Below are 57,671 nucleotides of genomic sequence, written 5' to 3'. Positions count from 1 at the left end.
TGACTGGCGCACTGACGACGTTTGATTTGACCTTACCTTACAATGCTGGTCAATTTAAAAACACGTTATACGAGTTAGGCGTTATCTTAGAAGAAAGCTACGACGATAGCGGCCATGAATGCTTAACCATTCGTTTGCCAAGCGAAAGGCTCAAACAGCTACTTGGCCAAGCCAATCTAGAGCCTTCAGATGTCTTGCCACTGGCGCAAGCAACGTTACTAATGCCAGTACTTGAAGAGTTCGAAAAGCCTGATGAGGATGAGCAGCAGACAATGACCGAAGCCGAAGAAAAAGCCTTTGCGGAATTTGAAGCATTGAATTCGACAGCAGAAAAATCGCTCGATTCAGAAACCTAAATCATGTATTTAACGTACTTTATTTAATAGCTAAAGGACGATATCAAGCGATACCGTCCTTTTTTGTATGCTAAGGCGTGTCCTCAATTCAAGCGATTGTATCTAAATAGGCTAAAAATGGCAGCAAGCCCAATTATTCTATACACTTTATTAGTTTGCTGACTTTATATATAATCACTTTTATATGGCATTCGTGAGGATATATGCTCTCATCCTCCTATTTATACATGACGTGGCCAAAATTACTTATGAAGTCTACTCATTCCCCCAATATACCTCTATGGTTGGCGTTAATCTTAACCTTAGCCATGATTGTTTTTGTTCGTGAAGCCGCCGTTATTGTCTGTCAGTGGGCAGGTATCGAAAAAGCCGCCAATATCGTTGGGTTAATCGTGATGTTTATTATTTTGATCACGTGGCGACTGCTTAAAGGGCTACCCAACTGGCTCACTCAAGCCAGTAATACCTTATTGGTCGATAGCGGCTTTGCCTTTTTACCAGTCTCTGCAGGCGCAGGTTTGCTACTATTTGCGCTAGGTGATGAGTTGTGGGGGGCGATGCTGACCATGATTATCAGTACACTTATCCCACTTTGGGGTCTGGCGATTTTATCTAATCGCTGGTTAAATCGTGAAATAGACACTGACAGAGACAGCACTATCAACGAGCACAAGGGCCAGCTTTGAGCTGCGTGGTTAAAGGAATATGATGAGTTTTGATAGTATGTTTATGACCACCCTTGCTGCGATATTATTAACCTTAGTAGCACACGTGATAGCTCGCATACTGGCGCGCAAGCTCTCATGGTTGCCTATGGTGATTACTGCACTGGCTTTGGTGCTATTGTTTTTGTTTATTTTGCAATGGGATTACAATCATTATTATAGTGCGGCCAAACCGGTATTTGACCACCTGTTAGGCTACGTTACTGTACTGTTGGCTGTGCCATTGGCAGCCATGAACTTTAAAGGCTTGCCGGTCAAAAAACTGACGATGATTGTCATGCTGGCCAGTTTGGTTGGGGCGTTGCTACCGATGTCATTGGCGTATGTATTTTCACTCAGCCACGACACCATACTTGCTTTTGCTACTCGTTCGGTGACCACACCGATTGGGTTGAGTATCGCAGATTTAATTAAAGCACCTCTGGCTATGGCAAACCTAATTATTATTGTCTCAGGAATTATTGGTGGTACGTTGGCGCGCTTTATGTTTCGCGGTATCGATGATGATCGCGCCAAAGGGTTGGCGCTTGGCTTGGCCGCTCATGCATTTGGTACGGTAGAAGCCTGGCAAATCAGTCATACCGCTGGTCGTTATGCGGCATTTGGCTTGGCGGTGAATGGTCTAGTAACCGCCGTTTGGGTGCCTATCTTTATCACGGCGCTTTCCATTTAATCGTGTTTAATAAAACTTCTATTTAACTAAAACAAAGCTTTATTAGTAAACATAGTCGATACTGAATAAAATGAATACACCACACTATACTATACTATAGCTGATTCACTTTAAAACTGATACGAGTGCTACTGGAGTAAATTTTTCGCCGCCTCTGTCACGCCTGCGAACAGCAAGCAAGAAAAATTAGCACCAGTAGCACGGGATTATTGACGTGTCGATTTTATTTAGAACTGACTATAAGTGTCTCTTTTATATGGACCTGACTATAATAGCTCATTACCATTAAAATATTAGCAGTGATAAATAAGCTTAAAAAACAGTGGACTAAAGCATGATTCAATGCCCTTAAAAACGTTAGGGTATTGATTTTTTTACAAATTAATCGCGACTTTTGTATTTCGTTCGGATAATCACATGCGTTGAAAAGTTATTATATGTTATAGTAAGCAAGTATTATTTTTTGTATCTATTGTGAGTGGTTTTTAATTAAACGTAGTTTTGCTGGATTGATATATCAATGATGGCTGCAAACACGGCAACCGCTTAAACGCGCAAAATAATAGACCTATAAACAATATGTCTATAAACAGTGCGCCTATAGGCAAAGTAATTTGCTATGACTCGATAAAAAGTGATAACCCTATGATGAATGTTGCAACCTTAGTGACTCGCTGCTTGTCTCCTGTTTTACTCACCGCCGTTACTCTATCCAGTTTTTCTGTCACTGCCCAAGCGGGCAATATGTATATCTATAAAGACACAGGTGGCCAAGTCCTGCTGACCAATGTTAGTCCAAGTGGTAATTTCGATAAATTCACCAAAAAAGTGAAAGTAACCTACTACAAAGATTCTAAAATGTATGACGGTAGCAGCAATAACTACGGTAGCAGCGCTAGCAGCAATAGCGGAAGCCGCAACTCATACGACAGTTATATTCGTGCCTCTGCTGCGCGTCATGGCGTAGATCCTGCACTTATAAAGGCAATGATGCACACCGAGTCAGCCTTCAACCCTAATGCCCGCTCACCTGTCGGAGCGCAAGGCTTGATGCAGCTAATGCCGGCTACTGCACGCCGATTTAAAGTCAGTAATGCCTGGAATCCAGCCGAAAATATCGAAGGCTCTGCTAAATATATTGCATGGCTGATGAAGCGTTTTAATAACAATGTAGAATTTGCGATTGCAGGCTATAATGCGGGTGAAGGTAATGTCGATAAATATAACGGCATCCCTCCTTTTAAAGAAACCCGTAACTATGTCCAAAGAGTGATGAGCCGCTACCATAGCTTATATAAAAATGACGCCGGTCTTACTGAAACCAGTATGAATGCCAGTAACCAAACTGCCAATCCTAATACCAGTGGTGGCTTGCAAAACGTCAGTTACGCGACCAATAATAATACCAATAACCCCAGCTACGCCAACTCAGCCTATGCGGCATTACGCTAATATAAAAACCAGCAGTAATAGCCAAATACAAAAAGCCCGCTAATAATTAGCGGGCTTTTTGTATTTAAAAGATAAGCGATTAGCGCTATATCAAACAATCGACGTAGCACTCACTCTTTTAACATCTATACCATTCACAAAGATTAGAATCGCAAAGAAAATGAGTGCAAATACTATATCTTCAAGTACTATGTCTTATAGACTAAACAAGTTTGACACGGCCAATCTTAATTTTTGGGTTTGGTATTATTTGTTTGCCGCTTGGGTAGCAGCAACTTCAGCAGCAAAGTCTTCTTGCTTCTTCTCGATGCCTTCACCAACTTCTAGACGTTTGAAACCAAGTACTTTTACGCCTTCAGCTTTTAATACGTCACCAACTTTTTTATCGTTGTCCATCACGTATGGCTGACGTAGTAAAGTGACTTCGTCTAGGTATTTACGTAGGCCACCTTCGATCATTTTTTCAACGATATTGTCAGGCTTGCCAGACTCTTTTGCTTTGGCTTCGATGATGTCTTTTTCGCGTGCTAGTACGTCAGCAGCAACGTCTTCGTCATCGACAGCAACTGGGTTAAATGCAGCGATATGCATGGCAAGATTTTTGCCAGTTTCTGCATTACCGCCTTCAAAAGATACCACTACACCGATACGTAGGCCGTGACGGTATGAGGCAATATTAGCGCCCTCTAGCGTTTCAACACGGCGAACTTGGATGTTTTCACCGATTTTCTGTACCAATGATACGCGTGCTTCTTCAACCGTTTGACCATCGCCATACGGTAGCTCAGAGATAGCAGCGACATCAGTGACGTTGTTTTCTAGGGCAAGGTTAGCCACTTTTTCTGCAAATGCAGTGAAGCTGTCATCTTTTGCGACGAAGTCAGTTTGGCAGTTAACTTCTAACAAGAATGCTTTATTTTCGCCTTGAGCGATGATGATTGCGCCGTCAGCTGCGATGTTACCAGCTTTTTTAGCCGCTTTCGCTTGACCAGATTTACGTAGGTTATCAATGGCAGTTTCGACATCGCCGTTTGATTCTTCTAACGCTTTTTTACATTCCATCATGCCAAGACCAGTACGGTCACGCAATTCTTTTACCATTTTGGCAGATACTTTTACTTCTGACATAAGAGTTACCTTTTATTATGTATGGGGGTGCACGTGCACGATACTTATTTAGACGTATTTAAACGTGCTTAAATGCTGTTTAGCGTGTCAATAATAAGGCATGACGAGTAAAACTACATCATGCCTATTATGAGCTTATACGCTGTTAATAACTTTATATGGCTGCTAATAGGTTGACTATCAAGACATCCTTACAAAGTTAAACCTTATCGGTCAGCAATTTATTCTGCTGGAGTAGCCGCTTCTTCTGCTTTGGCTTCAGCTGGTGCTTCTTCAGTAGCAGCAGGCGCTTGCTCTGCAGCTTCTTGTGCTTGGTCAGCTTTGCCGCCAGCTTGAGTCTGTGCGTATTCTTTACCAGCGATAATCGCATCAGCCATAGAAGTTACGTACAAAGTCACCGCACGGATAGCATCATCGTTAGCTGGGATGATGTAATCAACGTCGTCAGGGCTAGAGTTGGTATCAACGATACCGATAACTGGGATACCTAGATTTTTGGCTTCTTTGATAGCAATTGCTTCGTGATCAACGTCTACAACGAAGATTGCGTCAGGTAGGCCGCCCATGTCTTTGATACCGCCCAATGAACGCTCAAGTTTTTCCATATCGCGAGTACGCTCTAACGCTTCACGCTTGGTAAGCTTAGCGAAAGTACCGTCTTCTGCTTGTTTCTCAAGCTCTTTTAGACGATTGATTGACTGGCGTAGTGTTTTCCAGTTAGTCAACATACCACCTAACCAGCGATGGTCAACGTATGGCATGCCAGCACGAGTCGCTTGCTCAGCGATGATGCCGCTTGCTGCGCGTTTGGTACCAACAAATAATACTTTGTTTTTCTTCGCAGCTAGGCCATTTACGTAAGTCAATGCTTCGTTAAACGCTTTTACGGTGTGCTCTAAGTTGATGATGTGAATCTTGTTACGCGCACCAAAGATGTATGGACCCATTTTTGGGTTCCAAAAACGTGTTTGGTGACCAAAGTGAGCGCCGGCTTGTAATAAGTCGCGCATTTCGATTTTGGTTGGATTGTTTGTAGCCATGTTAAATATCCTATTGGTTGGGTTATGCCTCCACATCACAAAAACTGCCTATCTAGCGACACGCATTTGCTTTGGATGCACGTGTATAAATACAACACATAGCCATTAAGCAAATTAATCAAGTCGCCAAACACCCAGCAATTTTTTGCCATGATGTGTGTGTCATTGGTTGATGGGTGGGTTTAAAAAAGTGAGCCATGATTTTAACTTAACAATACTAAATTATAAAAATAGCTGCGCTGTATTTTATCATATAACGCTTGGCGACTGCTAGTGCTATTATGCTGTTTGAGCGTATGATATGGTCAATCGACTATAAAAGAGGTAGATTCAAAATAGCGTTCTACTGGTATAAATTTTTCTGGCGTGCTGTGCCTGCGCAGACAGAGGCTGCAAAAAATTCATACCAGTCCCGCTGTATCGATTTTATACTGAACTCACTATATCAGTGATGGATTAAGCGATACAGATACCTATCACTGCCTTATAACCACGCCAGGTAAATGGTGTGACATAGCTTTGGCGGTCTTTGGGCAAATAAGACACGCTTGGCGCGCCCTCAACGATATGCGGCGGAGAGATAATAAACTCCGAGCCAAACTCAGTGCGCGCATTGCCAGAGATGGTATTTGCCATCTCACCCAACAAGTCTTTCATCATCGTCATTGATGAATCAGGCTCGCCCATTACTTTTATCACCTCTCGCAGCATCACACTTGGCGCACTCACATACACACAGCCTTCAAGAGGACCTGATATCTCGATGACACCACTAAAATCATAACCAACCGCACTCTTGTTATGATTTAAATAAGGGGTATCAATAGACACATCCGAGCCATCAATCTGCGCAAAAAACGCATTGATTGAGCTAAGAAACACACCTAGTTTTTCTACTTTAACCATAATATATTACTATCCATCTTTATTACGTGGCAGCAGTATTAATCCTGCAAACAGACCACAATCTCGCCTACTTGCGAATGCCAAGCGATGGGAATGATAAAAGAACGCTCATCGTTCGGCAACACGATACTTTGTGGCGCGCCTTTGAACACAAACGGTACAGAAATATGAAACTCTGAGCCAAATTCTTTACGTGCATTGCCTGCGATGGTATTTGCTACTTCACCGGCTAAATCGATATAATTCTCATCACTTTTATCGGTTTCACCCATGCTATCCAATATAGAGGACAGTAATTGACGGGTCGCCGAAAAATACACCACGCCTTTTTGTCCACCTGATATACCAATCACACCCGTATAATCATGAACTTTTGGCTGCTTGTTTTCCAACAAATAAGGGGTATCGGCAACGAGCTCTTCTCCGCCAAGCTGATTAAAATAATTGCTAATAATACTTAAAAAAATCTGTAGCTTTTGTTCTTTCATAATCACATCTACTTAAGTCGTTGAATGGTTTAGTCTTGCATCAACTCATGCAAAGATTCTACAAGCTCTTCTTCTGAAAAAGGCTTGCATAAAAATCCGCTGGCACCCAACGACAACGCTTCAATACCCGTAGCCTTATCAGACAACGCTGACACGACCAAAATACGGACTTCAGGGTCAATCGCAATGATCTTTTCAATACACTCAAGTCCGTCCATCTGCGGCATGGTCAAGTCCATGGTAATCACATCAGGACGATGAATATTGAACTTTTCAATAGCTTGAACCCCACTGGTTGCCGTAGCAACCAACATAAACTGCCCTGAATCATACGCGCGCTGAATACGGTTTCGGATGATATTTGAATCATCAACAATCATTAATTTGTACATAGCTTATCTATCTTCCTTAATTAAGCTGCAGGTAGCGTAACGACAAAACGTGTCATTTTTCCAAGTTCACTATTGACATTAAGCTTGCCATCATATTCTTTTACTTGTGCTTTGATGATATCGAGACCAACACCGCGTCCACCATCTTCATCCGCGTCGTTTCTGGTAGAGAATCCTGAGGTAAATAATTGCTTGAGCAACTCGCTTTGACTGAGCTGGCTGGCTTCTTCGCTACTGAAACGACCTCCTTGACTCAACTTAGTGCGGATGCTGTCATAGTCGATACCTTGACCATCATCTTGCACAATCAGCATCACGTTTGAACCATTATTTTGTACTTCTAAATTAATCGTTCCTATCGCAGCCTTGTCAGTCGAATGACGGATACTTGGCGCTTCAATACCATGCACCACAGCGTTACGTAATAACTGAATGCTAATCTCTTTGATTGGCTTGGCAAGACGATCTGGTATATGCACTTGGGTCAAAGTATGGCTCTTCAGCTCTAATTGCTTGCCTTGTCTTGCGGCGATGTCTTTTACGAACTCTTGATAAAAAGACAACCGATCATCGTTTGCATCATCGTCCAAATCAATATCTTGACCACCGTCAATCGCCATGTCAGCAACCGAGTTAGCACTTGACTGGCTTGAGGTTTGACGCTCAGCAACCACTGCTGTTGGAACGCTAGTATTTGCAATGTTGTCGTTTAACGCAGGCGCAGTTTGTGCTGGTATAGGTTTTGCGGTCGCAGGCGCTGAGCGGTTGATACGCTCGCCTAACGTGGCAATGGTATTTGATAAGCTTAACAAGTCATCCAAATGTACTGCTAGTGGCAAGAAATCATTGCCCGACAGCTGGCCTTGGTTTTGTAACGCATGCAGTTTGTCTTCCGCATCTGAGGCAATCTTGGTAAAACTGTGCAGTTTTAACGCAGACGCCTCACCTTTTAAGCTATGCATTTCGCGATAGATGGCTTTTAATTTGCCTTCAAGCTCGTATTGTGAGCTGCCAGGATTTTTTAAAATATTGTTCATTTTATCAATATGCATCTGAGTATTGCCAATAAACTCATTAATAATCTTTGGGTTTACATTCAAGATAGTAGTGAGCATCTCAATCTGCATATCATTTTGCGAGCGCTCTTTTTCTAGACGCTGCTCTAAATACACCGCATCTGACACATCGTGGACGTTGACCAAAATACGGGCAATGTCTTTGTTGTCATAAACACGTGAAAACTTAAAATCTAAGAAACGGTTATTCTGTGCTTTATCTCCAGAAGCATTGTGTAGCATCACTTTATGCAGGGGATTAAGAGAGTCCACCAGTTTTTCTTTGACTCGAGGGTTATAGAGCTGTTCAATAAACTGCTGTGTGGTCTTTAGGTCTTTATCAGAAATACGACCGCGCAACACATCGGTAAAGTTCTCTCCTACCAACCTATCCTCGCCGACAATATCGTTTAGTGCACGAGAATGCTGCTGACCAATATTCAAATCTTTATCTAGCAGAAATAGACCGGTATTGACCGTTTGCATAATTTCTTGGGTTTCGCGGCGCGCCGTTATCAACTCTTCATCAGAGGATTTCAATCTACGCACAAAATATAGTACGAATATGATGAAATATAAAATTGCGAATGAAATACCAAAAACTTGCAGATTCCGTAGGAACCCAGCACGCTGACCGTTCTCATTACCTAAACTATTACTAAGTGCGGTGGCATTATCATAAATACCTTGTGTACTCTCTCCAAACCTATCCTCTAAAGTACTTGCCGCTAAGACTGATTGTGAATCAACATAGCTGGTTGCTTCTTGTTTATAAGGCGTCCACAGATTTAAAGTGTTTTGTACATACTCAATCTGATCAGGCGCAACTGGAGGCTTATAAACATCTTCATCATCACGAATAGCAACATTACCGCCCTCACTAAGCGTAGTGATTTCTCTATCAAGCTCTTGCGTCAGTTGAGTTATTTTTGCCGCTTGCGACTGTAGCGCAGATGCAGGTTGCTGCTGTTGACGCATAATATTGAGTAAATATATCTCTTGGGTGAGCGTTGGAATATCACTTCGAAGGTCCGAGCTCAACGTAGTACCAGCTCGCAAATCACGAATCTTCAGTGAGTTATAAATACTAGTAACCAAAACACCTGACGTTAACAGTAAGAAGATAACGACTGAAACGACAATTGAGGTATAGCGGTTTTTAGAGATATCCAAATTTGAACGTGTAGAAGGTGCATCCACAATTAACTTCCTTGTTTAAATAGTGCATAAAATGAGATTAAAAATCTGAATGATTGATCGCTTTAATGTAGGGGCTGTATAGAATTCAGCTATGGAACTGACAGAGACTATTTTTTAGGAAATTCGACGCCAAAAATAGTAAGTTTAGTCATTCTAAGCGCGATAGTTTTGGCTAAGAAGTGGCAAAAAATAGTCCTGTTGCTTGACTGATGCTAAAATTGCCCCAGACAGTGTTGTAAATCTAGCTAAGGTCTCGACATTACCTTCGACTTACGCCTAGTCTGAAACAATTTTAGCAATCAGCAGTCCTAATAGCTGAATTCTATACAGCCCCTAGCCAAACATTTATGACATCTCTAAGCCTTAGTGTTATACAAGGCAACTGGCCATATAACCATTCAATCATCTATCCTTGAAGATTAGAGTAGGTCTAGGGCGTGTCCTACGTTTTTAGTGAAGAATTACTTTTAGCTTAAGCGTCTTTTATTAAAACCCATACCCTATCAATATCTTTTCCATAGGCACAGATATGTATTCACATAGAGGATATGTTGAAATTTCCAGATAAGTTTAGATAAGATTTTTATAAAACGTTGAATAAAAACAATCTTAGACAATATGATTTAGAAGAAATATTTTTTTATGAATGGTTGCTTAATTACAATTAAGTAAGGTTTTACACAGGTATATTGCTTTTTATTACACAAAATTACATTTTTAATCATACTAAAATGAACTTACGAATGCAACAATTTTATTTGACTTTTGTTATGGGTTAATTCTTATACTTCTTATAATACCATTTACAAAAATTAGAGTAGCAAGGAAAACGAGTACAAGTGCTACGCACTGTAGACTAAACGAGCTTGACAGGGCTAATCGTACTTTTTGGGTTTGGTATAAACATAAAAAAAGCATTTAGACGTATAATACGTGCTAAATGCTTTTTCGATATTTATTATAGCTAGCTAGAATTTATCTATTAACTACTCTGCCCGTTAATTATTCTGCATTATCAAGATTCAAGTTACGGTCGATTTGCCAAATCAAATAACAACCAAGGCTCATTAGGGAAAACATCGCGATACCCATTTTTAGGACTGGATTGACTGGGAATAAATTTAATAATAAACCCCCAAAGATACCCACTGAAAACATCAGCGATCCTTGTAAGGCACTGGCCATACCCGCACGGTGCTTTTGAAAGGCCAGTGCAATCGCTGAAGCGTTGGGCTGGGTCAAACCTAAGCCTGCGATACAAAAGAAAATACAGGCCAATACCAGTGGTAGCCACGCATCCGCACCAAGAACCATACCAATGACGAACAACACACCCGCAGAAATGACCTGCATCATCGCCCCAAAACGCAAAATACTCAAAATACGAAAACGATTGGTCAACCATTGGTTTAGCTGAGTGAGGCCCACAAAGCCCGCCGCATTCATGCCAAACAGCCAACCGAAATGTGTCGCTGATACGCCATAGGTATCCATGATTAATTCAGAGGCTGAGCTAATATAGACAAACATTGCGCCCATTAATAGCCCGCCACCAATCGCTGGATAGTTAAAAGTGGGGTCTTTTAACAAGTCCCAATATTGACTAAGGACTTCTTTGGCAGGGCGCGTATTACGGTTTTCTTCGCTAAGCGTTTCAAAAAAGAAAAACTTCGTGAGTAATAAATTAAGTGTACCAAAAGCGGCCAAAAACCAAAAAATAGAATGCCAGTTAAAAAACTGTAAAAACAGCGCACCAAGCGACGGGGCTAATATCGGCGCTAAGCCCATCACCAAAATCATAATAGAAAAGGCTTTGGCAGTTTGTTTGGCAGTCAGGCGATCTCGAATAGCGGCGCGAGTGACCACTGCACCCACACACGCACCCAGCGCTTGCATGGTTCGCCCGACAAACAATACATATTCATTATTTGTGGTCGCACAGACAATGGAAGCGACGACATATAGCGTCATGCCGATATATAAAGGCTTTACTCGGCCAACACGATCACTAAATGGCCCATAAAACAGTTGTCCAAAAACCAAACCAACAAAATAAGCAGGAACGGAGTTGGCCATAAATGCTGTTGAGACGCCAAAATCATCTGCCATCGATGGTAATGCTGGTAGATACATATCGATGGATAATGGCCCTACCGCTACGATAAGCCCAAGCATCATAATCCATGCAACAGGCAAATCAGCAGAGCGCACGCGATCAGCAGCAATCGGTTTATTGGGTAGGGAGGATTGTGGAGCAGACATATTTAGACCATTCTATAGAGTGATTATTTATTTTATTATTGATACGCTGTTTGTGTAATTTTACCTAAGAAATAATAATTTCTACAAACAATCATGCATACTTACGTCCAGTGACGCAAGCCGACCGTCTTATATCGTACTATCTGCTTGTAATTCAATAGACGTATGACGTTAATAAAACAAACTTTCACACCTAAAACAATCTATCAAGATAGGGCACACTTTTCTAACGGAACTGACGCTTACCAAACGCGGTACTGGCTTGCTTGGCTTTTCTAAGTGCCAGCTTACGGTTACGTCCGAGCATCATTTTCAGCTGCCAGACTTTTTCTTTGTATAAGGTAGTCGCAGGCTGATGATGCATGGCATTAATCACCCGTTTACTCGCCAGCACGGCATCGGGAGAGCGCTCGGCAAATTCAGCCGCAAGCTGCTGGGCTTGCTCAAGTGGCGTCTCACTACAATGACTGACGAGACCCAGCGCTTTACCGGCATCGCCATCGACCATGCGCGCACTCATTGCCAGCTCCTTTAGTACGTCTTCTCGGACCACGCCAAACGCTGATTGTGTTAAACCCATATCGGGCACTAAGCCCCACTTGGCTTCCATGATAGACAGCTGGCAATCAGGATGGCTGATACGCACATCGCAGGCGAGCGCCAATTGCAGCCCTGCACCAATACAGTGCCCTTCTAAAACGGCAATGACAGGCACTGGTAGATCACGCCACACCAGACAAACGCGTTGGAACGAACTCTGCCATGGCTTTACCAGCTCCCAAACCGCGAATGCTTGGTTTTTGGGATGGTTTAAATCGCCCAAATCGATACCCGCACAAAACGTCCCTTCCGCCCCATTGAGAATGACCGCTCGTATCGTTTTGTCTTTGCTAATGCGACCTGCTACTGCAATCAGCTCGTTCACTACTTTAAAGCTCATGGCGTTTTTTTTGTGTGGACGATTTAAGGTAACCGTTACTATATTGTCAGTCGCACTGACTTGTAAGGTTTCATACTGATAAGTGGCGATAGTATTCATAACAATCCTTATTAATGAGTAAAAAATGGCGCTGATAAGCATAGCGCTGATGGCAGTAATATTAACAGCCTTGTCCCTACGCTACCTTATCAATAACTGACTGCCACGATACGATTCACTCTTAATGTCATAAAATATCGGCTCTAAATCATCTTCCATGTCATGTCGTTTTCACTCAAACGGTGATAATTGAGCTGAGGATGAGCAGACAAATCTAGCGTCTGTAAGTTATTTAGCGCGGTTAACAATGCCTCATAATACGGCGCAAGCATGGCAAACTGTGCCGGTGTGGTGTGCTGTACATTCAACAAGCACTTATCTTCTAGATTTTGACTGGCCTGACGTAATTGCGGCACACCCGTGTAGCGACTGCCGCCCAATATACGGTGGGCAATTTGCGCCAGTGTGCTACGGTCACGGGCTTCCCACGCTTGGGTGAGTGCTTGTTTTTCATCATTGATAGTATCGAGCATCATAATGATCAGCTTGGCTGCCAGATCAGGTTTGTTCGCTGAACGAGTAAGGGCATCTTGCCAGTTCAAAATGTTCGTATTATCACCATCACTGACGCTTAGATGGCTGGTTTCTTGGTAATACATCTGTTGTGCAGTATTCGCTGCTGCTTGTTCACTACTCAAGCCATCTACAGGATTTTGTGAGGGATACAATAAGGGTGCTTGTCCCTGTTTATGCGAGCGTAAACTCTCATAGCGCGGCTGGGTTTCACGCGGTGTTTCGCGTCTATAATCTTCACGAGGCTGACTGTCTCGTAAATAATCATCACGGATTTTCTTTAATGATAACGGTCGAGTGATTTTTTGTTGATTGATCTTATTAGAAGCATTATTACGAATACTCTCATCACCTTTAATCATAGGATAAGTTATCGTAGAATCTGAAGGCCATGTCGAATACGCTTCAGCATTCACATCTTCAAAACCACCATTTACTGAGCTATCAAGTGGCGAGTCGCTTTCTGCTAAGTGGGTAGCCTGCAAACCCGTGCTATGTGCATGAGCATCAGAGGCTGTCGTCGTACGCCCAAGCCATTTCTGTAGCACTTGCAACAACTGAGGCTGACTAATGGGCTTGCCGACATAGTCATTAATACCACTAGCGATAAGTTTGTCTCGCTCATCAGCTAAACCATGTGCCGTCAACGCGATGATAGGAATATGGCTATCAGCATTTTCAATGCTACGGATTTGCCTAGCCGCCTCATGCCCTGACATACGTGGCATCTGAATATCCATAAATATTAAATCAATACTATTTTTGTCCTGAGTGCTATTTTTGTCTTCGATAGTCTCTTCAGTATAAAGCATATTATTCGATTTTTTATTTACTTCATCGCGGGTTTCAGCTTTAGAGATTTGAGTTTTATTCGACAGACTTTGTTTATCACTCTTCGTGGTTTTGATGTTTTTGGTTTGCTGTTTACTGATAATCTCTATGGCATCAAAACCGCTACTCGCGGTCATTACCTGAATACCAAGCTCGCTAAGCAAGGCATCAAGCACCAGCAGGTTAGGCAGATGGTCATCAACGGCTAGTACCGTTACCCCTTTCCAACGCGGTTCTTGCAAGTTTTTTGGCATACTACGATTTTGCGTATCGAGCATGGCGTAGAGCTGTCTTTTATCCAATGGCTCATACAATATATTGGCTTGATAACGGTTCAATAGTGCTTGGTCGGCAGCCACTTGATAGCCAAATACCGCAAGCTTGCCTTGATAATGTAGACGAATTTGTTTGAGTAGCGCCATCATATCGTCCTGGGTATCATCGTCAACGATGACCCAATCCCAATAGTTGCCGCGCTCTTTTAATGATTCAAGTACTCCTGGTAGCGAGTTGGCCTGAGTCAATTTAATCGGTAAATATTGCAAGCTGGCTTTAAGCACTTGAATAGACGCCGTATGATTAATCCATATCAAAACGTTAAATTCATCGGTATCACTCGCCAGCGGCGCCAATACTGGTAGCTCAATCGTCTGACCGGTGGCGGCTTCCAAAACATCCACGTGTGCTGGCATGCGAAACCAGAATGTGGCCCCTTGATTGGCGATGTTTTCTTGAGCATTATCATGAAAACCAATATCCCCGCCCATCAGACGGGTTAATTGCTTGGAGATGACCAAACCCAATCCTGTGCCGCCATATTGACGAGTGATTGATGGGTCACCTTGACTGAAGCTTTGAAACAGCATTTTTTGATCCGCCAAAGAGATGCCTTTGCCGCTATCTTGCACGCTAATCATCAAGTAATTGTCTCGGTAGTCATCCAAGCTGACGCGCACCACCACATCGCCGCTATCGGTGAATTTAATCGCATTACCCACGATATTGGTCAGTACTTGCTTGAGGCGCAGGGCATCGCCATTGATACGCATTGGCACATCGTTATAAAACAACACCGCCATGCGCAAACCCTTTTCTGCTGACACCGGTGAGAGCATATCGACCACGTCATAAATGGTGTCATAAAGGTCAAACTCATGGCGATCGAGTACCAGTTTACCCGCTTCAATCTTGGAAAAATCCAAGACATCATTTACCAACGCTAATAAATGTGCCGATGATTTACGTATGGTTTGCACATATAAATCTTGTTCGGGGTTTAGCTCGCCATGACGTGCAAGTAAGTTAATAAAGCCATCAATACTGTTCAGTGGTGTGCGCAGCTCGTGGCTGATATTGGCCAAAAATGCTGATTTGGCTTGGCTGGTTGAGATTGCCGCATCACGCGCATTTCTGATAGAGATGTTTTGCATCTCCATCTCATCAAAAGCCAAACGCAAATCATCTTCAGTTTGCTCAGCATGGTCTTTTAATTCTTGAAAGCTCCTATGCAGGCGACGCAGCGTTTTGACCAAATCTTGCTGTAATAAATTCAGCTCACCATTTGATTCAACCGGTACGGGCTGGTATAGATTGTCAACATGGGTACGTTGTAATTGCAGACGCAGCTCATAAATTGGTGCGATCCAGCGCTTTGAATAGATATTTAAGCTGAGCAAGAGAATTAAAATAGTGAACAAACCGGTAATCACCAATGCCATGGCAATACGGTAACGCGCAATATAAAGCGGCTCGTTGTCCATATCGACCAATAGCCACAACTTCTGCCCCTCAAACTCTCCCAATATACTGCCATAAGCCGTGCCGATAGCCGTTGGCTGCTGTGATAAGAAGCGCTCTTGTGCATCTATCGATGGCCACGCTTCATCCAATCCATAACCTACTGACGCGAGCACTTGGTTGTTTTCATTGATAATTGCGATACGCTGGACATGTTGCTCGGACTGCATGCGACCGAGTTTATCTTGGATTTCTTCAAGCTTACTTATGGCCGTTAACGCTGTTTTTGGTGTGCCTTCTGCCTCCCTCTCCTCTACAGTGACTTCGCTGTTTGCTTGCTGACGCTCTTGCTTTAAGAGCTCAGGAATCAGCTCGGCAACTGCTGGAGTGTAACGAATGAGCACCGCCTCCGCCAATACCTCTTGCTCTGAATTGCTGGCGCGCATGGTTTCATAAAAGACCAAAATACCACCGACCGCTGCCAACACACAAATTGGCAAAAACACCAATATGATGAGCTGACCATACGCACTGCTGGTATCGAAACGTTTTTTGTATGCCATGCTAGCTTTACTCTCTACTGGGGATTGGGCTATGTATAAATAACGGCGCTAATTGATGACAGCCCCTAAGTCTCTCAACTATTTTAACAGCATTTATAAATATAAATATCGTCATTACCAGGCGTTGCTGATGATTGAGCACCAGTCACAATATCAAATTCAGACGCAATACTAAATATGGCGGCTGCCCACTCATTTACCAAAATCTGTTGATGCCATCAGCGTAGCCAAAAACAAAATGATATAATGATGCAACTTTTTACTTGTCGTCAGATTCTTTTGCTTGCTACAAAAATAAAATGATAGTTAAAATATAAATAAGGATACCTTATGTCCGCTACAGACCTGTTAAACGCCAATTTCATCACTCAAGTCACCGCCCTCGCTGATTGCGTCGGTCAAACGCCGCTGGTCAAGTTACAGCGCCTGCCTGAACAAGAGCAACTGCTTAATGGTACCGCATTACTGGCCAAGCTTGAAGGCAATAATCCAGCAGGTTCTGTCAAGGACCGTCCAGCGTTTAATATGATTTATCAAGCCGAACAGCGCGGTGACATCAAGCCTGGTGACATGTTGATTGAGGCTACTAGCGGCAATACGGGCATTGCTTTGGCGATGGTCGCGGCGATGCGTGGTTATCCAATCACGCTACTGATGCCAACCAACTCAACCCAAGAGCGTAAAGATGCCATGATTGCCTATGGCGCGACGTTAATTGAGGTGGATGAAGGCATGGAAGCCGCCCGCGATTTGGCGCTGCAAATGCAGACCGATGGCAAAGGCATTGTCTTAGACCAATTTAACAATCCTGACAATAGCCAAGCGCATTACCTCACCACAGGGCCTGAGCTATGGGCACAAACTGAGGGCAAAATCACTCATTTTATTAGCTCAATGGGTACCACTGGCACTATTACCGGCGTGTCACGATACCTTAAAGAACAAAACCCTGATATCAAAGTTATCGGCTTGCAACCTGATGAAGAAGCGTCTATTGCCGGTATCCGCCGCTGGCCTGCTGCTTATATGCCAGGTATTTATGATGCGGATTTGGTCGACGAAGTCATGGATGTTGACCAGCATATCGCCGAAGTTTATATGCGCAAACTGGCACAAACGGAGGGCATATTCGCTGGTGTCTCTTCAGGCGCAGCAGCATGGGCAGCGGTGCAAGTGGCTAAAGAAAACCCTGATGCCGTCATTGCCTTTATTGTCTGTGATCGCGGTGATCGTTATTTATCGACCGGTTTGTACAATGTCGATGACAGCATAGAAAACGCAGACAATAAAGCACTGTAATCTCAAAAGCAGCAAGCTTATAAATACTCAGGATTAACTATGTCACAAGCCTTACCATCCGACCCTATATTGGTATTTGATATTGAGACCGTTGCCGATACAGATGCGGCACGTCGTATTTACCCGCAATTGGCTAAGCTTAATGATGCCGATACACTAAGCGCGTTGACGGCGCTACGCATACAGGAAGCGGGACACGACTTTATGCGTTTGCCGCTACAGCGTATCGTTTGTATTTCAGCCTTATATATAAAAGATGGCAAGTTTTCATTGTTTTCGTTGACCGCTGATAAGTTTAGCGAAAAAGACATTCTTGCTAAGTTCTTTCGGGCATTTAGTGACCTAGAAAAACTGCCACAGCTCATCAGTTGGAATGGCTCAGGCTTTGATATTCCTGTGCTGATATATCGTGCGATGCAATATGACCTGTCAGCGCCTTGGCTGTTCGAAGAAGGCGCGCGTATCAAAAATATGCGCTTTGATAACTACGTCAATCGCTTCCACACCCGTCACCTTGATTTGATGGACAGATTTAGCCAATACGGAGCCAGCCGCCGCGAAGCCATGGATGTGGTTGCCAGCTTATACGGTCTACCAGGCAAAACAGATGTCGACGGCAGCATGGTTGGTGATCTGTTTCATAATGGTGACTGGCAAACGCTGTCTATCTATTGTGAGTCTGACGTCATGAATACTTGGCTGATATATTTGCGTTGGTTGCGTTTAACTGGGCAGCTATCCTCAAAAGATTTTGATGCTTGGCAACAGCAAAGCTATGATTACTTAGCAAAATACACCCAAGCGGATGGCAGTGCTCGTCATCAGGCGTTTATTGCTGATTGGTCATCTGCATCCAACTCACAATCAGCAGGGTAGTGAACGTTTTGTTCCATCCTTGTTTTTTAGTATTTATCATTTAATTTATTAAGGCAGGTTTATGCAACCCACCGATTCAAAAACGTCTACAGCGTCTGATGCTACACCGCAAGTAAGCGATACCCAAACCATCACTGTTCCGCCTAATAAGAAAAAGTCTAAACCCTCATCAAAGACGCGTCGTCGTCTAAAAGACGCTGAGCCACTACCCTTTGCTATCGATGGCCTATCGCATGATGGTCGCGGCGTTGCGGTATACGGTAATGGTTTTGGTGTGGACGATGGTCACATCGAGGACAAACATGGCAAAAAAATCTTTGTCAGCTTTGCACTACCTGGTGAAAGCGCCCTAGTTAAAATTACCAATAGTCGTAGCAGCTTTGAAGAAGGCGATGCCATTAGCATCACTGCCAATCCAAATCCTGAGCGTGCCGTACCGCCCTGCCCGCACTTCGGTGTTTGCGGTGGCTGCAATCTACAGCATTGGCAGCCAGATGGCCAAATCAACTTTAAGCAATCTGTGTTGGCTGAAATGCTTATGCACCAAGCCAATGTGGCGCCTGATAACTGGTTAGCACCCGTGGTTGGCGATCGTCTTGGTTATCGTACCAAAGCTCGATTGGGTGTGCGTTATGTCACCAAAAAAGAAACCGCTTTGGTTGGATTTCGCGAGCGCTCAAGTAACTTTTTGGCAGAGCTCAATGAATGCCATATCTTGGACCCACGCATTGGCTTTGAGATTGAGAATTTAAAAGCGCTTATTAGCACGCTAGAAAGTCGTAACAAGATTGCCCAGCTTGAATTGGCCATGGGTGAAGAGATGCCAGAGCTACCCGATGGCAATCAGCCCGTGGCGCTTATCGTGCGAAATCTCGAGCCATTATCAGATGCTGATATTGATAAGCTAAAGACGTTCTTTGCGGCGCGTAACTGGCAGTTGTACTTGCAGTCTAAAGGTGCTGATACTATCCAGCGGATTGCTTTGACCGATGCTGATGATATGAGCCAGCAGTTTGGACGCCTGTATTATCAACTGCCAGAGTACGATTTGACATTTGAATTTATTCCTACCGATTTCACCCAGGTTAATCTGTCTGTGAATCGTCAAATGACCAAGCTTGCTTGTGATTTGTTGGATTTAAAAGCAGGTGAGCGAGTGCTGGATTTATTCAGTGGTTTGGGTAACTTTAGCTTACCGCTAGCGCGACTGGTTGGCGAAACAGGTTCGGTGGTTGGTGTTGAAGGCAGTGAAGCAATGACCGCACGCGCCGCAGACAATGCCCGCCGTAACGGTATTCATAACACCGAATTTTATAGCCAAGATTTGACCCACGACTGTACCGATGAACCTTGGGCCAACCAAGGCTTTGATGCATTATTAATCGATCCACCACGCTCTGGCGCATGGGAAATCATGCAGTATTTACCCAAATTCAACGCTGAGCGTATCGTTTACGTCTCTTGCAATCCAGCAACCCTCGCTCGTGATACCAAAGCATTATTAGAACAAGGCTATCGTTTGACGGATGCGGGCGTGATGGACATGTTCTGTCATACCGGTCATGTCGAATCAATCGCGCGCTTTGAAAAAATCGCCGTTTGATTCTTTACTTTCTCTCAAATTAACGGTTCAGAGTATTAAATAACCGTATTAAAAGCCGCTGACACTCAACCAAAACTTGAGTGTCAGCAGTAGCAATCAATGACGGCTATTTATTCTGATTAACTGTAGACATTACATAGCCTCGCTTGATTTGTTACTGCAACATGAGATAATAATATAAAATTTTACTATCTCTTTTTATTGTTTTTCATTAAGGAAATAGTGAGTATTTACACCCATAGCTTTATATATTTTACGCACGTTTTATAACTGCTAGAAATGGACTTTTTAGCAGTTATACTGTTTTATCGCTGGCACTTTATAGATCTTAAAAACAGATCTTAAAAAACATCAGTCTTGAACTATTTATGAATCTTGAATCATAAGTGTCCACATAATAGATAAAGTTATAATCAATTTAGAATGGCTAAGAGGAGTCGGCTATGGTAAAAATTCGTGAAGGATTACCGCTGGTAGATGGACAGACCACGCAAGCCGACAGTGCCACACTAGCGGCGCAGCTGGTCGCCAGTCAACGTTCCCATCAGTCTGCCAATAGCTATGCCCAAATTCCACTGGATATCAAACATCAATTGGCGACTCATAAGCTACACACTACTTTTGATCGCTCGGCGCACTATGCTTACCATAGTCATGACCCAAACCTTGAAAACGAATATCTAGACAATAAAATCCTCGATGAATCACCCATACTCTCGGAAAAAGAGTTTGAAGCGATTGATTTGGACCAGATAAATATTGATGTCCCTACTTGGTTAGATAACGTCGCCAAGCGGATTGGGCAAGAGTCTGTACCTAACCTGAGCGCTGCCTGTGAATTTATTCGCAGCCATATGAATACTAGCGAATCGGAGCGCTCAGGCGCTTACGTGACTGGTATTGGTATGACCGATATCTTAACTTACCTTTATCAAGATGAAGACGCGCTTGTCGCTGCCATGCTCTATCGTAGTGCGCGCAAATCAATCATAAGTCTGGCTGATATCGAAAAAAAATTCGGCACCGATATATCGACCCTAGTCAAAGATACCTTGGCAATGGGTAAGCTGTCTGAAATTATTGAGAGTAACAAACGCTTAGAAGATCATTTCGTCAATAACCAGCGTGACCAACTGTCCAATATCTATAGCATGCTCATTTCTGTCACTAACGATGTGCGCGTCGTGCTTATTAAGCTGGCTGAGCGTACCTTTGCCATGCGCGAATTAACCTTTTCTAACGAGGAGCGACAAAATCGCGTGGCACGTGAGGTCATGACCATTTATGCCCCATTAGCGCATCGATTGGGTATCGCCCAACTAAAATGGGAGCTTGAAGACTTAGCCTTTCGCTACCTTGCGCCTGAACGCTATAAAGAAATTGCTAAGCTACTATCGGAAAAACGCAGTGAACGCGAGTCCTATATTCAGCGCGTACAAGACAAACTTAACGACGCCTTGGCAGAAGCCGATATTGAAGGTGAAGTCTCAGGACGCGTTAAACATATTTATTCTATTTATCGAAAAATGAAGCAAAAAGGCTTGTCCTTTGATCAGCTTTACGACATTCGTGCTTTACGGGTTTTGGTCAATAATCCTTCGGATTGCTATCATGTTTTGGGCTTGGTACACGGTCTATGGCGTTATATTCCTGAGCAGTTCGATGATTATATTACCAACCCAAAATCTAACGGCTATCGCTCGCTGCATACCGCGGTCATTGCTGAAAACAAATCGCTTGAGGTGCAAATTCGCACTCAAGAAATGCATTTTGAGGCTGAGCTTGGCATGTGCGCCCATGTCAATTACAAAGAAGGCCTAAAAAATAAGAGAGACAACTACCTAAACCAAAGAATCAGCTCATTACGTCAGCTATTGTCTATCAATAACGAAACACGCAATCAACCGCGCTCAACATTATTAACTGGTGAAGAGCTAGAAGAATTAGAGTTTGATGAAGAAGACCAAGTGGTTGATTTCGATGAGCTCGAGCGCATTTATATTTTTAGCCGTGATGGCGATATTACTGAGCTACCAAAGGGCGCGACTGTTCTTGATTTTGCCTATTATGTCCATACCCAAGTTGGTAACCGCGCGCAAGCTGCTCGGGTCAATCAACGCTATGTACCGTTGACCTACCAGCTCAAAACGGGTGAGCAAGTCGAAATTATCACTAAGGCATCACGTGAGCCCAACCGCGATTGGCTGGTTGCATCACTGGGTTATATTCACACCAACCGCGCACGCTCAAAACTGCGTCAATGGTTTAATAAACAAGACCGCGACAAGAACATTGAAATAGGTCGACAGATGCTCAGCAAAGAGCTTGAGCGTTTATCAGTGCACCCCAATAGCATCGATTTAAATGACTATACGCAGCATTTTAATGTCAATAATACCGATGATATTGTTGTGGGCTTGGTCACGGGCGATATTGGTCTTAACCAGCTTACCAGCCATATTTCTCGGCAACTGCATTTAGAACCTGAGAAAACTGAAGAAGATTTTACTCCTAGTATTAACACCAGGGATTCTGGAAAGCTTGACGCCTACAAAATCCATATCGATGGCTTGGATAATATCGAGATTGGTTTAGCAGGCTGCTGCCATCCTGTACACGGTGAGCCAATTTCTGGCTATATCACTTTATCACGTGGCGTTAGCGTACATAATCGCGGCTGCCCAGAATATTTGCGTTTAATTGAACGTGATCCTGAACGCGAAATTGATGCTGCTTGGAAAGTTAAATCAGGTCGCTATCAACCGGTTGACATCCATGTAGAGGCATACGACAGACGCGGGCTACTGCGCGACTTGACCCAAATTATTGATAACGAAAACGTCAATATTCGTCAAGTTGAAACGCTGAGTAACGATGATAATATTGCCTTTTTAAAGTTTCATATTGAAGTTTCAGGGCTGGCACATTTATCCAAGCTATTGGCTAAACTCGAACAGCAGCATGGCATCTTACATGCTCGCCGTGCTGTCGCTTGATTAAAATAATTCGCATTTTTCAAAAACGCCTTTCATTCATAATAGAGTTTTCATAAAAAACACCATGCCTGAATTACCTGAAGTAGAAACAACCAAGACCAGCCTTGAGCCATTATTAGGCCAACAAGTGGCCAATGTAAAAGTATTCCAACCCAAATTACGTTGGTCGATGCCAGATGATTTAAATAGTCTCGTTGGTTACACTTTAGAGAGTGTCAAGCGGCGAGCAAAGTACTTAATACTTAATTTTTTACCAGCAATGGGCGGTAATACCGACTCTTCTAAGCATTTACAGCCAAAACAACTCTTGGTTCATTTAGGTATGTCAGGGAGCTTACAACAGCACAATTACAGTACTGATAAACGCAAACATGATCATTTGGTTATGAGCTTCACTGATGCTGATAATACGAAGACCCAGCTACATTATTATGATCCTAGGCGCTTTGGATCAGTCTTATGGCTTGAAGAATACGGTGATAAACTATTGGGTCATTTAGGACCTGAGCCGTTATCAAAGGAGTTTACTGCTGATTACTTATATCATTTAATCCAGCGTAGCAATAACTCCAATCAAACGCCTGATGACCCTTTAGCCAATAAAGCCAGCACCCGAAAAGCTACCGTCAATAAAACCACTACCAATAAGCAGCCTATCAAACGTGCCATAAAGTCTGTGATTATGGAACAGCAAGTGGTGGTCGGCGTCGGCAATATTTACGCGACTGAAAGCTTATATCTTTCAGGCATTCACCCCGCCACTCCAGCCAATGACGTCTCATATGAGAAAATAGTCATACTGGTCGCTCATATCAAAACTATTTTACAAAAGGCGATAAAACTTGGTGGTTCGACGCTACGTGACTTCACAGTGGCCAGTGGTCAAACAGGCTATTTTCAACAGACGTTGAACGTGTATGGTAGACAAGGAGAAGCTTGTCCACATTGTGATACGGTACTCGATAATATCAAGCTTACTGGAAGAGCCAGTGTTTATTGCCCTAGTTGTCAGCCAATAATCTAAAAACCTTTTTATTTTAGACAATTGCTAGTTACTTTACCTTAGACGCCCTATTCTGGGCGTTCAGCCTCCTGACATACCAGAAAAACAATTGTTCCTAAATATCTTGCATTTTTGTGCTTCAATACACATATTGCACGCATTTTTATTGCTTATTAACGCACATCTTGCTTTAATGGTGCTAGCACTTACATAAATAGTGCATACTGTTTATGTATCTGTAATATTCGCCCTACCTATCGTTGCCGCATTGCTTATATAGAGAAATTATCTCTATGTTGGAGATAGCAACAGCCAGTAATCATACCAATTATGAATTTTAGGATACCGTTATGACTGTTAAAGCCAAGAACCAACGTACAGTTAAGCAAAGCACAGTTAAACAAAGTGTTTTTACTGTTGCCGTAAGCTTAGGTTTGATGGCTGCTAGCATGCAGCCTGCCTTGGCAGCGATAGAGATTGATGAAGCTGACTTTGGACCTTCTTACGACACGATGGTGGTTGATACCGTGGTTGGTAAGCCTTTACAACTGGTCAGCGCCGTTGCGGGTACTGCAGCTTATATCGTTAGTTTGCCCTTTTCACTGATCGGTGGTAATGCAGATCAAGCTCAGCAAAAGCTGTTCGTTGAACCTTGGGACGCAATGGGCCGCTGCTTAGGTTGTACCGTTGCTGAAGATAACTATTATAAATCTCAAGTTGTTGATAATAATGTAGTGCGCATTGTCGTCGACCAACCCTCGGAGATTTTGATCAATACCAACGACTATGTGGTCGTCACACCTTAAACGTTACTCACTCCATAGGTGTGATATTTAGAAAAATTAAGTAACATACATCTATTAAAGACAAAAACTTATCAATCGACAATAAAAAAGGCTAACTTTGCGTTAGCCTTTTTTATTGCTTTAATTTGGTTAAACCAAACTATTAAGCACCTTTCTTACCACGACCATGACGCTTACGCTCACTTTCAGTCAAATAACGCTTACGTAGACGAATTGCTTTTGGCGTTACTTCAACCAACTCATCATCTTGAATAAATTCAAGTGCTTGCTCAAGCGTGAACTTAACTGCTGGAGTCAGCGTTAACGCTTCATCCGTACCACTAGCACGGACGTTGGTTAGCTGCTTAGCCGTTGTTGGGTTAACCGCCATGTCGTCGTTACGTGAGTTAAGACCGACGATCATACCTTCGTATACTTCGAGCTGTGGTTCAGCAAATAACTTACCGCGCTTCTGTAAGTTAAACAGTGCAAAGCCTAGGCAAACACCTTTTGCCATAGAAACCAATACACCATTGGTTCGGCCGCCAACGTCACCAATTTTCTGTGGGCCATAATGTGAGAAACTTGAGGTCATGATACCCGTACCTGAAGTCAATGTTAGGAACTCAGAGCGGAAGCCAATCAAACCACGGGCTGGTATAGTCGCTTCAATACGCATACGACCTTTACCATCAAGCTCCATATTGGTCATCTCACCTTTACGTAGACCAACCTGCTCCATGATAGAACCTTGATGCTCATCTTCAATATCGAAGACGACATTTTCATACGGTTCTTGTAGTTTACCGTCAATTTCTTTAACGATAACTTCTGGGCCTGAAACACCCATCTCAAAGCCTTCACGGCGCATGTTTTCGATAAGTACAGATAGATGAAGCTCACCACGACCCGATACTTTAAATTTATCTGGAGACTCAGTGTCTTCTACACGTAATGCCACGTTGTGAATCAATTCACGCTCAAGACGCTCACGAATGTTACGCGAGGTCACAAACTTACCATCACGACCAGCAAAAGGTGAGTTATTCACTTGAAAGTTCATAGATACTGTTGGTTCATCAACCGTTAGCGCTGGCAATGCTTCAACATGATTGGGATCACAAATAGTATCAGAGATATTAAGAGAATCAATACCAGTAATACAGATGATATCACCTGCTTGTGCATCCTCTACGTCGATACGATCTAAACCGTGATAGCCCATAATTTTTAAAATACGACCATTACGAGTATTGCCGTTCTTATCAACGACCGTCACTTGAGTATTGGTTTTAACTTTACCACGCTGGATACGACCGATACCAATCACGCCCACAAAGCTATTGTAGTCAAGGCTAGAGATTTGCATACGGAATGGAGCATCAGCATCAACTTGCGGAGGCTGAACCACATCAACGATAGTTTTGAAAAGCGGTGTCATATCATCCGCTAAATTATCAGCTTCTAAACCTGCAATGCCGTTCAATGCTGAGGCATAAACAACGGGGAAATCTAGTTGCTCGTCGGTTGCACCTAGATTGTCAAACAGATCAAAGATTTGATCCATTACCCAATCAGGGCGTGAACCTGGACGGTCAATTTTGTTAATAACAACAATCGGCTTTAGACCTTGCTCGAACGCTTTCTGAGTCACGAAACGAGTTTGAGGCATTGGACCATCAACACCGTCTACTACTAGTAGTACGCAGTCAACCATTGACATAACACGTTCAACCTCACCACCAAAGTCGGCGTGACCTGGAGTGTCGACAATGTTGATACGGTATTCAGTTTCGTCAGTAGTATCTGTCCAGCGGATGGCTGTGTTTTTAGCCAAAATAGTAATACCACGCTCTTGCTCAATATCACCTGAATCCATCGCACGTTCAGCAATGTTTGCACGGTCGTCAAAAGTACCAGATTGATGTAATAATTTATCAACCAAAGTTGTTTTACCGTGGTCAACGTGGGCAATAATTGCAATGTTACGCAGGTGTTTGATATCGTTCGCCATATAAAATGCTCGTTTCGTCTTAAGAAAATGCAGTAGCATTAAGCACCGCTGGATAAACTTTTATCTTCAATCAGGTAGATATTAAATACTTACTTTTAGGCGACTACACAATAGGTGCTGTCGTTTAATTATTTTCAGTATAATCAAACATCTACGCTGATAAATTCATCATACAGATAGCTATGCTAATGTACATTCTGTCAATTTACAGAATGTTTGGGCAGCTAGTATAACATTATTGCTTGATAAATTTATGCAATAACTCACCTTTCTCAATACATAAATAAAAAAAAGCCACCCAATGGGCAGCTTTTTTTGTAACTATATATTTAAAATTATAACTAATGAGCGGTTATTTACTCAACAACCATATCTTTAGTTTGTTCAACAGTCATTGTTTTGTCACCAGTGATGATGGCATAAACACGACGGTTCATAGCGCGACCTTCTTCAGTATCGTTTGGCGCGATTGGGTTGTCATAACCATAACCAACAGTTGATAGACGGTTTGGAGCGATACCGAATTCATTAGTTAGCATAGATTTAACAGCAACGGCACGAGCTTCAGATAGGCGTTGGTTATAACGTGCTGAAGGACCAGTTTTAGAAGCATGACCTTCTACACGTGCTGTAGAGTTTGGATACTCACGCATCTTCTCTGCTACTTTAGCGATTTCTGGTTTGTATTGGTTTTTGATAGCTGATTTATCGTTATCAAAGAATACACGTAGTTCCATTTTCAGCTCATCAGTAATATCTACTGGTACTGGGCAACCGCGCTCATCAACTACAACGTTCATAGGAGTGCCTGGGCATGCATCGATGCTATCAGGTACGCCATCACCGTCAGAATCAAGATCAGATTCCACAACCACTACTGGCGTATCATCAACCATTGGCTCTGCAACTGGTGGTACAGCTACCGTAGGCGCTAAATGACCACCAAGTACAACTTCTAGGCCGGCCAACGCCATGCCTTCCCACCAGTTGTTATCGAAGTTATGAATCGCACGAGCTTCACCACGTAGGCTTAGCGCGTCGTTGATGCGATACATAGCACCTAAACCTAGGTTACCGATAGTATCGGTTGTTTCTGATACTTCAGTACCAGCAGCTATTTCAGTACCAGCTGGAATGCCTTGTAACGCACCCGTGGTTTTATATGATTCTTGGTTCTCTACTTTGATTTTAGACTGACCAGCACCAACCAATACATATGGTTTGAATGCGTTATCAGTATAACCAGTGAATTCTTCCGTACCGATCAAGAAGTTACCAGAAATCATGGTTTGTTCGACGTCAAAGCGGTTAACGCCTGCATCAGCAGAATCTTCAGAAGCTTCGCCATTCGCGCTAGATACACCGTACTCTACTTGAAACTGAGTAGAAGGAGTTAGCTCGATACCTAATGCAGCACCAGTATATAGGCTACTTTCTTTGGCTACGCCACCATTGTTGTTACCACGAGTACCATCACCGATAACATCGCCATTGGCGTTTTCATAAAGGTTTTTACCAGTAGCAAGAAGATCACGTTGATCATCATGAGCTTCACCAGTGTAATGATAACCTAGTAATAATGGGCTGATAGTTACACCAGCATTAGCTGCTAAAGGTGCAGCCGCTACAGCAACAATAGCTAGAGCAATTTTATTCAATTTCATGGACTTCCTCCAAAGGATAATTTTAGTGATGCATTAAGCAAAACCGCTTCTCAAGATGTTCTAAAATAGACATCTTTTACGAATTTGTAAGTGACAAAGCAAAACCAATTAAGGAGTAGCTTAGCGATTATCAATTCAGTTTACAACTTTTTTCGTTAACGAGCTACACATTATTACACGATACTGTCGTAACTAAAACACAATAATCCGCTTAAGTTACCTAGAACTAACACACCTTACGATTTTTATCTTTTGTATGTCAGTTCACAATAGATAGTCAGCCGAGCAATACCTACTGTCTGGACATATTTTAATACATTTAGACATTTTTCTCTATTACTAAAACCTGTCATTCACTAATTGAAACATTTTTTGACAGTAGACATATATTCTGTTTATATTGTATCAGTCAACATTATTTCATACATTACAAAGATAACTGTTGTTACAATTTATCTGTCGCTAGCCAACTTACTCATCATAGGCAATAAGACCTCATGACACTTCTTTATAAGATATTGTTAAGTTATGAAAGGCTATCTAAATTTTCTTTATTCACCCTAACTTTGGTTAGGAATGAGTTCGCGAACAGTAGTAGATCGAGTGTTTATGGTTTTTGGTTCTACTTCCAATGGCTTAGGACACCTAACTCTAGGAAAGAAAAAAGAATACAGATAAGGACTCTTGGGCATAGAGGCAGACAAGGTTTTACGTTGGTTGAACTCATAGTTACTGTCGCTGTATTGGCCATCATAGCAAGTATCGCTACTCCGGCAATTCTAAATCAGTTAGCAAGTATGGAAGCTAAGCGCATCAAAAACCAACTAGAAAGCGCTCTACGTTTAGCAAAAGCAGAAAGTCTTATTAGACGCCAAAACGTGTTGGTTTGTCTATCTAATGCTGCTGGTCGTTGCGATAGAGACAGTGATAAAATACTTTTATTATTTATAGACAGTAATGGTAATAATCACTTTGATGCTCAGGTAGATTTTTTGCTGAGCCAGCAAACTTTAAACTTAAAATACGGCAAGCTGAAATTGCGAGTAGGAAACGAGCGTCATTACACTAAGTTTTGGGGTAATAGTGGCACACCTCGAGGGCATTTTGGCCATATCAAATACTGCCCGATCGCTACTTATAGTCAAGCCATGTATCAAATCTCATTCAACCAGACAGGCATTATTAAACAGAAACTTAATGAAGACCACCCTACCGAGTGTAATAAATAATGCGACGAGTAATAAGGCCTGCCCGAATGCTTAAAATATCGTCAGTTCGATGTAAAAAAGATACCGTGCGACTGGTATTAATTTTTTGCAGCCTCTGTCAGCGTAGACACCGCAAGCAAGAAAAATTAATACCCGTCACGCGTCAAAGAAAATGTATCTTAATTTAGGGGCTGTATAGAATGTATAAAACATAGCTTAAGGTTTTTTGTGCATCGCTTCTTTCATCATAATAACCGCCTGCTCTAACCCTACGAATACAGCATCGGCAATGAGTGCGTGGCCAATGTTTAACTCATAAATGCCTTCAATCTGTGCAATAGCATTGACATTATCACGGGTTAAGCCATGTCCTGCATTAATCAAAAGTTCGCTATTGGTACGTTGCGCAGTAGCAATCGCATGTTTGATGCGTTTTAGCTCGGCACCTTGTGCCGCTCTATTGTCCGCTAAACCTGCTTCAGCGTAAGCACCCGTATGCAGTTCAATGGCATCAGCACCGCAATCTATGGCCGCAGAAACCTGCTTGTCTTCTGGATCAATAAATAAAGAGACCTTAATGCCTGCAGCCTGTAACTTGCTAATATAATCGGTCAGCCAAGCAACTTGTCCTGCGACATCAAGCCCACCTTCTGTCGTTAGCTCTGCGCGTTTTTCGGGGACTAAACATACCCAAAATGGTTTAACTTCGCAGGCAATCACTAGCATCTCAGTCGTCGCTGCCATCTCTAGATTCATTCTAGTCGTCAACTGCCCTGCTATCTCATAGACATCTGAGTCTTGAATATGACGACGGTCCTCACGCAAATGGATAGTGATACCATCGGCACCTGCACGCTCGCACAATAAAGCGGCCTCTAACGGACTGGGATAAATCACCCCACGTGCTTGACGTAAAGTTGCCACGTGATCAATATTCACGCCTAACAAAGGGGTTTGAGAAGTATTTTTAGATGAAGCGAATGAAGAGGTGGTCATAATAAATCCTTTTGATAACAAAACCTATATTTAAAAACAAGCATCCCAGCAGCACTATATTCTTTTAAAAGTGAATCAACTATAACTATAATTTGTCTTTTTTGAAGTAGCTCAACTATAGTGAAGCTATTAGCAAATAACAATTCTATTATTGATAGCGCTGTTGCTGCTGCCATAACAGACGACTTTGTAATGGTTGATAATCAAGTAGATGGTCTATCAGCTGCCGATGAATCCTTGACCAATTATTCAGTGTGGTTTCAGCAATACCCAATTTTGCCATCTCAATAATATCCGCACCTACAAAAAGGCTTTGTCCAGTAGCACTTTCTACATGCTCAGACGGCATATTATTCTGAGAAGTAGGCATAGAGACAGCAACCAAACCCACATCAGGTAAAAAACGATACACACAATCAGCTTCAATGCCATCCTGCATACTGTCATGAGCTAGCGCTAAGGTAAAACCCAACTCGCTAAATAAGTGCTGTTCAAACTGGCGCAAACACAGACGCAATTGATTGGCGCTTAAAGGCTGTCTAAGCTGAATCAGACTTTCTTTATAATGCTGCCACAATACTGGCATCGGGTCTTCAGTAGGTAGGAGACGCCACAGTATTTCATTTAAATACAATGCCGAGTATTGATGTTGGCCCGTGATGTTTTCGTAAGGAGCTGACTCTAGATAAGGCACTGGCTGTAGCAAAGTAGCAGCGTCTTTTGCGGCGCCTGTCTCAATAATATTTTGTGAGGCAATATTAATTTGACTAAAAGTCTTTAAATCACGTTTACCAGTGGCGAAGAGTTGCAATGGCATAAATAAGGGCGCGCCTTTTTTCCCAATACCGTGTATCACCCCATGTTGCTGAGAAAAAAGATAATATAAGGCGCGCTTTTCTTGATAGGGGCGCTGATGCAATAGATAACCGACTAACGCTTCATTACGCATGTGTTATTACCTCAACATTAAGCATCAGTATCGAGCACATAAAAAAGTGATTAAAGCGCTACTTTGCGATTAATACCCTAAACTGGTTAACGCACGCTCGTCATCAGACCAACCGCGCTTCACTTTTACCCATAGTGTCAGCATGATTTTTTTATCAAAGAGCTGCTCCATATCTTTACGAGCATCCATACCAACTTGCTTGATACGTTGACCTTTATCACCGATAACAATGGCTTTTTGGCCACTACGCTCGACATAAATAGTGGCATCAATAAAGGTACAAGCCTTACGTGGACGACCTGTTTTTGGATCGGTATGCGCAGGCTCATCTTTGAACTCGTCAATCTGTACCGTTAAATCATACGGTACTTCATCGCCTGCGCTACGCATGATTTTTTCACGGATAATTTCGCTGGCTAAGAAACGCTCTGAGCGGTCGGTGATTTGCTCAGTATCATAGATAGGTGCGGCAACTGGTAGATGTGAGGCAATCACTTCTTGTAGACGGTCTAGGTTCTGACTTTTTAATGCGGAGACAGGTACAATATCAGCAAAATCGAAACTATCACTAAAGGTTTCAATAAGCGGCAACACGCTGCCCTTATCTTTTAAAGTATCCGCTTTATTAATGACCAATACCACGGTCAAATTTGTCTCGCCGAGTTTCTGCAGGGTCAACAAATCATCGTCACGCCACTGATCTGAGTCAACGACGAATAATACCAAATCAACATCTACTAAGGCAGATACTGCGGCTTTGTTCATGCGCTCATTGATAGCACGCACTTCATTACGGTGAATACCTGGAGTATCTACAAACACAGCCTGCATTTCATGGTTTGATAAAATACCATGAATACGATGGCGAGTGGTTTGTGGCTTACGTGAAGTGATAGATAGTTTTTGACCCAATAAGTGATTCATCAAGGTTGATTTGCCGACGTTTGGACGCCCAACGATGGCCACATAACCTGCCTTAAAATCATCAGCAACATGCCCATGGCTACTAGGGGCAAAAAAATCTTCAATGGCCGTATCGTTTTCTGATGTAATATCTTCTGAATGCGTTATATCATCATTAGTGGTATCTTTATTACCTTGGTTTGGATTCAATTCTGTGTTTTCGGTCATATCGTCGGCATTATCTTCATTATTGGATGGCAAATCAGTACGATTGCTCATAGGGTAATCCTGTAGGGTTTATAACCAGTCAAACGGTGATTAATAAGGCATTGATTGTATCAACACTAAAAAATCGGCACCGTTATTGGCTGGAAAATATTGAGGTCTTAAAATAGGTTGTCAGACTAGAATCATGTTTTGCGCCTAGCTACATATCCGTTATGTGCGCTTTTTAGCTGAATTTGGGAGTTTATGCAATTGATTGATCATCAGCTCAGCGGCTTTTTGTTCAGCGATACGGCGGCTTTCGCCAGATTCAGTAATATCAGCACAGTTATTGATATTAACATGACAACGTACAACAAAGATTTGATGCGGGGCGTTACCTCGGGTTTCCATCAGCTCATAATGAGGCAAGTCAAACTGCTTAGACTGTAGCCATTCTTGCAAGCGACTCTTGGCATCTTTTAGAGCTTTTTGATCATTGACGTTATCAATCAAACTGCCATACCAAGAGAGAACGCAATCGCGAGTAATGTCCATATCTTGGCTGTCTAAATAGATAGCGCCAATCAGAGACTCTACCGCATCCGCCAATATAGACGCACGATTACGACCACCGCCCTTGCGCTCACCTATCCCTAAGATAAGATGATTAGAAAGCTCTAAGTTTTGGGCAATGATAACCAACGACTCTTGCCTGACCAAAGTTGCCCGCATCCGAGTCAAGCGGCCTTCATTTTGGGTAGGATAACGATGGTATAGTGCCTCACCGACAATCATCCCCAATAATGCATCCCCTAAAAACTCTAGACGCTCGTAGTTTTTTTTGCTATCAAACGAGCGATGAGTGAGTGCCAGCTTTGGCAAGCTTAAGTTATTAAACACATAGCCTAACTTACGCGTCAAAATAGCTAACCGCTGAATAAACTCTGAGCTAACAACAAGCGTGTCGCCAGACATGCTGTTTTTTGGGGTAGTAGGAAGCGCTTGGGCGTTCTGCGAAGTTGGTTTCATGCGTGGCTTATGGTTATCCCTTCTGTTTTACTGATTTGGTTAATATCGTCAATTCCATATAAAATCGAATACGGCGTCAGGCTCACTCAGTCTACTATTTGTAGTGCTTGCACTCGCCTTCTTTGTATCCAAATTACTTTAAACAGACTATAGTCGTTAATAACCATATTCATCAATTGGTTTTATAGAAAAATTCAAATTTTAAAGCTGTTTTATGAGTGCTTTAATAGACTCTTAAGCTAATCTATCGTGTCCATATCAATCGCCCCTTCGAAGCGATTAATGATATCAACATTATTAAAAAAATTCTTGGTCACTGCGTATTCTTTATAAATAGCCAGCTGTCCTGTTTTTTTATCAGTAAATGTAAATACGTCCTCTGCCTGAGTATCATAATCAGCATTAATAGATAGCTGTCTGTTGACACGCTCAACGAATTGCTTTGCAGTCTCTTTATTATTGTTCGATTCTTGAAGCTGTGCGCTTAACGTTTTAGTCAATTGATAATCACCAATCTGAGCGGGTACAATCGCGACCACCAGTTTGGCAGCAATGCCCAAAGCGATAATGATTAACACAATGCTCGTCACACTAGCACCGCGCTGCGTAGACAATCCAGATAGGTGCTGCATTATGATGTTCCTCTACGGGTAAATTGCTATTTTGCTAGATATTTTTTAACAGATAGCTGTTTTAATAAATATCTAGCTGCTGGGTAGTCATTTATTAGATAGCAATAATACTAGCACAAAACTATTATCGATAAACCAACCAATAGAGCACTCATAAATTTATCTTTTACAATCTCAATCACTTATAACATTAATCACTTATGCCATTAATCAATACTACCATTGCGCTTGAAGCTCGGTAAATTAAGCCCTGGTGGCTTATGCATCCAGATATAAACCGCCTTACCCGCTAGGTTTTCATCAGGTACAAAACCCCAAAACCTGCCATCAGCACTACGATCACGGTTATCACCCATCACAAAATACTGACCTTCTGGCACATCGATACGCCATTCAGTACCTTCTGAGCTAACCACTTCTGGTGATTGCTGCTGCAAAAATGGCGCGTATTGCGAGCTGTTCATGCCATTTAAGTAGCGAACAAGGTGTTTATTCTCACCTTGAGTTTCTTGAAAATACTGCGCCTCACCTTCCTCTTGCTCACCCATCGCCGCGGCACTTTCTTCTGTTAATACTTGTCCTGGACCAACTTGCCCCGGTAGATACAGCTGCGAAGTCAACTCAGCATTTGCCGCAAAATCGATAGCTTTAGTGTCAACGGCAACATCATTGACTGCAAGTACCCCTTGGTCATAGCTAACAGTATCACCAGGCAAACCGATAACGCGCTTGATATAATAAATGCTAGGATTTTCAGGGTAACGGAACACGGCTACATCACCGTGGTCAGGCTCACCCGTATCCAACACTTTATTGTAAGTCAGCGGTAGTCGCACTCCGTAGGCGTATTTATTCACTGCGATAAAATCGCCTGTATATAAAGTCGGCACCATAGAGGATGAGGGAATATTAAAAGGCTCAATCAAAAACGAGCGCACTATCAATACCACTGCCAATACAGGAAAAAAATCGTAAGCCCAGCGTACCAACAAGCTTTCTTTACCGCGCCCACGGGTTTGACGCTGTTTGAGCGTTAACTTATCTAATAACCAAACAATACCCAAACCTATGGTCAACGGCACTAAAATTAAATTGAAATCAAAATCCATACCAAATTGCCTATTAACGAGCGGCTCATCTCATTACTTGAATGATAAGACCAACTACATTTGACGTATTATATGCAAAATCAAATAAGAGAGATTGTGCTATTAGCTATCAACTTGTAACACGGCTAAGAACGCCTCTTGAGGGATTTCTACGTTACCCACTTGCTTCATACGTTTCTTGCCCGCTTTTTGCTTAGACAATAGTTTTTTCTTACGTGAGACGTCACCACCATAACATTTGGCCAGTACATCTTTACGCATGGCTTTCACTGTGCTGCGGCCAATAATTTGACTGCCAATTGCCGCCTGAATCGCCACGTCAAACATCTGACGCGGAATCAATTCTTTCATCTTGATCACTAGCTGATTACCACGATAACGCGCTTGGTCTTGGTGCACGATCATCGCTAACGCATCAACTTTGTCACCATTAATCAGCACGTCTACCTTGACCAATTTATCAGCTTGATAACGCTCAAAGTTATAATCCAGTGAGGCAAATCCGCGAGACACCGACTTTAGACGGTCAAAGAAATCCATGACCACCTCACCCATCGGAATATCAAATATCAGCTGCACTTGCTTGCCCATAAAGCGCATATCAACCTGTACACCGCGACGCTCGATACATAGCGTCATCACGTTACCCAAGTAGTCTTGTGGCACCAAAATCTGGCAGCGAGCAATCGGCTCGCGGAATTCTTCGATATTGTTAGGCTCAGGCAATCTTGATGGGTTATCCACATAAATCACTTCGCCATCTTTCTTTTCAATCTCATAGATGACCGAGGGCGCCGTGGTGATTAAATCCAAATCATATTCGCGCTCTAAACGCTCTTGGATAATCTCCATGTGCAGCATTCCTAAGAACCCACAACGGAAACCAAATCCTAGCGCATCAGAGGTATCGGGCTCAAAGAATAACGAAGCATCGTTAATCTGTAACTTTTGCAGCGCTTCACGGAATTTTTCAAAATCATTGGCGTCAACGGGGAACATACCCGAATAAACCTGCGGGGTAATTTGCTTAAAACCAGGAATACGATCAACATCAGGTGTTTTGGCAAGCGTAATCGTATCACCAACTGGCGCGCCAGCAATATCTTTAATACCGGCAATAATAAAGCCAACCTCACCCGCCTCTAGAATACCTGTATCTAACGGCTTAGGTGTGAACACGCCAATAGAAGTGACTGGATGAGACTCTTTGGTCGATTTGATATAAATCTTATCGCCTTTTTTGACCGTCCCTTCACGGACGCGCACTAAGGAAACCACCCCTAAATAACTGTCAAACCACGAGTCAATGATGAGCGCTTGGAGCGGCGCATCACGATCACCTGTTGGCGCTGGGATAACTTCAACCAAGGCCTCTAACAGCTTATCGACGCCCAGCCCTGATTTTGCTGAGACACGCGGCGCGTCAATCGCTTCAATACCGATAATGTCTTCAATCTCTTGAATCACACGCTCAGGCTCAACTTGCGGCAAATCAATCTTATTCAGTACCGCCATCACTTCTAAGCCTAGGTCAACGGCGGTATAGCAGTTGGCCACTGACTGCGCCTCAACCCCTTGTGCTGCATCAACGACCAAAAGCGCACCTTCGCAAGCAGCGAGCGAACGTGAAACTTCATAAGAGAAATCGACGTGACCAGGCGTATCAATAAAGTTAAGCTGATAACGCTCACCATTTGGATGGTCATAAAACAAGGTGACCGATTGTGCTTTAATCGTGATACCGCGCTCACGCTCGATATCCATGGAGTCGAGTACTTGCGCCTGCATCTCGCGATCTTGCAAGGCACCGCACATCTGAATAAAACGATCCGCAAGCGTCGACTTGCCATGATCAATGTGGGCAATGATTGAAAAGTTACGAATATTGGCTAATGCAGTCACAAAGCGCCTACTAAATTAAAGGTGATAGAATAATAATAAAAAGAATACTGTCAGGCACACGCAATAAAATCAGTGACCAGCGTTGAAAAGAAGACGGTTAAAATCAGATTATTGATTAACAGTATCGTCTCGAGTCAATCGCTTAGGATACAAACTCTTGCGCGCAGGCATGAAGGAGTATTCTAGCAGTTTTCCACTATAAAGTAAGGCGATTTTAGTAATAGAGAAATGATTTATAGGCGAAATTACCAGCGGATAAACCGTATAGATAAAAAAACGAGCCCATTATGAAAGTTCTAGGGCTCGTCCTCATTTTAAAAATACCGATAGTAACACTCTAGTCATACTCAAAACTAATGACAGATATATTACTGAGGTGTATTGGTTTCAGAAAGCTCAACCTCTATACGCTGGTCTTCTACTTGATTCAGATATTTATATATCCACGGCGACCGACCATAAAAAGAACCATTTAACTGGGTTTGTTCTATCAAATACTCACGAAAGCGCAGATAAAATTCATTGTCTGGGGCTTTAGGCTGTTGCCAAAAATCGTTGAGCGACTTTTGATCGGTCAGCTTCGGCGTATCGTAAATCGCGCGACCCATGACCTTGGTTGGTTTTTTATGATAGACCGACTGCAGCCCTGTCGTGCTATTTATCGTTACCATCCCAATACTATGCTTCATTAGGGTTGGCAGGTGCATGTCACAACCATAAAAAACACGCTCCGACACTTGATAGCGCGCCGCCAAACTAGATACCAGCTCACGATAGTCTCGATGACCACGATCTAGCGGATGATGCTTAAATACTAGCAACTGCTTTTGCTCGGCATAACTGGCAAAGCTGGCGATAGACTCATCAATAAACTGCACCACGTCACGGTAATCACTATGATGCGTAATCTGTGAGTCATTGTGCACTTGTAGGCTAATCAAAAAGTAATTGTCGCTCTCTTGTTTGGTCAGCCGGTGTTGCAACCGCATATCGGGTAAATAACCACGCAGCTTGCGCCATGGCGCTTTTAGCCAAGCGATTGCCTCTTGCCACGCGGTCATACCTCGGTAATGAGAATAGTGTGGATAGCGACTTTTATAAAGCCAAGCGATAATATAATAAACAATAGCAGCGATACTCAAACGATAGAATCTATTGTGTGTATATAAGGGTTTATCGTTGGCTTTTTTAAGTGCTTTGATATCCGCTGTATTTAAGCGTGAATAACCATTAATGCCATATTGCTGTAAGGTAATATAGTCAGGGCGTAAGTAGCCTTCTTCAAAGACAAAGAAAGACGTCTCTAACGCCTCGCTGACACACGCAGCTTGGGTGTGGTGCGGACGACAATCACCGAAGCAAACAATAGCATCGATACCTTGTTCTTTGATAAAAACCTGCAACCAAGCAGTGAACTGTGCCAACGTGCCCGTATAGGCATAGGTATTATCTTGGTGATAAAAAAACGCATCGCCCGCATTAAAGTTAATCTTACTAACTTTAATATCCTGAGTTTGTAAAAATGTCGAAAAACGGTTAAAGAATCCGCCCATCTTTCCTTGTAATAGCAAGACGTGTCGATGAGTGAGCAGGTGAGACATCGAAGCTGCCATAGTATTAAATTACCATTAATTGAAAGATATGAGCTAGAGATACGCGAGGTTATTAAACCGCGTGAATATACGGATATTACCAGTAATTATACCGAAAAACCCCCTGCTTGTCGCAATGGATTTTCGCTATGGCTCTAGAATAAGTTACGGGGAAATTTAGGTAAAATCAACGAGATCGTTTGCGTAGACGCTGCTGCCACCGATGACGCTGTTGCATAAAACGAGTAGTCACTTGGCGTTTAAACTGCGTGGGTAAATTTGATAAGGCTGATACTGAAGGCTTAATTAAGTTATTGGTATTGCTAGATATTTCAGATGAAGCCTCGCCATTTTTAGTATTTCTGAGAGAGAATGAGTTTTCAGGCGGATATAAATAATCAATGACTTGCTCTACTTGTGCCAGTCCATAACCAGTAGGCAAACGATATAACGGATAGCGGATAAGCGCGCAATGCAGTAATTGCTCAAGCGTCAATGTTGTTTCTCGCTTACGTCTCTTTAGATAATCAGATTTTGGTGATAACTGCTTATCAATATCCGTTGTTAAGCCCCAACCTGCATAAAACGGCAAACCATAACACGTCACTTTTAGACCACGGAGCAATGCTTCAAAGCCTGTCAATGAACTGATCGTATGTACTGCATCGACGCATTCTAAACAATCAGGCATCGCGGTATCATAAGCGACCGCTTGTACCTGACGTAATCCTGCGGCTGCGACTTTACCCGCCCTTAATCCTGCTTCAACATCAGGGTGCGGTTTATAAATTAGATAAGCATCAGGATTATCTTGGCATACACGCTCAATCAAGCCACTATTGGTCTTAATCGTCGAACCACAGTACTGCACCGATAAATCATCTTCTACTTGACCAATAATTAGAATACGGTGTTTGCCAGATGCCTTTGCTTCTTGCATCCAAGAGGTATGTTTGCTGTCGACATTGGCCCCGACATTGTATTTACTGACCCGCTGAGTAAGCAGTTTATCTTGCAGTATCTGCACTCGTGCGCTTTGAGATGGCGTCAATGACTCACACTGACGCAGTAGCGTTTCTAAACCTGAGGGCTGGGTGGCATCATAATAAATACCTTGCTTGTCGATCACCACCGACAATGGCGCTAATAACGTCGCACCCAAACCATTTGAGCGAATAAAGCCGTCTTCCATACAGTAGATAGCTGGGATATCTGAGCGTTGCTCACCACGTTTATTCTGTAATTTCTGTTGTACTTGCTGACGCTTGGTCAAACCCCAGACTAATAAGGGCTGCTGATAATTGGCCCGAAAATGATCGGGGTGTAGCAAGTTTTTTAGCCGTGGCTTAGGTTTGATAAATAATGTCGTACGTGGAAAGTCTACAAAGGCTTTAACGAATGGCAGTTTCCAGCGGCTAAACTCGTATACCGTTAAATGATGCTCAAGGCGCGCTTGCCAGTATCGATTAGTAACCAACCACTCAATCGCCGTGTCAATATCACAAGCCTGCTTGGTGGCTGGATCCACATAGCAGCTATAATCCAGATAAGCACTATAAAACAACGCCTCTAACGTAGTCTTAACCTTACTATCCAAAACGCTAGGAAATAACGCTTGGTTTGTTGTTTCTCTGGCCTGTAAAAATGTATTAGCAGATGCTTGACGGCGTTTCTCAACCGTTTTTAGTAAGCGTTGTGGCGCCCCGCTGTCGTCAGTAAGCCCCCAGCCACTATACCAATTGACCCCGAAACAATGTACTTTTTTACCGAGCATCAAGGCTTCAAAGCCCATATGCGAGCTAACCGTATAAACATGCTCGACTTGCGCTAGCAACACGATGGGGTTGAGTGCTTGGGTTAAGAGACGGACGTTCTTGGGTAGTTTTAGACTGGTCAGATATCCTGATTTTGATGCAGGATGTGCTTTTATCCAAATATGAGCATTAGGATGATTGCGGCAAGCGGCTTTTAACATCCGCTTAAACTGACGTTTTTCAGCACCAGCGCCTGTAATAGAGGCATCACCTGCGACCTGATCAATCAATAAAATGTGTGATTTTAGCGGTTTTTTTTCGGTATTAACATTGCCCTGATTAACCAATTTATCTAACGACGGGCAATCCATTACTGCGTTATATTTACTAAGCTTTTCATCACAAATACGCGCCATCAGTCGTTGAGCATGTTTTTTGTTTAGAGAACGCTCTTCAGGTTTGGCGATGCTTTTAGTGCGCTCAATAATCAGTTGCTCAAGGCGTGAGCTTTGTGCCAAATCAAAGTAGATGCCGATATCATCGACGACGACGCTTACACCATGACGGCTACCAATACCTGAATCTAATGAACGTAGAAAACCATCTTCAACACTCAATGTGGCCAGATTTTGCCGCGTAGCAAACTTACTGGCTCTTTGATAACTTTTTTTATGCCCCCAACCGATAAAAGCATCGGGTTGCTGTTTTGATAAACAAGAAAATTGCTGTTGAACAAAGTCAGATAGCGGTAATTTAGATAATGGTAACAACAGGTTTTTATGATTAATGAGACGACGTTGTAATCCTGACCAGGGATACCAGCGCTGAATATCTGCTTGCAAAACCTGAGATAGCAGCACATTGTTACGACGCATCCCTTTACCAATGACCGCCAGTTGTTTTGGTGAGGTACGCGGGACTGATGGCAAAAATAGTGCATTATCATAGGGCGATACTACTGGTATTTTACCGTCACCTTGAACACTTTTTGCCATCTTTGCCCCCTTTATCCATTACTTTTGCATCAATCTATACAGATGATGTTTTATGTCGCTATTAAATAACAGTTATAAATCGAGGACAACTTTAGCTGCGATTGCCAATTGATAGACAATCTGCGACAAGCCACGGGTGATTTCTACGCGCTTGGTTTTGACTTTTGGTAATACCATAATCTCATCACCTTGCTGGATACGGTAGGCGGTATTGACCACTTCACTGGCTCCATTTTGATGAATGACTAAGATTTCTTTAACGTCAGCATTATCAGAGAAACCGCCTGAATTGGCAACATAATCACCAACGGTATAGTCTGGGTTAAAGGTAAGTGCACCTTGTGCTCGTACTTGACCATTCACCGTAATGACTGAGGTTTGCGCAGGTATCTCAATGATATCGCCTTGCTGCAAAATAATATCCTGCCACGAATTCGGCACGACGACGATTTGACCCGTTGTCTTCACGTTACGTGCTTTGGCGACAAATTGCTTAACCAAAGTGGCATCATCTTGACGTAGTGCCGCCTCTTCACGAGTGGTCGATTGCGTGGCAAGCGTCAACTCTTCTAAACGATCAAGTGACTCATTAATCATGCGTTTTTGTTGCTCAGCAACGGACTCACGATAAATGGTCAGATGCGAGAGCTTCGCTAATGGACTCGGCTGCAACTGTGGAACGATGTCTTTGAGACGCGCACCGTCCTTCACTATCATCGCGCCATTACCGGTATGCGCGCCTTTAACTTGCACCGCGATTGTACCAGCATAGCGATCGGAGGTGACTACCATCTCATCACCATTATAAACAGGAACGCTTTGCGCTTCCGCCAGTGAATAGTACTCGGCGGTTTGCGCACGTCCTGCACTGCGGGTAATGCTAACGTTGGTAGCGTTCGCCTCTGGGCTGGCCACTTGTAAAACATCACCGATAGTTAAGTCATTAACATCAAATTCAAAGGTATATTCGTTCTGGACCTCACCACCAACGACAAACGTCTTTTTCTGCGGAGCAACGGTGATGACATCGCCATCACGGAAGGCGAAAGACTGCAGTTTACCCGCTAATAAAAAATCATATAGATTGACCTGCTGTAACATCTGACCATTGCGTTTTATCTGAATATCAATGTAGCTACCGCGTGTTGGATCAACACCGCCCGCTCTATCCAAATAAGACAATACGGAGTCTGCTGCCAGTCCACCATAATAACCAGGCTGCTTGACAAATCCAGTGACGAATACTTTAACCGGTTGCGCTTGCTCTAAGGATGCATAGACGCCAACGTTCGAGCGATAAATACGATTGACCGCGCTCTTGACTACATTCTGCAGATTGCCATTTTGGACGCCAGAAACGCGAACCGGACCGATATTAGGCAAAAAGATATTGCCTTGTGGATCAACCGTCATAGTGGCGGCATATTGATAAGCTCCCCACATCCGTACTTGTACATTATCACCAGGGTTAATCGAATAGCTGTCGTTAAAAGTGGAGCCAGAAGTCGTGGAAAATGCGCCGCGAAATAGCTGCTCACCGAACATCAAGTCTTGAGTATCGATGTCTTGATAAGGTCGTGTGGTGTTAATAACAGACTGGCTAGGTAAGCTTGCCGCATCTACCGCTTCTTGAGTAGTGCCCTGCCCTTGTACACCACCAGCAAAGGCTTGCGTTGAGACATTAATATTGTTGCGATTTTGATCTTGACCCCTGCTGTTGGCAGACGTACCAAAGCTCGAACCTGCCATTTGATCGGCATAACTGCCTGCTGCTAGCGCTGGAACACTGGTTGCTGCCATTGCCAAACTTATCGCTTGTATCACTGTCACGATAGGACGTGGTTTCATATTCATGAGTGGTATTCCTTTGCTGATCTATCGATCATTACTAATATCTGGTTTGTGACAAATGGCTGCGATGATCACGGACAACGACTAGCTACGATGATCACGGACAACCGCCATCACTAGGCGCACAAATCCATAAAGCATCAAAAGCAAAGCCAACGATGTCCAAATAATATAAGCTCGGCGCGGATATAATGCTTCTTCAGCTTCATAAGGGGTTGAGATCACAATCAAATTCTTCATCTTTTTAAAAGCTTCTAGACGCGCCTTTTCAAGCGAAGATAACGACAATTTATACAGCTCAGTCGCGAAGTCAACATCGGCTTTAATGGTCTCAAACTGTACCGCTTGACGGTTCAACTTGGTGGTACTTGGTGACGTCAGCTTGGTTTGCTCTTGAGTGATTTGCTCCTCGATCGCTTTAATCTGACTTCTTACGGAAACCACTTGCGGCGCATCGGGATTCAGATAGCTAAGCAGTTGCCGTTCTTCAGTACGTAGTGAGCTTAACTGCCCTTGCAAGCTGCCAATCAGCTGATTAACAATTTGGGCATTGGCTTGTGGATCGTAAATCTCGTTTGTATTCTGATACGTTAATAACTTCTCTTTAGCATCATTTAAACGATCTTGTGATTCATCTAATTGAGTCTCTGCAAACACCAACTGATCGCGGGCCACTTCTTGTGAAATACGGTTTACGAATTGCTCAGACTCACTCAAGATAGTTTTATTAAGCTCAAAAGCATACTTTGAATCAAAAGCTTCCGTCGATACTGAGAGTACATAACTTTGTTCATCTAGATTGATATGAACACGCTTTTTGAAGTACTCAAGTAACTCCTCTTGCGTGGCATCGGGATCAATCTCATTGAGCGGATCTGAGCCATCGACATGGTAAGCTTCGCGGAACTTGAATTTATTATCAAGACGCTTCACCATATCATTAGATAAAATATACTCGGTTAGATAAGTCGCATCTTCCTTACTGGTACTGTTCACTCCCAATAGGGCCGATAAACCACCACCAGCTGGTACGCTTGACTCGCTTACTTGCTTGACCACCACATTAGCAGTTGAGATAAAGCGCGGGTGAGCAAAGGTCATGACGTAGAAAATCACCAGCACCCAAGGAAGGACTACTAAGCCGATAAATAGCGAGAAGCTGACTACTTTACTTTTTTGCTTTGTGGATATGCTTTTCATAAACCTCAATCGCTTCTGTTGTATCGTCAAACACATGTGCTGTTTGATCCATTAATACAATACCAATATCGCAGTTACGTTTGATATCACCAATGTTATGCGACACTATTAAAAACCCCGCTTGTGCACGGCGGGCGGCTAAAATCTCTTCACTACGTTTACGAAACGCGGCATCACCAACGGCGCCGGCTTCATCAAGCATATAATAATCAAAATCAAAAGCTAAGCTCAGGCCAAAGGTTAAGCGCGCTTTCATACCTGATGAGTAGCTTTTCACCGGCATGTCAAAATAATTGCCAATATCAGCGAATTCTTCTACAAAACGGATTTTTTCCTCAATGTAAGGGCCGCTTGAATATAGACGACACACAAAACGCACGTTTTGACGGCCTGTTAAACTGCCCTGAAAACCACCGGCCACACCGACTGGCCAAGAGATCGTAGAATCAGTAATAATCTCACCATGGTCTGGCTCATCCAGTCCACAGATAATACGTAGCAAGGTCGACTTACCAGCGCCATTACGACCAAGTAAGCCGACACTTTGTTTATCACCAATGGTCAGATTTAAATCTTTAAATAGATAATGCCGACCTTGCTTGGTCATAAATGATTTAGAGACGTTTCTAATTTCAATCATCATTTTACCTATTGCTACTCGCATTTCTTACATGATAACTATCTATATAATTATCTATTTATTTCGAACGGAGCATATCTCGCTCAGCATATTTATAAAGCAATAATCCTAAAAAATTCACCGCAAACATCCATTTTAAAAAGTATCCTATATCAATATGATAGGCTGGATAATTAGGCGCAAATGCATGCCGCATCAACTCGATGTTATGAATAAGTGGATTATATAGTAAATAGCTAAAATAAGGCTCTGGTACTATATGTATCGGAAAAATTATCCCAGAAGCAAAATATAATATCGTAAAGAATATAGTGATCACTTTACTAATCTCACCGCCATAATGACCAACTACCATCATAATTAGAGCAACACCAAAGCTAAATATAAAAAGCGTTATCCAGCAAAACAACACAATATGCAAATTTTCTAAACTGGCATAAATATTGAAAAAGGCCAAGCCAAGCAGCAACAGTATCGACGTAAAGAAATAAATGACCAGCTCTAAAAATGAACGCGCAATAATCACATCGATGTGCTTGATTGAACGATACATCAACAAGCCTTTATTAGCCTCAACAGCCCCTAATGCTCTCGTCGCTATCTTCTGAAACATGCGAAATGGAACCATCCCAGCTACTAAAAATAAGGAATAATCCATTCCTGGAACCAAACGCTCCCGAATAGTACCAAATATTACTAAGAAAATAAGTACTTGAAAAAGAACTTCTAATGGCGCCCATAGATAACCTAATCGATAACCACCGAAGCGCGTTTGCAGCTCACGCATCAGTAGCGCATGAAATGCTGCACCCATGACTTTCAGGCCACTACGATGCTTAATAGGACGATAAGGAGGTAATTGTACAGACATGGCGTTACAGGACTTTACCGAAAACAGCCCCTATGATAAGTAACAGGGACATAAGTTACAAGAATTAATCTGTGTCTAAACAGATAAGCCTATGATTTAGTAAGAAATCGGTAAGTAATTAAGGCGCGCTATGATTAAACACTCTACTCAACCGACTATCAGACGGGCATTACATCCATTTATTTTAAGCAAAAAAAAACCAATCACAGAATGATTGGCCTTTTTAAATTTGAGCAACTGCATATAAATGGTGGCGATGAAGAGACTTGAACTCTTGACCTCACGATTATGAGTCATGCGCTCTAACCAGCTGAGCTACATCGCCATTTAAGGCTCGGTATAATACCGATAGAGGCGGTTGTCGTCAACCCCTAATTAGCAATTTTTGCAAAAAAACTGAATTTTATTCAAATTAATGGCAATTATTACTATTACTATTACTATTACTACTGATAAAAATGAACAATAAAAAAAGTTGGTAAACCGATAAGCCGGGTTCTGTCGTGGACAATCATTCCTCTAGGCGTACAATCGCTCGTACGCTCAAGCAACCTACCCGCATCGAACGCGGGCCGCGCCATGCCGATGCCTATTTGGTCTTGCTACGCGTGGAGTTTACCATGCCGTGAACTGTTGCCAGCCACGCGGTGCGCTCTTACCGCACCCTTTCACCCTTACCTCGCAGAACGAGGCGGTCTACTCTCTGCTGCACTGGTCGTCAAGTTACCCTGCCCAGCCGTTAGCTGGCACGCTGCCCTATGTAGCCCGGACTTTCCTCCCCTGCGCCATCTGTTGCCAGTGTGCAGCGGCGATTGCCTAGTCTACCAAGCGCGCTAGTATAGCAAAATTAATCCTGATGTCGGAGATTTTTTTAGATTATTTAGCTCTTTAGATAAAAACGTTCAAATAAAACTTATCGGCAGCGTCAGCTCATTATTATTAGGCTCGTTTTTATCTCGCTGTGGTAGCTGTAACCAATGGGTATTTGGATAGTTCTGAGCCAGATAATTTTGCAAAAAATCAATCGTGCTATTCGCAATTTCAGCATCAGTATTCACACTAGCATGCACAGTGTCATCGTGAATATGATTATAAACGACGCTATGTACCATTAAACCACGCGCTGTTATCGCCTCCAAACTGAGCAAGGTATGGTTGATACTGCCCAAGCGACCAGAAGTAACCAAAATAATCGGATAGCCGACTTCAGCAATATAATCTAAGGTTAATAACGGCTCTGTGATCGGCACTAACAATCCGCCTGCGCCTTCCAATAATACCACGTCATAATCTGACTGTAGTCGCTGCGTAGCTTTAGTAATCAAACTAGGGTTAAGAGTATCATTAGCAAGTTTTACTGCCAAATGCGGCGATGCTGGCTTTTCATAACGATAAGGACAAGTTGTGCCGTCGATATCGCAGGGCTGTAGCGGAATATTCATTAATTGACGATGGGTAACAATATCGTCGGCAATATTCATGTCACCATTATCTGCATTGATACTGACGCCTGTCTGTACCAACTTTTGGCTAATAACGTTAACACCTTGCTGCATAAGTGCTTTGGCAATCATGCCAGTGGCATAGGTTTTGCCAATATCGGTATCGATACCGGAGATAAATAGTACACTCATGACTTAACTTGACCTTACGCTTGGACTTGCATGGATAAATAAGCGCGCACCACTTTTAACAACGCTTGGCATAACGTCACTAGCTCCTCATCCATAATAATATAAGGCGGCATGATATAGACCAACTTACCAAACGGTCGCACCCAAATGCCATTATTAATCAACAAGGTTTGAAAAGTCGGCATATCAACGGCATCGTCTAGCTCAATCACGGCGACCGCGCCCAAACAACGTACCTCGGCAACACCCTTCAAGAGCGCAGCGGGTGCGAACTGCTGCTCCATCACCGCTTGCATATTTGCCGTACGCGCTTCGATATCGTAAGACAGTATCAAATCAATCGAGGCACAGGCGACCGCACAAGCCAGTGGATTACCCATAAAAGTTGGCCCATGCATCAATGCTGGATAGTCGCTTTGGCTAATGGTATCGGCTATGGTGCGCGTACAAAGGGTGGCAGCAAAAGTCATATAGCCGCCAGTCAATGCCTTTCCAACAGTCATAATATCAGGGCTGATATCAGCATGCTCACACGCAAATAGTTTGCCACTACGCCCAAAGCCAGTGGCGATTTCATCAGCAATCAGCACTACGTCATGCTCGTCACACAATTGGCGTAATAGTTGCAGATACTCAGGACTATAAAAGCGCATACCACCTGCGCCTTGGATAATCGGCTCGATAATAAAGCCAGCAAGCTTGTCGCTGTTTTTAGCGAAAAATACGCTTAACTCATCACGCTCGCTTTGGCTTAGCTCACGCTCAAATCCTAACGGCGGTGCAGGAACGAAGTGCTGCATAGGTAATTGCTTACCATACAGACTGTGCATGCCTGCAACGGGATCGCAGATACTCATCGCATGCCAGGTATCGCCATAGTAGCCAGAATGAGTCGAGGCAAATTGCTGCTTATTTGGCTGCTTGGCAGCAATCTGATATTGCAATGCCATCTTTAGCGCCACTTCTACGGCAATGCTACCGCTATCGGCATAAAATATCGCATCGAGTCCGGTGGGGACGATAGATAGCAGCTTTTTGCCCAAGTCAATCGCGGGCTGATGGGTTAAGCCACCAAACATGACGTGTGCCATTTTGCCCAACTGTTCAATCATCGCCGCATTCAATTGCGGATGATTATAACCGTGCACGCTTGCCCACCAAGACGACATCCCATCAATCAGACGTGTGCCGTCTTCAGTGACAATATAAACGCCATCCGCGTGGTCAATAACGATACTTGGATAACTGGGCGGCAAGCTGGTATAAGGATGCCAAAGATGCTGATTATCAAAAGAGGAATGAATATCTGGATCGAGATTGCTGGTTGCTGCTGACAGATTTGTCATGAATTAACCTACTATTTACCGGTGATGCGTTTGTATTTTGCCAATAAATCACCTTCAGACTCTACGTGGTTAGGGTCTTTTGGGATACAGTCGATGGGACAAATCTCCACGCACTGCGGCTCGTCAAAATGCCCCACACATTCGGTACATAAATCAGGGTTAATCTCGTAAATATCCTCGCCCTCATAAATCGCATCGTTGGGGCAAGCAGGTTCGCACACATCACAATTGATGCATTCATCGGTAATTAATAACGCCATAAACTGCTCCTTATTTGCTAGCAGTTGATCATTAGTGGGTAGATAAACTATGTAACAATGAACTTATACCATTCACAAAAATTAGAGTAGCAAGGAAAACGAGTGCAAGTGCGACGCATCGTAGGCTAAACGAATTTGACACGGCTAATCGTACTTTTGGGTTTGGTATTATTATTTAATACTGAGTTTTTGGATAAAAGCTTCAGACACACAAGGTGGCACAAATTTAGTCACATCACCGCCAAGTTTGGCGATTTCTCGAATCATCGTTGATGAGATAAATGAGTAATTCTGCGAAGGCGTCAAAAACACCGCTTCAAAATTTTCATCAAGCTCGCGATTCATATTGGCCAGCTGAAACTCATATTCAAAATCGGACATAGCTCGTAAACCACGCAAAACTGCCGTGGCATTTTTTTCACGCATAAAATCAACGAGCAAACCTTCGAACCCTACCACTGAGACTTGGGGTAAGTCAGCAAATACGGTTTCGACCAAAGCCACACGCTCTTCAAAGTCGAATAATGGCTTTTTATGGTGTCCTGAGGCAACCGCAATCACTACCTCATCAAACAATTTGGTCGCACGCGTGACTAAGTCCACATGACCGTTGGTAATCGGGTCAAAGGTGCCAGGGTATAAAATCTTGGTATGCAATTTTGAAGAAGTAGCAGAAAGGCTCATAACAGGGCTAATATGGTTGATTATAATGCGGTATATGCTAGCAAATTTTACCCAAACTTAATACTTATCTGCTACATTTGTCCTAACAGCCGACTTACCTTTACCCACGTTGCTTTGCTACAATAGCCGGTTCGACTCATCCATCTTAGCACTGAAAAGATACAACCCCTATTAAAAGATTGCGATGAGGACTGTTAGACAAGGACAATATATTTTAAAGTCCTTTTGGAGAAATTATGTCAAAAAAATCAAAAAAACCTGACAATCAAATCTGTGCCAATAAAAAAGCTCGTCACGAGTACTTTATTGAAGAGACGTTTGAAGCAGGATTGTCATTACAAGGCTGGGAAGTCAAAGCGATTCGCGCGGGTAAAATGACCATCACCGAAGCGTATATCATCTTCCGTAACAATGAAGCATTCCTATTTGGCGCGCACATTCAGCCGCTACTATCGAGCTCAACACACGTCAGCCCTGATAGTATCCGTACGCGTAAGCTACTGCTCAATCGCCGCGAAATTGAAAAGTTAATGGGCGCGGTCAATCAAAAAGGCTATGCTTGCGTGCCATTATCTTGCTATTGGAAACACTCGCTAGTGAAATGCCAAATCGCTTTAGCAGTGGGCAAAAAACAGCACGATAAACGTAAAACCCTTAAAGACCGTGACTGGGAGCGTGATAAGCAGCGCGGCTTTAAGCAGCATTTAGATTAAAGGTATTTATAGCAAACCTAAAAAGGACGATTCAGCTTCTATGTTGAATCGTCCTTTTTTATGAGGCAGATAAATTTGAGTAAAGCAGTTTTATGAACTCTATAGTTAAAATACTTTAAAAACGCTACGATACTGCGGGTATAGTTTTTTTTGCAGCCTCTGTCTGCGTAGGCACAGCAAGCAAGAAAAAACGGTACCTGCAGTAAGTGATGTAGCGATATTACTTCTCACTGACTATATCTTAAACCGCTTGCACTGTTTTAGTGGTTTGCGTATTTTTATGAGCGCGGCGCAATTGACGCACACCATGCACAATCAAACAAACAATACCGAGCCAAATCAAGCCATAACTATAAATCATCGCTGATTCAAACGGGTTACCCAGTACAGTCACTGCTAAAATAAATAACAATGCGGGTTCTAAATAGCTCATCATGCCATAGACGTTGACTGGCAGCATTTGGCTGGCATCGACGTTGGTTTTCATCGCTAGCACACTCAGTATACCGAGTCCCGTCAGCATCATAATAAAGAAACCAGAACCACTCACTAAGCTTAAGCTATTGGGCGCGACAAAGACTAAATACGCCAAAGCAAACGGTGCAAAAATGGTTAAATCAACTAACAAGCCAGTCACCGCACCGATACCTTGTAGACGACGCAAAATATAATAAATAGGATAAGTACCGCAGACCCATAACGTTGCCCATGAGACGCTTTGCGTACGCACAATCTCACTGCCAACGCCCAATGCCGCAAAGCCAACGGCCAACCATTGCAAACGGCTTAACTTTTCACCGAATAGTATACAACCAAAGACCACCATCATCAGTGGGAATAAAAAATAACCCATCGCCGTTTGGACGCCTTGTCCATTGACCGGTGCCCACATAAACAGCCAAAACTGACTTAAGAATATCGGAGTCGGCAATAGTAACCATGCCCACTGCTTAACCGTGCCGAGCGCTTTTAGCTTACCAATATGTAAACCCAGACGGCCACTAATTAGCAAATACCCTACCAATGCTGCCCACATCGCCAGCATGCGCCAAATAAATACTTGAGTGCCCGATAGCGGCGCTAAAAAGCTACTATAAGCATAAAGCACACCAAACAAGACATTTGAGAGTATTGCTAACGCTACGCCCATTATCAATGTGCGTTGCTGCGCGCTACCTGCTGTCCAAACTGCCGGCAACGGTAAGCGCGACACCGTGGTTGCGAGCGTATTGGTAAATACATTGGAAAGCATTGAGATAGACATGAATAGCACCGTAAAATAATAGCGTTTAAAACAATCAGTGATGAGTTTTAATTCTCACCGATGGGGTTGACTGAGACAGCCTATTCTACTAACCCTTAATGATATAAAATATCTATATAAAGTCAATTTTGATTATTTTTATCATTTATAAGACCTAAATATCAATATTTTATTATTATTTAATAAATACCGATAATAATTATAATAGACTTTAGATTTAATAATATTTTTTGGAGAATCAATACATGAGTCAGACGTTAGATGCTATCGATAAATCCATTTTAAACTTGCTCCAAGAAGATGCGACGTTGCCCCTAAAAGCTGTGGCAGAGCAAGTCCACGTTTCTATCGCTACCGCTCAGCGCCGCATCCAAGCATTAACGGATAACGGTGTGATAACCAAGCAAGTCGCTATTGTCGATCCTAATAAGGTTGGCTACGGTCTAACAGCGGTAGTGATGATAGAGATGTCGCGTTCTAACACCTCGATGCAGCATCGCTTTGAGCGCTTAATGCACGATCAACCGCGAGTGATGAGCTGCTATGAAGTATCCGGAGATGCGGACTTTATGTTGATGGTCAACGCCAAAAATATGAAAGATTACCATGAATTCACGCGTAACTTGCTGACCTACGAGAATAATGTGCGTAGCTTTAAAAGCCAGTTTGTGATGAATTTTACCAAGAGTGGGACGAAGATTTTACTGGATTAACTGCGCTTAATTAAATATAGCTATAAACTCTAAATAACCGCTAATATAAATTATTAGTAGAGTTATCCAAAGCAACTGAGTAAGATGTCAAAATAGGATATAAAGGGACGTTCGATAAATTTATAAGCTTATGAATAGTTAATAAAACCAAGCTTAATCATAGCCAATGTAGACAAGGAAGCCTTACCATGACTCAACACTCAAATAGTACTTATCGAAAAAACAGTACTAAAACAGTACCACAACTCCTCAGCCTAAAAATACTATTAACAGGCGCATCGCTGGTGGCATTACTCGCCAGCTCAGGCTGTGCTACCAGCTCGTTATTAGACAGTAGCAGTCATGCCAGCACAAAAACCACTAAAAACAGCTTGTCAGAAGATCAGATTATCGCCTTTGGTCGTCCAGCACAGGCGTTACCGAAAACGCCCAACGCCTCGATGGTTATCGTCGGTGAAAAGAACAGCTATGTACTCACCCAAGGCGGCACAGAAATGGTCAGCTTATTGACCAACTTAACGCCAAAAAATATTCAAGTCGATAATGACATGAGTTTTTACGTACCCAATAACGATGGCTATTTTCAGGGCGAAATGAAGCTTTCTTATGCTAAGTTAAAGGATGAGTTTAAGCGCTCCGATTATCAGTTCTTTTTACAAAATAAAGGCAAAGAATGTACCTCGGCCAGTGACCAGCGTATCAATGCCCAGCGCTTTTGCTTTAGCGTTCCTGTGAAAGGGGCTATCTATCCACAAGTCAGTAACTTAAGCTTAATCCAATCCAATTATCGCGCCTTAAGCAAGCCTTATATGGTCAATTTTTATACGCAGTCGCAGCAAAACCAAGTATCTCGTAGCGGTGCAAATACCGCTCAAAAGCTAGTATTACTACCTTTTGCCCTAGCCTTTGATGTCGTCACTTTCCCATTTCAACTATTAGAACAGTAAATCCTTGCTAAAAACGAGGACTTAAAATAAAAGGGCTGCTAATTTTTAGCAGCCCTTTTCTGTATAGATTACTCACGCTATCAATCACTTATCGCCAATCGTTTATGACATCATGAGTTAAATTCATGTTAAAATGAGCGCCTTTAAATTAGCCGTTGTTCTTATTGATGAATAACGGCTAACTTTTAGTGCCCTTTTTCTAATTAACAGGTCCGCTCATGTCTGCCGATACCATCGCCCGTACCGCCTTTAAACAAGGCACCAAACCGCTTTACGACTACGACAAACATTGGGCGAGCTGCTACGAGCCTGCGCCTTATTTACCGATGAATCGTGCTGAAATGGACGCTCTCGGTTGGGACGCCTGTGACGTCATCATCATCTCAGGTGATGCCTATGTCGATCATCCAAGCTTTGGTATGGCGATTATCGGACGCTTGCTAGAGTCACAAGGTTTTCGCGTTGGCATCATTGCGCAGCCAGACTGGAAGAGTAAAGACGCTTTTATGGAGCTTGGTAAACCCGTTTATGCCTATGGCGTAACCGCAGGCAATATGGACAGCATGATTAATCGCTATACTGCTGACCGTAAAATTCGTAGCGATGACGCTTACTCGCCAGGCAACGTGGCGGACAAACGCCCTGACCGCGCCGCTATCGTTTATAGTCAACGCTGCCGCGAAGCGTATCCCGATGTGCCGATTATCTTGGGCGGCATCGAAGGCAGCTTGCGCCGTATCGCCCATTATGATTATTGGTCGGATAAAGTCCGTCGCAGTATTTTGATCGATGCCCGTGCCGATGTTTTATTGTATGGTAATGCCGAGCGTGCCATCGTCGACGTGGTCCATGGTTTGTCAAAAGGCTATAGCTTTGAGCAAATGAGTAGCTTACGCGGTACAGCGTATTTATTGACCCCGACCCGTCGTCACTGGCAAGCGGGCATGACCGAAGTCGCCAGCAATGATGTCGATACCGTCGGTCGTGTTGACCCGATTATCAACCCGTATGTCATGACCGAAGACGTCGACCAATGCTCAATCGAGCAAAACAAACCTAGCGATTCTCCCGTTGGGCAAGCCATGTCGGGAATGACAGGAATGGCAGGCATGGCTTCACAGTATCCGGGCTTCGTCTCTGAACCAGTAACCAATAAAATTATCAATGCCGACCAAGTCGATGAAGACACGCAAGTAGTGCAAATGCGCGGTTTTGACAAACCTATGACTGCGCGTAAGCACAAGCTCAAAATGCCACCGCGTGAGAAAACCGTCATTCGTCTGCCTGATTATGAGCATGTCAAATCCGACCCAGTATTATATGCGCATGCCAGCCGTATCTTGCATCTCGAGACCAATCCGGGAAACGCCCGTGCGCTGGTGCAGCGTCATAGTAGTGGTGCAGGTAATTCGCATACCTCAATCGATGTCTGGCTCAACCCGCCACCGATTCCACTCTCGACCGAAGAGATGGACTACGTGTTTGACTTACCTTATGCACGCCTGCCGCATCCAAGCTATGGCGATGCGCACATTCCTGCTTATGACATGATTAAATTCTCCGTCAATATCATGCGCGGCTGTTTTGGCGGCTGTACTTTTTGCTCGATTACCGAGCACGAAGGACGCATTATCCAAAACCGCTCAGAAGACTCCATCCTACGTGAAGTCGAAGCGATTCGTGATGTCGCGCCCAACTTCACTGGCGTCATCTCTGACCTTGGTGGGCCAACTGCCAATATGTATCGTCTCAGCTGTAAAGACGAGACCATTGAAAAAAACTGCCGCAAGCCCTCGTGCGTCTATCCTGACGTCTGTGAAAACTTGATTACCGACCACAGTAATTTGACCAAGCTATACCGTAAAGCGCGTGATATCAAAGGCGTAAAAAAGATTCTTATCGCCTCAGGACTGCGTTATGACTTGGCAATTAAAGACCCTGAATATGTCAAAGAGTTGGTCAGTCATCACGTCGGTGGCTATCTAAAAATTGCTCCTGAGCATTCAGAAGAAAACGTCTTATCAAAAATGATGAAGCCTGGCATGGGCAATTACGATAAGTTCAAAGCCATGTTTGAGCAGTACAGCCAAGAAGCGGGCAAAGAGCAGTATCTGATTCCTTACTTTATCGCCGCCCATCCGGGCACCAAAGATGAAGACATGATGAACTTAGCACTTTGGCTTAAAAACTATGGCTATCGCGCCGACCAAGTGCAGGCGTTCTATCCAAGCCCAATGGCGACCGCGACCACCATGTATCACACCCACAAAGACCCGCTACACAAGGTGAGCCGTAGCGAAGGTGATATGGATATCGTCAAGTCTGGTAAGCAGCGTAAATTACACAAAGCTTTCTTGCGCTACCACGATCCAAAAAACTGGGTATTATTGCGTAAAGCGCTACAAGAAATGGGACGCAGTGATTTAATTGGTAAAAATCGTGGCTGCTTAATCCCGCCATTTAACGCCAGCTTAGAAGGGCGCGACGCGGCACAAGACAGCTATCAATCAGCACGTAAAAAGAACAGTCGTTTGGGCAATGACTCAGTGAAGCGCAGCAATAATAGCCCGAGCGCTGCAAAAAACACCTCGAGCAGAAACAATAAAAAAGTCAGCAAAGGTAACTTCCAAACTCAGCATACGGGTTTGCCACCACGTAAAACTAAGTAGTTAACCAATCATTAAATTGCTGTTAAGCAGGCTCAAACGTCTTTATTAATATCAACAAAAAGCGCCTATCGGCTAAGCAGTCGATAGGCGCTTTTTGTTTGACATAGGCTTATTTTTAATGCACTTATAGTTAAAATATTCTAAAAACGCTATAGTGCTGCTGGTATGAAATTTTTGCAGCCTTTGTCTGCGTAGGCATAGTAAGCAAGAAAAATTAATATCAGCAGTACCTGATGTATCAATATTGCTTCTCCCTAACTATCCTTCCCTATTTTAAAACCTGATCATTCGAGCGTTACATTAGTCAGCGTTTAAGTAACTAAGCAAACACGTGACAAACAATTTCTAACATTCTCCAGTAATAGTTTTCGTTACCATATGCGCTATATGCTTAACGCATAGTTAAAAACAAATACATGATAATTTTTATACCTTTGGAGAAAACCATGAATACGCTAACTAAAATTGCAACGGCCCTACCTGCTCTTGCCCTATTAAGCGCTTGTGCGACTACTGCTCCCACTACTACGCCAAATGCATCAGAAACGCCTGCATCAGAAAGCGTAACCGATGCCGCTTACGATCGCATGGCACCAGCACCTTATACTTGTACTGACGACAGCAAAATCATGGCAAAACAGTCAATCAATAAAAAACAAGTCATGCTAAATGCAACCATGCCTAAAGTACAATGGAATGAGCAACCAATCATCTTAAATGGTGAAGTGCAAGGCGATACAGCAAGCTATATCAACGAGTCAAACCCTGAAGCTGTCTATGCATGGCACATGAAAGACGACAAAGGTATCTTTGCTATCAAATGGGCAGACGGTAAAGAATACCAAGTAAATTGCCAAGTGGGTAGATAATGATTTCGGTTTAATCGTTCCTTGATAACGATAAACCTATAATTATTAAGCTTAGCATTACTATAAACAGTCATCATTTGGTGGCTGTTTTTTTATACCTGCCATTTTGTATCAAACTATATAGTTAAAATACT

General features: G+C 43.0%; 46 protein-coding genes, 1 tRNA gene and 1 other RNA gene (1 of these 48 running past the window's edge). 16 read left to right on the top strand and 32 right to left on the bottom strand.

Annotated features, from left to right (window positions below; translation table 11 throughout):
• The 4 genes from hflX to ACT3TU_RS03215 all read left to right on the top strand — a co-directional run.
• Positions 1 to 356, top strand: the end of a protein-coding gene (gene hflX, locus ACT3TU_RS03230) for a ribosome rescue GTPase HflX (RefSeq protein ID WP_192522536.1). 1,081 nt of this gene lie to the left of the window's left edge; 356 of the gene's 1,437 nt are visible here — the last part of the coding sequence; the start codon falls outside the window, past its left edge; it ends in the stop codon at positions 354 to 356.
• A gap of 248 nt (positions 357 to 604) precedes the next feature.
• A complete protein-coding gene (locus tag ACT3TU_RS03225) occupies positions 605 to 1,042 on the top strand; it encodes a CidA/LrgA family protein (RefSeq protein ID WP_192522537.1) in 438 nt (145 codons plus the stop codon).
• A 22-nt stretch (positions 1,043 to 1,064) separates the two neighbouring features.
• Positions 1,065 to 1,754 carry an LrgB family protein gene (locus tag ACT3TU_RS03220; protein ID WP_192522538.1) on the top strand — a complete coding sequence of 230 codons (690 nt, stop codon included), beginning with the start codon at positions 1,065 to 1,067 and terminating at the stop codon, positions 1,752 to 1,754.
• Between the two features lie 645 nt (positions 1,755 to 2,399).
• Positions 2,400 to 3,206, top strand: a complete 807-nt coding sequence (locus tag ACT3TU_RS03215) for a lytic transglycosylase domain-containing protein (protein ID WP_444784019.1) — start codon at positions 2,400 to 2,402, stop codon at positions 3,204 to 3,206.
• 246 nt (positions 3,207 to 3,452) lie between these two features.
• Here the strand turns inward: ACT3TU_RS03215 and tsf are convergent, their stop codons facing one another.
• The 9 genes from tsf to ACT3TU_RS03170 form a co-directional block, all read right to left on the bottom strand.
• Positions 3,453 to 4,334, bottom strand: coding sequence for a translation elongation factor Ts (gene tsf / locus ACT3TU_RS03210; RefSeq protein ID WP_192522540.1), 882 nt, complete (start codon positions 4,332 to 4,334; stop codon positions 3,453 to 3,455).
• Between the two features lie 221 nt (positions 4,335 to 4,555).
• Entirely contained in the window at positions 4,556 to 5,374 is an 819-nt protein-coding gene (rpsB, locus tag ACT3TU_RS03205; protein WP_192522541.1) for a 30S ribosomal protein S2, read from the bottom strand.
• Between the two features lie 456 nt (positions 5,375 to 5,830).
• Positions 5,831 to 6,280, bottom strand: coding sequence for a chemotaxis protein CheX (locus ACT3TU_RS03200; protein WP_192522542.1), 450 nt, complete (start codon positions 6,278 to 6,280; stop codon positions 5,831 to 5,833).
• Positions 6,281 to 6,318: 38 nt separating this feature from the next.
• Positions 6,319 to 6,768, bottom strand: a complete 450-nt coding sequence (locus tag ACT3TU_RS03195; RefSeq protein WP_444784018.1) for a chemotaxis protein CheX — start codon at positions 6,766 to 6,768, stop codon at positions 6,319 to 6,321.
• A 29-nt stretch (positions 6,769 to 6,797) separates the two neighbouring features.
• On the bottom strand, positions 6,798 to 7,160 hold the full coding sequence (locus tag ACT3TU_RS03190; RefSeq protein WP_444784017.1) for a response regulator: 363 nt from the start codon (positions 7,158 to 7,160) through the stop codon (positions 6,798 to 6,800).
• Between the two features lie 20 nt (positions 7,161 to 7,180).
• On the bottom strand, positions 7,181 to 9,415 hold the full coding sequence (locus ACT3TU_RS03185) for an ATP-binding protein (RefSeq protein ID WP_444784016.1): 2,235 nt from the start codon (positions 9,413 to 9,415) through the stop codon (positions 7,181 to 7,183).
• 1,002 nt (positions 9,416 to 10,417) lie between these two features.
• A complete protein-coding gene (locus ACT3TU_RS03180) occupies positions 10,418 to 11,677 on the bottom strand; it encodes a multidrug effflux MFS transporter (protein WP_192522545.1) in 1,260 nt (419 codons plus the stop codon).
• 226 nt (positions 11,678 to 11,903) lie between these two features.
• Positions 11,904 to 12,716, bottom strand: a complete 813-nt coding sequence (locus ACT3TU_RS03175) for a crotonase/enoyl-CoA hydratase family protein (RefSeq protein WP_192522546.1) — start codon at positions 12,714 to 12,716, stop codon at positions 11,904 to 11,906.
• A 143-nt stretch (positions 12,717 to 12,859) separates the two neighbouring features.
• Complete coding sequence (locus ACT3TU_RS03170) at positions 12,860 to 16,360, bottom strand: ATP-binding protein (protein WP_444784015.1); 3,501 nt, start codon at positions 16,358 to 16,360, stop codon at positions 12,860 to 12,862.
• 330 nt (positions 16,361 to 16,690) lie between these two features.
• Between ACT3TU_RS03170 and cysM the strand changes: the two genes are divergently transcribed.
• From cysM to ACT3TU_RS03140, 6 genes are all read left to right on the top strand, one after another.
• Complete coding sequence (cysM, locus tag ACT3TU_RS03165) at positions 16,691 to 17,659, top strand: cysteine synthase CysM (protein ID WP_444784014.1); 969 nt, start codon at positions 16,691 to 16,693, stop codon at positions 17,657 to 17,659.
• Between the two features lie 39 nt (positions 17,660 to 17,698).
• Positions 17,699 to 18,535, top strand: coding sequence for a 3'-5' exonuclease (locus ACT3TU_RS03160; protein ID WP_444784013.1), 837 nt, complete (start codon positions 17,699 to 17,701; stop codon positions 18,533 to 18,535).
• Positions 18,536 to 18,596: 61 nt separating this feature from the next.
• Positions 18,597 to 20,138: a 23S rRNA (uracil(1939)-C(5))-methyltransferase RlmD gene (rlmD, locus tag ACT3TU_RS03155; RefSeq protein ID WP_192522550.1), complete on the top strand. Its 1,542-nt coding sequence runs from the start codon at positions 18,597 to 18,599 to the stop codon at positions 20,136 to 20,138.
• A 443-nt stretch (positions 20,139 to 20,581) separates the two neighbouring features.
• Entirely contained in the window at positions 20,582 to 23,134 is a 2,553-nt protein-coding gene (locus ACT3TU_RS03150) for a RelA/SpoT family protein (RefSeq protein WP_192522551.1), read from the top strand.
• 64 nt (positions 23,135 to 23,198) lie between these two features.
• Positions 23,199 to 24,158 (top strand): bifunctional DNA-formamidopyrimidine glycosylase/DNA-(apurinic or apyrimidinic site) lyase, encoded by a 960-nt coding sequence (gene mutM, locus ACT3TU_RS03145; protein WP_192522552.1) that lies wholly within the window; start codon positions 23,199 to 23,201, stop codon positions 24,156 to 24,158.
• Positions 24,159 to 24,487: 329 nt separating this feature from the next.
• A complete protein-coding gene (locus ACT3TU_RS03140; RefSeq protein ID WP_444784012.1) occupies positions 24,488 to 24,943 on the top strand; it encodes a hypothetical protein in 456 nt (151 codons plus the stop codon).
• Positions 24,944 to 25,085: 142 nt separating this feature from the next.
• Here ACT3TU_RS03140 and typA read toward each other — a convergent pair whose 3' ends face one another.
• Together typA and ACT3TU_RS03130 are read right to left on the bottom strand one after the other, a co-directional pair.
• Positions 25,086 to 26,936 carry a translational GTPase TypA gene (typA, locus tag ACT3TU_RS03135; RefSeq protein ID WP_192522554.1) on the bottom strand — a complete coding sequence of 617 codons (1,851 nt, stop codon included), beginning with the start codon at positions 26,934 to 26,936 and terminating at the stop codon, positions 25,086 to 25,088.
• 356 nt (positions 26,937 to 27,292) lie between these two features.
• Positions 27,293 to 28,600, bottom strand: coding sequence for an OmpA family protein (locus tag ACT3TU_RS03130; RefSeq protein ID WP_192522555.1), 1,308 nt, complete (start codon positions 28,598 to 28,600; stop codon positions 27,293 to 27,295).
• A 668-nt stretch (positions 28,601 to 29,268) separates the two neighbouring features.
• On the opposite strand from ACT3TU_RS03130, the gene ACT3TU_RS03125 reads away from it, so the two are divergent.
• On the top strand, positions 29,269 to 29,829 hold the full coding sequence (locus ACT3TU_RS03125; protein WP_444752743.1) for a GspH/FimT family pseudopilin: 561 nt from the start codon (positions 29,269 to 29,271) through the stop codon (positions 29,827 to 29,829).
• Positions 29,830 to 30,024: 195 nt separating this feature from the next.
• Here ACT3TU_RS03125 and ACT3TU_RS03120 read toward each other — a convergent pair whose 3' ends face one another.
• The 20 genes from ACT3TU_RS03120 to coaD form a co-directional block, all read right to left on the bottom strand.
• Positions 30,025 to 30,804, bottom strand: coding sequence for a pyridoxine 5'-phosphate synthase (locus ACT3TU_RS03120; protein WP_192522557.1), 780 nt, complete (start codon positions 30,802 to 30,804; stop codon positions 30,025 to 30,027).
• On the bottom strand, positions 30,801 to 30,980 hold the full coding sequence (locus tag ACT3TU_RS03115; protein WP_192522558.1) for a hypothetical protein: 180 nt from the start codon (positions 30,978 to 30,980) through the stop codon (positions 30,801 to 30,803). The genes ACT3TU_RS03120 and ACT3TU_RS03115 overlap by 4 nt, the downstream gene beginning before the upstream one ends.
• Positions 30,953 to 31,753 (bottom strand): DNA repair protein RecO, encoded by an 801-nt coding sequence (gene recO / locus ACT3TU_RS03110; RefSeq protein ID WP_192522559.1) that lies wholly within the window; start codon positions 31,751 to 31,753, stop codon positions 30,953 to 30,955. The genes ACT3TU_RS03115 and recO overlap by 28 nt, the downstream gene beginning before the upstream one ends.
• A gap of 69 nt (positions 31,754 to 31,822) precedes the next feature.
• Positions 31,823 to 32,935 carry a GTPase Era gene (gene era, locus ACT3TU_RS03105; RefSeq protein WP_192522560.1) on the bottom strand — a complete coding sequence of 371 codons (1,113 nt, stop codon included), beginning with the start codon at positions 32,933 to 32,935 and terminating at the stop codon, positions 31,823 to 31,825.
• A gap of 159 nt (positions 32,936 to 33,094) precedes the next feature.
• A complete protein-coding gene (gene rnc / locus ACT3TU_RS03100; protein WP_192528847.1) occupies positions 33,095 to 33,892 on the bottom strand; it encodes a ribonuclease III in 798 nt (265 codons plus the stop codon).
• Positions 33,893 to 34,131: 239 nt separating this feature from the next.
• Entirely contained in the window at positions 34,132 to 34,524 is a 393-nt protein-coding gene (locus ACT3TU_RS03095) for a DUF4845 domain-containing protein (RefSeq protein WP_225735183.1), read from the bottom strand.
• Positions 34,525 to 34,730: 206 nt separating this feature from the next.
• Positions 34,731 to 35,633 carry a signal peptidase I gene (lepB, locus tag ACT3TU_RS03090; RefSeq protein WP_192522562.1) on the bottom strand — a complete coding sequence of 301 codons (903 nt, stop codon included), beginning with the start codon at positions 35,631 to 35,633 and terminating at the stop codon, positions 34,731 to 34,733.
• A gap of 102 nt (positions 35,634 to 35,735) precedes the next feature.
• Positions 35,736 to 37,535: a translation elongation factor 4 gene (gene lepA / locus ACT3TU_RS03085; RefSeq protein WP_192522563.1), complete on the bottom strand. Its 1,800-nt coding sequence runs from the start codon at positions 37,533 to 37,535 to the stop codon at positions 35,736 to 35,738.
• Positions 37,536 to 37,903: 368 nt separating this feature from the next.
• Positions 37,904 to 39,148: a capsular biosynthesis protein gene (locus tag ACT3TU_RS03080; protein ID WP_192522564.1), complete on the bottom strand. Its 1,245-nt coding sequence runs from the start codon at positions 39,146 to 39,148 to the stop codon at positions 37,904 to 37,906.
• 166 nt (positions 39,149 to 39,314) lie between these two features.
• The gene (locus ACT3TU_RS03075; protein WP_192522565.1) at positions 39,315 to 41,876 is read right to left on the bottom strand and encodes a capsular polysaccharide biosynthesis protein; all 2,562 of its coding nucleotides are present in this window, start codon (positions 41,874 to 41,876) and stop codon (positions 39,315 to 39,317) included.
• A 72-nt stretch (positions 41,877 to 41,948) separates the two neighbouring features.
• Positions 41,949 to 43,730: a polysaccharide biosynthesis/export family protein gene (locus ACT3TU_RS03070; protein ID WP_192522566.1), complete on the bottom strand. Its 1,782-nt coding sequence runs from the start codon at positions 43,728 to 43,730 to the stop codon at positions 41,949 to 41,951.
• An 81-nt stretch (positions 43,731 to 43,811) separates the two neighbouring features.
• Positions 43,812 to 44,927 carry a capsule biosynthesis protein gene (locus ACT3TU_RS03065; RefSeq protein ID WP_192522567.1) on the bottom strand — a complete coding sequence of 372 codons (1,116 nt, stop codon included), beginning with the start codon at positions 44,925 to 44,927 and terminating at the stop codon, positions 43,812 to 43,814.
• Positions 44,896 to 45,570, bottom strand: a complete 675-nt coding sequence (locus tag ACT3TU_RS03060; protein ID WP_442059816.1) for an ABC transporter ATP-binding protein — start codon at positions 45,568 to 45,570, stop codon at positions 44,896 to 44,898. The genes ACT3TU_RS03065 and ACT3TU_RS03060 overlap by 32 nt, the downstream gene beginning before the upstream one ends.
• A gap of 55 nt (positions 45,571 to 45,625) precedes the next feature.
• Positions 45,626 to 46,438, bottom strand: a complete 813-nt coding sequence (locus ACT3TU_RS03055) for an ABC transporter permease (RefSeq protein ID WP_192522569.1) — start codon at positions 46,436 to 46,438, stop codon at positions 45,626 to 45,628.
• A gap of 248 nt (positions 46,439 to 46,686) precedes the next feature.
• Positions 46,687 to 46,763: transfer RNA gene (locus tag ACT3TU_RS03050), tRNA-Met, on the bottom strand.
• A 146-nt stretch (positions 46,764 to 46,909) separates the two neighbouring features.
• Positions 46,910 to 47,266, bottom strand: an RNA gene (rnpB, locus tag ACT3TU_RS03045) — RNase P RNA component class A.
• A 74-nt stretch (positions 47,267 to 47,340) separates the two neighbouring features.
• Positions 47,341 to 48,072: a dethiobiotin synthase gene (gene bioD, locus ACT3TU_RS03040; RefSeq protein ID WP_192522570.1), complete on the bottom strand. Its 732-nt coding sequence runs from the start codon at positions 48,070 to 48,072 to the stop codon at positions 47,341 to 47,343.
• A gap of 14 nt (positions 48,073 to 48,086) precedes the next feature.
• Positions 48,087 to 49,418, bottom strand: a complete 1,332-nt coding sequence (gene bioA / locus ACT3TU_RS03035; RefSeq protein ID WP_192522571.1) for an adenosylmethionine--8-amino-7-oxononanoate transaminase — start codon at positions 49,416 to 49,418, stop codon at positions 48,087 to 48,089.
• An 11-nt stretch (positions 49,419 to 49,429) separates the two neighbouring features.
• Complete coding sequence (locus ACT3TU_RS03030) at positions 49,430 to 49,678, bottom strand: YfhL family 4Fe-4S dicluster ferredoxin (protein ID WP_192522572.1); 249 nt, start codon at positions 49,676 to 49,678, stop codon at positions 49,430 to 49,432.
• A gap of 171 nt (positions 49,679 to 49,849) precedes the next feature.
• Complete coding sequence (gene coaD / locus ACT3TU_RS03025) at positions 49,850 to 50,362, bottom strand: pantetheine-phosphate adenylyltransferase (protein WP_192522573.1); 513 nt, start codon at positions 50,360 to 50,362, stop codon at positions 49,850 to 49,852.
• Positions 50,363 to 50,598: 236 nt separating this feature from the next.
• Here coaD and smpB point away from each other — a divergent pair, with 236 nt between their 5' ends.
• Positions 50,599 to 51,075, top strand: coding sequence for an SsrA-binding protein SmpB (gene smpB, locus ACT3TU_RS03020; RefSeq protein WP_192522574.1), 477 nt, complete (start codon positions 50,599 to 50,601; stop codon positions 51,073 to 51,075).
• 241 nt (positions 51,076 to 51,316) lie between these two features.
• On the opposite strand, the gene ACT3TU_RS03015 is transcribed toward smpB, so the two are convergent.
• Positions 51,317 to 52,339 carry an EamA family transporter gene (locus tag ACT3TU_RS03015; RefSeq protein WP_225736880.1) on the bottom strand — a complete coding sequence of 341 codons (1,023 nt, stop codon included), beginning with the start codon at positions 52,337 to 52,339 and terminating at the stop codon, positions 51,317 to 51,319.
• Positions 52,340 to 52,584: 245 nt separating this feature from the next.
• Between ACT3TU_RS03015 and ACT3TU_RS03010 the strand changes: the two genes are divergently transcribed.
• The 4 genes from ACT3TU_RS03010 to ACT3TU_RS02995 all read left to right on the top strand — a co-directional run bounded on the left by ACT3TU_RS03010 (position 52,585) and on the right by ACT3TU_RS02995 (position 57,537).
• Positions 52,585 to 53,052, top strand: a complete 468-nt coding sequence (locus ACT3TU_RS03010; protein WP_192522575.1) for an Lrp/AsnC family transcriptional regulator — start codon at positions 52,585 to 52,587, stop codon at positions 53,050 to 53,052.
• Between the two features lie 188 nt (positions 53,053 to 53,240).
• Positions 53,241 to 53,999, top strand: a complete 759-nt coding sequence (locus ACT3TU_RS03005; RefSeq protein ID WP_225736881.1) for a hypothetical protein — start codon at positions 53,241 to 53,243, stop codon at positions 53,997 to 53,999.
• Between the two features lie 218 nt (positions 54,000 to 54,217).
• Positions 54,218 to 56,668 (top strand): YgiQ family radical SAM protein, encoded by a 2,451-nt coding sequence (locus tag ACT3TU_RS03000; RefSeq protein ID WP_192522576.1) that lies wholly within the window; start codon positions 54,218 to 54,220, stop codon positions 56,666 to 56,668.
• Between the two features lie 446 nt (positions 56,669 to 57,114).
• Positions 57,115 to 57,537 carry a hypothetical protein gene (locus ACT3TU_RS02995; RefSeq protein ID WP_192522577.1) on the top strand — a complete coding sequence of 141 codons (423 nt, stop codon included), beginning with the start codon at positions 57,115 to 57,117 and terminating at the stop codon, positions 57,535 to 57,537.
• The last annotated feature ends 134 nt before the right edge of the window (positions 57,538 to 57,671 follow it).

It is taken from the genome of Psychrobacter sp. AOP3-A1-26 (assembly GCF_052378235.1).
In the GTDB taxonomy this organism is placed as follows: domain Bacteria; phylum Pseudomonadota; class Gammaproteobacteria; order Pseudomonadales; family Moraxellaceae; genus Psychrobacter.
This window is presented reverse-complemented; position numbering and strand designations above follow the sequence as displayed.

Coding starts and splice junctions, on each gene's coding strand:
- ACT3TU_RS03225 (WP_192522537.1), top strand. CDS start 605: ATGAAGTCTACTCATTCCCCCAATATACCTCTATGGTTGGCGTTAATC.
- ACT3TU_RS03220 (WP_192522538.1), top strand. CDS start 1,065: ATGAGTTTTGATAGTATGTTTATGACCACCCTTGCTGCGATATTATTA.
- ACT3TU_RS03215 (WP_444784019.1), top strand. CDS start 2,400: ATGATGAATGTTGCAACCTTAGTGACTCGCTGCTTGTCTCCTGTTTTA.
- tsf (WP_192522540.1), bottom strand. CDS start 4,334: ATGTCAGAAGTAAAAGTATCTGCCAAAATGGTAAAAGAATTGCGTGAC.
- rpsB (WP_192522541.1), bottom strand. CDS start 5,374: ATGGCTACAAACAATCCAACCAAAATCGAAATGCGCGACTTATTACAA.
- ACT3TU_RS03200 (WP_192522542.1), bottom strand. CDS start 6,280: ATGGTTAAAGTAGAAAAACTAGGTGTGTTTCTTAGCTCAATCAATGCG.
- ACT3TU_RS03195 (WP_444784018.1), bottom strand. CDS start 6,768: ATGAAAGAACAAAAGCTACAGATTTTTTTAAGTATTATTAGCAATTAT.
- ACT3TU_RS03190 (WP_444784017.1), bottom strand. CDS start 7,160: ATGTACAAATTAATGATTGTTGATGATTCAAATATCATCCGAAACCGT.
- ACT3TU_RS03180 (WP_192522545.1), bottom strand. CDS start 11,677: ATGTCTGCTCCACAATCCTCCCTACCCAATAAACCGATTGCTGCTGAT.
- ACT3TU_RS03175 (WP_192522546.1), bottom strand. CDS start 12,716: ATGAATACTATCGCCACTTATCAGTATGAAACCTTACAAGTCAGTGCG.
- ACT3TU_RS03170 (WP_444784015.1), bottom strand. CDS start 16,360: ATGGCATACAAAAAACGTTTCGATACCAGCAGTGCGTATGGTCAGCTC.
- cysM (WP_444784014.1), top strand. CDS start 16,691: ATGTCCGCTACAGACCTGTTAAACGCCAATTTCATCACTCAAGTCACC.
- ACT3TU_RS03160 (WP_444784013.1), top strand. CDS start 17,699: ATGTCACAAGCCTTACCATCCGACCCTATATTGGTATTTGATATTGAG.
- rlmD (WP_192522550.1), top strand. CDS start 18,597: ATGCAACCCACCGATTCAAAAACGTCTACAGCGTCTGATGCTACACCG.
- ACT3TU_RS03150 (WP_192522551.1), top strand. CDS start 20,582: ATGGTAAAAATTCGTGAAGGATTACCGCTGGTAGATGGACAGACCACG.
- mutM (WP_192522552.1), top strand. CDS start 23,199: ATGCCTGAATTACCTGAAGTAGAAACAACCAAGACCAGCCTTGAGCCA.
- ACT3TU_RS03140 (WP_444784012.1), top strand. CDS start 24,488: ATGACTGTTAAAGCCAAGAACCAACGTACAGTTAAGCAAAGCACAGTT.
- typA (WP_192522554.1), bottom strand. CDS start 26,936: ATGGCGAACGATATCAAACACCTGCGTAACATTGCAATTATTGCCCAC.
- ACT3TU_RS03130 (WP_192522555.1), bottom strand. CDS start 28,600: ATGAAATTGAATAAAATTGCTCTAGCTATTGTTGCTGTAGCGGCTGCA.
- ACT3TU_RS03120 (WP_192522557.1), bottom strand. CDS start 30,804: ATGACCACCTCTTCATTCGCTTCATCTAAAAATACTTCTCAAACCCCT.
- ACT3TU_RS03115 (WP_192522558.1), bottom strand. CDS start 30,980: ATGGCAGCAGCAACAGCGCTATCAATAATAGAATTGTTATTTGCTAAT.
- recO (WP_192522559.1), bottom strand. CDS start 31,753: ATGCGTAATGAAGCGTTAGTCGGTTATCTATTGCATCAGCGCCCCTAT.
- era (WP_192522560.1), bottom strand. CDS start 32,935: ATGAGCAATCGTACTGATTTGCCATCCAATAATGAAGATAATGCCGAC.
- rnc (WP_192528847.1), bottom strand. CDS start 33,892: ATGAAACCAACTTCGCAGAACGCCCAAGCGCTTCCTACTACCCCAAAA.
- ACT3TU_RS03095 (WP_225735183.1), bottom strand. CDS start 34,524: ATGCAGCACCTATCTGGATTGTCTACGCAGCGCGGTGCTAGTGTGACG.
- lepB (WP_192522562.1), bottom strand. CDS start 35,633: ATGGATTTTGATTTCAATTTAATTTTAGTGCCGTTGACCATAGGTTTG.
- ACT3TU_RS03080 (WP_192522564.1), bottom strand. CDS start 39,148: ATGGCAGCTTCGATGTCTCACCTGCTCACTCATCGACACGTCTTGCTA.
- ACT3TU_RS03075 (WP_192522565.1), bottom strand. CDS start 41,876: ATGGCAAAAAGTGTTCAAGGTGACGGTAAAATACCAGTAGTATCGCCC.
- ACT3TU_RS03070 (WP_192522566.1), bottom strand. CDS start 43,730: ATGAATATGAAACCACGTCCTATCGTGACAGTGATACAAGCGATAAGT.
- ACT3TU_RS03065 (WP_192522567.1), bottom strand. CDS start 44,927: ATGAAAAGCATATCCACAAAGCAAAAAAGTAAAGTAGTCAGCTTCTCG.
- ACT3TU_RS03060 (WP_442059816.1), bottom strand. CDS start 45,570: ATGATGATTGAAATTAGAAACGTCTCTAAATCATTTATGACCAAGCAA.
- ACT3TU_RS03055 (WP_192522569.1), bottom strand. CDS start 46,438: ATGTCTGTACAATTACCTCCTTATCGTCCTATTAAGCATCGTAGTGGC.
- bioD (WP_192522570.1), bottom strand. CDS start 48,072: ATGAGTGTACTATTTATCTCCGGTATCGATACCGATATTGGCAAAACC.
- bioA (WP_192522571.1), bottom strand. CDS start 49,418: ATGACAAATCTGTCAGCAGCAACCAGCAATCTCGATCCAGATATTCAT.
- ACT3TU_RS03030 (WP_192522572.1), bottom strand. CDS start 49,678: ATGGCGTTATTAATTACCGATGAATGCATCAATTGTGATGTGTGCGAA.
- coaD (WP_192522573.1), bottom strand. CDS start 50,362: ATGAGCCTTTCTGCTACTTCTTCAAAATTGCATACCAAGATTTTATAC.
- smpB (WP_192522574.1), top strand. CDS start 50,599: ATGTCAAAAAAATCAAAAAAACCTGACAATCAAATCTGTGCCAATAAA.
- ACT3TU_RS03015 (WP_225736880.1), bottom strand. CDS start 52,339: ATGTCTATCTCAATGCTTTCCAATGTATTTACCAATACGCTCGCAACC.
- ACT3TU_RS03010 (WP_192522575.1), top strand. CDS start 52,585: ATGAGTCAGACGTTAGATGCTATCGATAAATCCATTTTAAACTTGCTC.
- ACT3TU_RS03005 (WP_225736881.1), top strand. CDS start 53,241: ATGACTCAACACTCAAATAGTACTTATCGAAAAAACAGTACTAAAACA.
- ACT3TU_RS03000 (WP_192522576.1), top strand. CDS start 54,218: ATGTCTGCCGATACCATCGCCCGTACCGCCTTTAAACAAGGCACCAAA.
- ACT3TU_RS02995 (WP_192522577.1), top strand. CDS start 57,115: ATGAATACGCTAACTAAAATTGCAACGGCCCTACCTGCTCTTGCCCTA.